This is a genomic window from Natrinema amylolyticum (assembly GCF_020515625.1).
Lineage (GTDB): Archaea > Halobacteriota > Halobacteria > Halobacteriales > Natrialbaceae > Natrinema > Natrinema amylolyticum.
In genome coordinates this window covers 278734-335260 of record NZ_JAIWPJ010000003.1, presented here as the reverse complement: position 1 = coordinate 335260, position 56527 = coordinate 278734, and the positions used below count along the sequence as shown (strand labels likewise).

The following is a 56527-nucleotide window of genomic DNA, read 5'->3' as shown; positions in this document are numbered from 1 at the left end:
AGCTCTTTAGCTAACGCGCGAGGGACGAGCGAACGCAGCTAGTCGCGCTCGAGGCTCCCCGGCAGTACGGAACAGCCACAGGGGGAGGCGGTGCCGTCGGTGGGACCGGTCACGGTCACTACCCAGACGGGACGTCCGCAGCGGGGGCAGTCGGGGAGCGACCACTCGGCCGCGTCCGCCGCGTCGTCGGCCGGCTCCGTCGTCGCGCTGGCCGGATCGATCCGTTCATCGCGGCCGGTCATCGCGACCCTCGGCGACGGCGCGGACGGTCCCGGGAATCGGGCGCAGTCGCTGGTCGTCGGCGTTGATTCCACCGTCGTTCGGGACGTTTATATCCCGATAGAATGTACGCGTTCATGGCTTTCGGACCCTCTCGGGTTGGAAGCCAGTCTCGGGTGTCTTGAGCACCCGGGGCATTTCGAGACGTGCCCCCCGCCGCTTGCGCGTTTGGAGATCGGCTTCCGTTATGATTGTCATCGCATGGCGACTTATACGAGATACAGGAGAAAACCCACAGCTTTAGCCGTCCTCAGAACGCTCCGCGTTCTGATGGGCTGCACAAGACCTTCGGTCTTGTGAACGTGGGATGAATCCGTCACTGCTGAATCAAACCACGCTACAGTGGCAGGCCGACTCCCCAACAGTTAAGAAATCCAATTACTACATATAAGATATGGATGTGCGGCGTACCGTCCCCGTTGCGCTCGACGTGGACAGCGACGACGCCGCACTCCTCGAAGACACCGTCGACACGTTCCTCTGGTCGGCACAGTACGTCGTCGACCACGCCTTCCAAGGCGAATACATCACCACCAGCAAAACAACGCTAGACGACGAAACCTACGACGATGTGCGTGAGCAGACGGACGGTTTCAACGGTGGACTAGTACAAGCCGCTCGGAACAAGGCCGCCGAAGCCTGCAAGAGCGTCGTCGCCCGCTGGAAGAACGGGAAGAAAGCCAGCAAACCCACGTTCACCAGCCCACACGTCGTCTACGACAAGCGCACCGCAACGTTCCACGACGACTACGTAACCCTCGCCACCACGGACGGTCGCGTGGAAGCCAACTACGTACTGCCCGACGAGGAGAGTGACACGCCGCACTCGGAGTACTTGTTTTCAGACGCGTACGAAACGACGGGTGCGGAACTGCACTACCGAGACGGCGATTGGGTACTTCACATCCACTGCAAGAAGGACGTGGAGTCTGATACGTCGGAGAAGGCGACCACCGAGAACGGAACGGTTCTCGGGGTTGACCTCGGCGTGAACAACCTCGCCGTCACCAGCACGGGTACGTTCAGGACGGGCGACGAGTTCGACCACTGTCGGCGCGAGTACGAGAAACGCCGTGGCGACCTCCAACAGTGCGGCACGCGCTGGGCGCACGAAAACATCCAATCAGTCGGGCGGAAGGAGAAAGGTCGGTTCAAACTGATGCTCCACCGCATCAGCAATGAACTCGTCGCGGAAGCCCGTGAGAACGGATGTTCGGTCATCGCGTTCGAGGATTTGACCGACATTCGCGAGCGAACTGGCGCGTCATGGGGGCACAAGTGGGCGTTCGATCGTCTGTACGACTACGTGGAGTACAAAGCTGAGGAACACGGTATTGATGTGGAGCAGGTTGACCCTGAAAACACATCGCGGCGTTGCTCGCACTGTGGGTTCACGCACCCTGATAATCGGGATAGCGAAGCGTTTGAGTGCCTGAAGTGCGGGTATGAGAACCACGCTGACTACAACGCTGCGAAGAACATTGGGTTGCGGTATCTCCGTCGCAACCAAACTGGGGGCGACGGAGGCGCACCCTTGGGTGTGCGCTTGAACAGCGGGATGTTAAACGTGAACGGAGGCTATTCTCCTGCCTTAACTGCGGCCAGAACGGGAGTCCACGCTGAATCCCACCGCTTTAGCGGTGGGTAGCTCAAATCTACTGCTAATCGACTGTAGAAATGATGCACACGACTCGAGCAAGCCCGGAATAATCGCATACCGGCTCGCACTCTCGGGGGTTCAGTACCGATAGCGCTCGGTCGAGCGCTCAAGGGCGACGCCGAGACAGTGGACAGACGCGGAGACTGTTCACCGAGCATGACACCGACGTTTTACCCGCGCACATAATACAGTGTGCAGATGCCCACGGAAGACGAGCGAACAGAACAGATCGATATCCTGTTGGTCGAACCGAATCCCGGCGACAGCCGGCTCTTCGAGGAGCAGTTCAGGGACGCGAAACTCCTGAACACCATTCACACCGTTTCCGATGGCGAATCGGCGCTCGATTTCGTCCATCAGCGAAACGAATACGTAGACGAACCGCGCCCGGACATCGTCCTCCTCGAGCCCCAGTTGCCCGGCAAGAGCGGGATCGACGTCCTCTCGGAACTGAAAAACGACCCGGTGCTGGCCGAGATTCCGGTCGTCGTGCTCACCAGTTCGGACGCGGGGGAGAAGGTCGTCCAGTCGCACGGCCTCGAGGCGGACAGCTACATGCAGAAGCCGGTCGAACCAGAGGATTTCGTCGAATTCATCCAGTCGATCGAGGAGTTCTGGTTCGCGATCGTCCAGAAGCCGTCGCAGTGACCCGCTGACCGGCGAGCTCGCGATCGGACGGCGACCGCGAACGATCGCGGGCGATGACCGATCGACTCCGCTCGTCTTCCGTCCGCCGTGGGTCGCTCGAGGACGGCGCGTTTATTTCTCCGCCGCCGAAACCGTTCGACGATGCTCGAGGCAGTCCGCTCCCGTGTCCGCCCGTATTTCGAGGACGCGCCGCCGGCCCACGACTGGCACCACGTCCAGCGGGTCGAAGCCCTCGCCGAGACGCTCGTCGACCGCCATCCCGAACCCGTCGACGAGCGGATCGTCCGGCTCGGCGTCCTCTGCCACGATATCGGCCGCGACAGGGAGGATCGCGGCGAGATCGACGACCACGCGGTCTGGGGGGCGCGGGAGGCCGGAGAGATTCTGGGCGATCTCGGTGCGACCGCGGAGACGATCGAGCGCGTTCAGCACTGCGTCCGCACTCATCGCTACTCGAACGAGATCAAACCTGCGACGCTCGAGGCGAAAGTCGTCGCCGACGCGGACGACCTCGACGCGCTGGGCGCGGTCGGCATCGCCCGGACGTTCGCTCACGGCGGGGACCTCGGCTCGCCGATTCACGACCCGGCGCTGCCGGTCGCCGACGACGACACCGACGCCGGCGCGACGCAGTACAACCATTTCTACGAGAAGATCCTTGACCTTCCCGAGCGCATGCGGACGGACGCGGGCCGCGAACTCGCTGCCGATCGCGCGGCGTTCGTCCGCGAGTTTCTCGAGCGATTCGATAGGGAGGTCGCCGGTGACGCGTGACGGACTCGGGAACGTCGACCGCGTCCCTTCAGAAATAAACGATAAACGCGGAAAGAGTTTTGAGACTCAGCGCCGTAGCCGCGGACTGCCGAGGTGAGAACGCATGTACGAGAAACGAATCGGCCGTCCCGAACGGGATCCCGTCGAGACCCTGGTCGACGTTCTCACCGCGGCGAGCCGGTACGATCTCCTGTTAGGGATCATCCCGCTCGCGTTCGCGGTTGCACTGGTCGCCGCGACCGTACTGGAGCTGTCGGTGGCGCAGACCCTGCTGGGTACGGCGGTCGTCGGTGGACTCGCGGTCGTCGACGCCTGCTACCTGAATCCGCCTGTCGACCGGGGCGCAGCGTAGCACCGCCAGTTCCCAACCGTTTCGCGAACGCGACGGACCGACGATCGATAGCCGCTGCATCGAGGGACGATATCCGGTGACTCGGTAACTGGAGTGTTTTCGACGACCCGAGCGACCACTCGCGGCCGCTCGAGCGGCCGAACGCGCCGAACGCGGCCGTCCACTCGTTTCGGCCCCGGAACCCTTTTACAAGTCACTCGCCTATCCGTATCCAACGATGGGACTGGGCTCCGATATGTACCGACAGCAGATCCTCGACCACTACAAGAACCCGCGCAACTACGGGGAACTCGAGGATCCGACGTTCACTCACATCGGCGAGAACCCGATGTGCGGCGACGAGATTCGGATGGACGTCCAACTCGCCGACGACGAGGAGACGATCGAGCGGATCGCCTTCCGGGGCGATGGCTGTGCGATCAGCCAGGCTTCCGCCAGCCTGCTCTCGGGCGAACTCGTCGGAGCGACGCTCGAGGAACTCCACGAGATGGATCGCGACGACATCGTCGACATGCTCGGCGTCGAAATCTCGCCGATGCGAATCAAGTGCGCCGTGTTGGCCGAGAAGGTCGCACAGGACGGCGCGGAGATCTACCAGGGCGAACTCGACGTCGACAAGACGACGACCGAGGACTAAGACCGACCGTTTTCACTCTCTTTGCTCACGGACAAAGCGTCCGTTCGCACGGCTCGCGGGACCATCGGTCCCGCGCTGACGCAAAAAGTCTGGACCGAAAAAGAGCCGCTCGCTCACGTCGTTCGCTCGCGGGTGCAACACTCGCCCTTTCAGAGTCCGGATGTCGTACCATCAGTGGGGGATTCCTGTATACCGATATTCATCCGTGAGCGGTCGAATTTCGACGTTGGTCCACATTGCGCTCTCGCTCGTAGCCCCGGGTCGAGTACTCGGATCGATGAGCGACGCGTCCGGCGGCAGGTCACCGCTCGGATTCGACCTCGGACAGCGGGTTCGGTACGGTGCCGTGCTCGATGGCGTGGGGTCGCTCGAGGAGGTCGCCGTAGCCGACGTCCACGATCCGATTGCGGTTCAGGATCAGCTTCGGGAACGTCGGCTCGAGCAGGTCGAACAGCTCGAACCGGTCCTCGAGCTCGGGGAACCGCTCGTGGTAGTCCTCGATCGCGGCCCGGACCTGCCCCCAGAACCGTTCCTCCGGGTAGTCGTGATGGCGGTCCCGTACCGGTAGAGGGAGTGCAGCAGCGGCGGCAGCATCGTGGCGAACAGTTCGTCGAGCCACGCGTCGAGTTCGAGGTCGGAGCGGTCGACCAGTTTCGAGAGCACTCGCCTGGATTTCGATGGTCCTCGCGCAGGACACCGACGTCCTCCTGCTGGACGAACCTACCACGTTCCTCGACTTCCACCACCAACTGCGAGTGATGGAGGTCGTCAGGAAACTCGATGAGGAGGAGGGCGTCACGATCGCAGTCGTCCTCCACGACATCGAGCAGGCCGCCCGGTTCGCCGACTACCTCGTCGCGATGGACGACGGAGAACGCTACGATTGGGGACCGCCCTGTGAGGTCGTGACCGAGCAACTGCTGGCCGACGTGTTCGAGGTGGACGGTCACCGACACGCCGGACCCCGAAATCGTCCCGAAGTAGTCGCTGTGGACGGTCGTTCTCGATTCTCGTCGTAGCCGAACCACGAAATCGAAGGCAGACTGGGAGGTCCCCGAATCGGAGGTGACGGACGTCCGGTCGTCCGGTCGTCAGTCGTCGCGCTCCGCGGGTTCGAGGTCCGCCAGCGCGTTCGAGACTGTGCCGTGGGCGTTGACCTCGGGCGGTTCGTGGTCGATGTCGTAGCCGTACTCAACCATCCGGTTGCGGTTCAGACACACCTTGTCGAACTCCGGCTTGAACAGGTCGAACAACTCGAACCGCTCTTCTAGTTCCGGGACCTGCGACTGGTAGCGCTCGATGCTGGCCCGGACCTGCCGCCAGAGACGCTCCTCATCGTAGCCCTCCTCCCGGTTCAACAGGTCGGCGACGTACCGGAGCACGCAGACGAACAGCGTGCCGACGATGTGCTGGCACAGTCCCTCGGGCGGCCGCTGGTGGATGATGTCGTCGTGTTCGTACAGGCCGTCGGGGAGTCGGTCGAGTTCCGGGAGCCACTCCTCGCTGACCGCAATTTCGTCTACGTAGTCCTTGATGGCGAGCCGGGTCGGCTGACCGTCCTGCAGGACGAGCATCGTGTTCGTCCCGTGGGGCATGAACACCATCCCGTAGCGATAAAGGTAGTGGAGCAGCGGCGGGAGCAGGACGTCGAAGCAGTCGGCCAGCCACTGGTCGATGGACGACCCGGCCCGGTCGGCGAGTTTTGAGACGATGGGCGTCCCGTCGGTGTCCCGGTGCATGAGCGCCGAGAGTGTCAGGACCTGCTCGTCGTCGTCCACGAGGGCCGCGACGCTCTCGCGCCACACCGACCCGAGGAGTTCGTGGTACTGGTAGGGCGCGTCGTCCAGTTGCGAGAACTCGGGGTGGTCATAGTTGAGACTCGCAATCTCGCCGGGCAACACGAGGTCGCAGTCGTCTCGTAAGTAGGGGTCGTCGTCCCGAATCGACTTGACGTACTCGGTGACGCGGGGCGCGGCGAGCGCCTGCTCGTCCGGCAGGCCGCGGTAGACGATGGTGTTCAGCACCCGGATGGGGACCTTAACGTGGGGTTTCTCGGGGTCGTCTACGTTCGTGAACGTCCGAATCGACTGCTGGGGGAGGTAGGTGTTCGGGCCGGTCCCGAGCGGAACGATGTCGTCGTTGGCGATGTCCTTGGCGAACAGTTGGGCGACGGTGTTGTCCCACTGCCACTGGTGGACCGGCAGGAAGTAGTAGTCGTCGGGGTCGTGGCCCTCGGTCCGGAGGGTGTCCTCGAACGACGCCACGGCGTCGCCCAACTGCTGGTCCATCAGCGACTCGTAGTCCAGCCCTTCGACGCTCCGGAAGTCGGCGCGCTCGCGGTGTGCGGCGATCCAGACTAGCGACTGCGGTTCTTTGAGTTCCGGGGCGTACGACCGGTAGTCGTCGTAGCCGAAGCCGATGCGCCCCTTGTTGATGGTGAACCACGGGTGGCCCTCCATCTCGCCCTCGACGGCCGCGTAGTCCATGTCGAGGACGCTCTCGGTGGTGTTCTCCTTCCGAGCGTCGATGTGGGCGTCCGCGACCAGCGTGTTGTTGTACTCCCTGATGAGGTGGCTCGCCGTCTCGGGAGCCACGCCGAGGGCTTCTCTGGCGTCGAGGAGGTACTGAACCGGATCGGTCGCGGAGGTCCAGTCGTCGCCCTCCCGGCGCTCGATGCTGTCGGCATCGACCCGGTAGCTGTCGAAGGGTCGGGACCGGGCGGCGAACCGGTAGGCCACGTCACCGTAGTCGAGCCGATACTGCATCCACTCGCCGTCGGTCCCCGTCTCGGTGGGGTCCAGCAGGTCCTCGTAGAGGAACTCCTCGAACATCTTTACGAGGAGGTCGTGGCTCACGTCGGTCCATCTGTCCGTCTCGAGTGCGGTCGTCAGCGTCTCTCGTCCGTTCATACTTCGACCTCTGTCGTGGTCGCGTTCGCGCTGTCGGTCGTCTGGCGTACTGGCTGGCCGAAGAGGGCGTCGTGAGGTACGGGCCAGTCAGTCATGCTGGTACCTGTGGACGCGAAGCGTGTTCGGTTTTCGATGCCATATGGTTTTTAGGCTGGCCTAAAAGAATAAAAATGTTACTATAGATCCGTATCATGCTATATTAATTTCATTTAAGTTATGAATATATTCGGCCACCACCCCGGGCGTGATAGTCGATGTTCCTGGTTCTAGGGTGGCCTAAAAATCGTAAAAAGCTTCCGTTCGGTGTCAGCGTTGAGTCGTGCGACCACTGCCCAACTTTTAGGAGCGCCTAAATTTCGGAGCGTTTATTGCGGCTTCGTCGGGAGCGTGAATTGAATGCAAGTCAGCAGTACCGCAACGGAGCGGCACGTCTGTCGAGTGGCCGTGCCGGCTGAATCCAAGCAGACCACGTCCGTTTCAGGGGGGGTACGATGGTGATCGAGACGTTCGACCGCCCGAGCGAGGAGAAACTCTCGGAACTCGAACGAGTAGACCCAAACGAACTCGGCCATCACAGGCACTTCGGACACACGGCACCCGAACTCCAGTTCATGGAGACGGCGAGTTCGGCGAACGTGGTCGGTTCGGCGCTGACCGTTCGGATTCCGCCCGTAGACGGGACGATGGTCCACAAGGCGACGGAACTCGCCGGACCGACAGACGTTATCGTCATCGAGATGGACGGCCACGAGACGAACGCGCCCTGGGGCGAAGTCACTACCCACGCGGCGGTTGCAAACGGCGCTCGCGGCGTGGTCATCGGCGGCGCAGTGACCGACACGGCGGCCATCCGGGAAATCGACTTCCCGGTGTACGCCCGGACGAAGACGACCAGAACGGTCCAGCGCCTCGACGAGAGTTTAGGTGGGGACATCAACGTCCCCGTGCAGGTGGGCGGTGCCGTCGTTCGACCGGGCGACGTCGCAATCGGGAACGAGGACGGCGTCGTGTTCGTCCCGCAGGACGAAATCGAACACCTCCTCGAACACTACACGGGCCACTCCGACGCGGAACAGGAGGTCATCGACCGCCTCTACGAAGGCGAATCGCTCGCGGACATCTCCGGGGCGAACGACCACATCGCCGACCTCGACGACGAGTAACGCGTCCGGAACGAGGCGGGCGTTCCGTCATTTGTATCGTCCACCTTTACCTTTGGTGTAAAATTCCAAAGTTTTATTTTTTAGGCTAGCCTAAAACCAGCAATGGCAGAGAGCGACTTCGAAGACGCACAGCTATCGACCGACGACAATCCGTGGGGCGACCACCAGTCGGCGGCGGCATTCACGTTCGACCTCGACGCCGAGCAGCTCTGGCGCGCCGCCGGCAAGCGCCAAGAGGGGTTCGAGAAGTTCGCGTTCCGAGGTGCCTACGGTCCCGAGGTCGGCGTCCCGCGCATTCTGGAAGTGTTCGAAAAACACGACTGTCGGTCGACGTTCTTCGTCCCTGGACGAGTCGCCGAGGAGTGGCCCGAGACCGTTCGAGAGATTCACGAGCGCGGTCACGAGATAGCCCACCACACCTACTCCCACGTTCATCCGCGATACATGTCGGCCGAACGTGAGGAAACGGAGTTCGAACGGACGGTCGACGTCATCGAGGATCTCACCGGCGAGAAACCGCTGGGCTACCGGGGCGGACAGTCCGGCCAGACGCTGGAGATGGCCGAGGAGAACGCCATGATATACGACTCCTCGATGATGGATACCGACATCCCCTACGCGCGAGACGATGTAGACTTCGTGGAACTCCCGAACCACTTCCTGCTCGACGACTTCGTCTACTGGGGATTCAATATGCGACCGGCCTTCGACTTCCAGTCGGGACTCTCGCCTGTCTCCCCCGTCTTCGACACGTGGAAGGCGGAGTTCGATGGACTGCACCGCCGCGGTCGGCTGTTCATGTTGACGTTGCATCCGCAGGTTATCGGTCGCGCCAGTCGTATCGACGCGCTCGACCGACTGCTCGACCACGTCACCAGCACGGACGGCGCGTGGGTCGCAACTTGTGCCGAGATCGCCCGTCACTGGCGGCAGCGAGAGGACTGACAGGAGGGACAGCTCATGGGCATTCAAAAGGCGTTCGTGGACCTGTTCGACAAACAGGACGACCTCGACCTGACCTCGGGGTCCATCGTGCGGCCGCTCTGCATACTCGCGCTCCCGGTCATCCTCACGAACGCCATACAGACGGTCTACACCCTCATCGATACGTTCTGGCTCGGCCAGTACGGCAACCCGTCGCTGGCGGCCATCACCCTCGCATATCCGCTCGCGTACCTCCTTTTGGCGGTGAGCTACGGGCTTCCCGTCGCCGGGAGCATCCACGTCGCGCAGGAAACCGGCGGTGAGAACCCCCGTCGAGCGGCCCACGCGGCGGCACAGACGATAACGTACGGGCTGATGGCAGGGGTCGTCGTCGGGGGTCTCGGGTTCTTCCTCGTAGACGACGTCCTCGCGCTGTACAACATCACGCCGACCGTCCACCGACTCGCCACCCAGTACCTCCAACTGCTCTCACTCGGCCTCCCGGCGACCATCGGATTCGTCGCTTTCGTCTCGCTGATGCGCGGGTCGGGAGACACGGTGACGCCGGTGCCGATTATGCTGGGGTCGCTCGCGCTCAACGCTACGCTCGACCCCGTCCTCATCTTCGGCTGGGGGTTCGTGCCGGAGATGGGTATCCGCGGTGCCGCGATTGCGACGGTGACCGCCCGGACGCTCGCAATCCTCGTCGGGTTCACACTGCTGTTCGGTTCCAAACGCGGACTCGGAATCGAACCGCACCAGTTCCGACCGGACCTCTCGTGGGCGCGGCGACTCGTCCGGACCGGCGTTCCGACCTCCTTCGAACAGACGGGCCGGGGCATCGCCATCAACCTGCTCCTCGTCATGGTCGGTACCTTCTCGACGGCGGCCGTCGCCGGATACGGTATCGGCATCCGTATCATCTCGACGGTCGGTTTCGCAACGGTCGGCATCTCGAAGGCCGTCGAGACGATGACCGGACAGAACATCGGAGCTGAGAAACTCGACCGCGCGGTGAGCCTCAACTACCGCGCAGCGGCCATCGCGTTCGGAAGCCTCTCGGTACTCGCTGCGGCCACGTGGCTCGGCGCGGAACCGCTCGTGCGGCTGTTCACGGACCACCAGCCGACCGTCGAACACAGCGTCACGTTCCTGCACTGGGTGGTCCCGACGTTCGGGTGTATGGGCGTCGCTCGGACGTTCGTCGGTGGGTTCCGCGGCGTCGGAAAGACGATCGTGGCGGCCGTCATCGTGCTGACGATGCGCGGGGTCATCCGGCTACCGATGGCGTGGTTCGGTGCGCAGGAAATCGGTCCGGAGGGAATCTGGGTCGCCATCGCCGCCTCGAACGTACTCGGGGCGACGCTGGCGTTCGCGTGGTTCCGGTTCGGTCCGTGGCGCGAGAGCGCCCTCGAAACTATCGATAGCTCGAGCGACGAGCTGGCAGAGGTTGCGAGCGACGACTGAGCCGTCGAGGAGTCTCGGCAGTCACTACTTTTCTCCTCGCTCCGAGGTAGTACGAGACGCGGTTTTCGGGTCGCTCCGGGACGGGCGAAGACAGAACAAAAAGGAGACAGAGAAGCGTTAGAGGAATGAAAATAGGAACTACAAAAATAAATAACAAAGTAAAAATAAGTATTTAAACAAATTATATCAGGAATTGAGGTCAGTACAGGTTTCGGAGGTGTTCGCGCCGCCACGATTCTCCGGCACTTTCGACGAAAGACTGCCAGTGAGTCCGTTTGACCTCCACGAACGCGTCGAAGAGGTCGGAACCGAGTGCCTCCCGCATCGTGTCGTTCTCCTCCAGCGTGTCGAGCGCCTCGCCGAGCGACCGGGGCAACCGCTCGATGCCGCGGTCCGCACGCTGTTCGTCGGTGAGGTCGCACGGGTCCACCGGAACGGGGTTGGACGGTTCGAGTTGGCGGTCGATGCCGTCCTTGCCGGCGGCGAGAAGGCCGAGCAACGAGAGGTACGGATTCGCGGTGTTGTCGCCGCCCCGGAACTCGATTCGGGTCGAGGCCGCTTCGAGGTTCTTCTCGGGAGCGGGCACCCGAATCAGGGCCTCGCGGTTCTCGTGTCCCCAACAGACGTACGCCGCGGCACCGTGGCTCGGCCGCAGTCTGCCGTAGGAGTTCACCGTCGGGGCCACGAGCGCGGAGAGCGCCGGCGCGTGGTCGAGGACACCCGCGATGAACTGCCGAGCGGTTCGGCTCAGGCCGCCGTGCTCGCGGTCGTAGAACTCGTTTTCGCCGTTCCAGAGCGAGACGTTGATGTGACAGCCGTTCGTTCCGTCATCGAACGGTTTGGGCAGCAGCGTGGCCTGCTGTCCGTCGTTGCGGGCCACGCTCTTGACCGTCTCACGCAGGAGGACGTGTTCGTCGGCCGCTCGAATCGCCGACCGATGGCTCGAGACGATTTCGTGCTTTCCGGCGGAGTACTCAGGGTGGTACTTCTTGACAGAGATATCTTGGGCTTTGAGGGCGTCGACGACGTCGAGAATCGTCTCGTGGGTCCCGCGTATCGACTCCGTACGGTACGCGCCGGGTTCGTCTCCGCGACTCCCGCCGTCGGGATCGAAGAGGTGAAACTCGCTCTCGAATGCGACTTCGGGCGAGAGGCCCGTCGCTTCGAGGTCCTCGACGAACGACAGGAGCCTCGTTCTGGCATCGACGGGCCATGGGTCGCCATCAGGGGTCTCCATGGTGCAGAGCATCGCGGCGGTCCGCTCGGCGTACGGCAGTGGTTGGAACGTTTCGGGTTCCGGGCGGAGATACACTTCGCCGACCGCGTCGAAACTGCTCTGTCTGTTCCGCTGGGCGAACGAGTCGTACGCCTGAAGCACTTCCGAGGTAGTGACGCCGTTCTCGATGGCCGCGCCGACTTCGGAGACGTCGATAGTACTCGCCTGAACCACGCCGCTTTGGGTGACGTACAACAGTCTCACGAGGTCGACGTTCTGCTCTTCGCATCGAGATTCGACCGTTTCGATGTCGCTCATCGGGAGTTAATTTTTAGGCCAGCCTAAAAAGTGTGTAGTATTGCCGCCGGGCGTAGCAGTTACCACTGACAGCAGGAGCGATGTGGCGGTGTGGGCCGCTCAGAACGTCTGGCGGAGCGTGTCACGTTCCCACGTCGCCGCACTGGACGTGAACTCCTCCCACTCGCTTCGTTTGACGGCCAGATACGACTCGAACAGGTGTTCTCCCATCGCCGCCCTGAGAACGTCGTCGTCGGCGAGTGCGTCAAGTGCCTCGCCGAGCGTCGTCGGCAATCGCTGGATTCCCCGTTTCTTTAGCAGTTCGTCGTCGCAGTTCCCCGGGTCCGCGTCCAGTGGCTCTCCCGGATCGGTCTCGTTCCGGATACCGTCTCGACCCGCGGCCAACAGGCCTAACACCGACAGGTACGGGTTCGCCGTGTTGTCCGCGGGGCGGAACTCGATACGCGTCGCCATGTCGCGTTCGTCCGACGGGACCTGGGGCACCCGAACCGCGGCCTCTCGGTTGCCGACCCCCCAACAGCTGTAGGCCGCCGCTCCGGCTTGCGGTTGAAGGCGGACGTACGAGTTCACCGTCGGCGAGGTGAGCGCGAGCAGGGCCGGGATGTGGTCGAGAATCCCGCCGACGAAGTGCCGCCCCGTTCGGCTCAGGGGTTCGTCCGCGTTGGTCGGTGCGAATCGGTTCGTGTCGGTCGTCTCGTCCCACAGCGACAGGTGGATGTGACAGCCGTTCGTCGTCGCTTCGAAGGGGTGGGGCAGGAACGTCGTCTGGAGGTCGTGAGAGTCGGCAACGCCCGCAATCGTCTCGCGGAGGAAGACGTAGTCGTCTACCGCACCGACTCCCTCGCGGTGACCAGTGACGATTTCGTTTTGTCCGGGGGAGTACTCCGCGACGTGTTTCTTCACGTCGATTCCCTGCGATTCGAGCGCGTCGATGGCGTCGAGGACGACGTCGTGGGAGTTGCGCATGCTGTCGGTCGTGTAGAGGCCGCGGTCGCCATCGGGTTGTCCACCGTCCGCCGACGAGTAGACGTGGAACTCGCTTTCGAGTGCGAGCGACGGCACCACGTCGTCGTCCTCGAACGCCGAGACGAGTCGTTCCAGCGCCGAGCGCGGACCGGCCGACCACGGCGTGTCGCTGTCCATCTCGCGCAGCGAACAGCACACCGCGGCGACGTTCTCTTCGTGGTCGAGGACGCGGAACGTCGAACGGTCCGGAACCAGTCGGACCTCGCCCACGGCGTCGAAGTTGGCATCCTTGATGCGCTGGCCGAGCGCGTTGAACGACTGGACCAGTTTCGGCAACGGGACGCCGGATTCGAGCCCGTCCTCCAGATGGGACCGCTTGACCGAGTGCCCGTGAATCACGCCGTCGTTACCGACGTACAGCAGTCGGACGAGTTTCACGTCGGCCTGCTCACAGCGCTCCGCTATCGTCTGAACCTCCATCGTTACGCTCCTACGCCCCCTCGCTGATGATCTCCGCGACGCGGTCCCGATCGAACAGCTGTTCCTCCTCTGGAATCTCGGGATACGGCTCCCCGTTCTCGTAGCCGGGCCACTCGCCGAACTGCTCGGGGTAGAGCTGTTTGGCGGTCATCTCCAGTTGGAACAGGTTGAGAAGCGGCCCCTGTCGCCGGGCGCCTTGGGCGTAGACGTTGCCCTCCTCGACGGCAGTGAGTTCGCTGGCGACCTCGTGGTCCTCCAGACCCTTCCGAATCTCGTCGAGATTGAAATACTCCGTCATCGAACCGAGAACGAGAAATACGTCCGGGTCCGCCTCGAGGAGTAGTTCGTAGTCGAACGGCATGTTTCGCCCGCCATCGCCGTATCCCTCCCCGAAGGTCTCGGACAGCGTGTCGGTGACACCCATCGGACGCGTATGTGCGGCGTAGTAGCCCGGATTGTTCATCTTGTAGCCCCATCCCGTGTCGTCCGACGTCGAGAACAACACCAGCGCCGCGGTCGGCCGCTCGCTCTCCGGCGGGCGGTTCTCCTCGATGGACTGCACCATCGACTCGTGGACGGACGCGAGCGCCTCGTACCGTTCGTCCTCTCCGAACAACTGTGCGACTCTGCCGAAGATCTCCCACAGCGTGTAGTACTCGTACTGGTCTCTCCAGCCCTCCGGCGGCGTCCGATTGGTGCCACTGAGCGTGTTTCCGAACCACGGGCCGACGTTATCAGCTATATCTTGAACGTCGCTTTTGTCCCATCCGTCTGCGGTCGCAACTTTCGCTGGGTCGGCGATGTGAACGTCGCTGTCGAGTTCGTACACTTTCTCCTTCTCCGGCTGCCACGAGGAGTACAGCCCCTCCCAATCGACCGAAACCCCGTCGAGATGGTGTGTCAACTTCCGGTACAGCCCTTGGTGGTAGCCCGGCTCGAACACCGCATTCATGTCGTCGCTCCGACCGACCGACAGCACCATATCGGCGTGGTGGCCCAGCATCGTGAAGATGTCTTCGGGCTCCGAGTCGAGCGTCACCTCGCCTGTCGGCGCGAGCGTCGCCGAGTAGGAGCCTTCCTCGCTAGCCGTGGTCGTCTGGCTCTCTGACTCCGGATCACCGGTACATCCCGCGAGCAGGCCGCCGCCGACGACCGCACCGCTGTACTTCAGCCACTTTCGTCGCGTCGGTGCATCGTACGCCGTCTCTTCTTCCTCCATACTTGTTTAGGCCCGCCTAAAACTTTATAATAGTTCCGAAATTAACTTCCGAAGAAAATCACTTCGATGATCTACGCCGTAACATGGACGAACCGGAAGGACGAGAGATGGCGAATTGTCGGGGCGTTGAGAGTCGACGGGACGACGAACCCGCCGTGCAGTCAGTCGTCCTGCGTCGGCGTCGGAGCCGATTCGGTCTCGCGCTCGGTGCGGCGGGAATCGGGTCTGCGCTCGACGAACTCCTCGACCGAGAAGTCCAGATACACCGTGTCGTCGTCCTCGGGGTAGACCTCGCGGCCGACCAGTCGGTTGACGAACTTGGTGTTGCGGTAACACCCCAGTCCGAGGTCGGGGACGCCGACCCCGTGGGTGTGGAGTTCGGCGTTCTGGAGGAACACGTCGCCCGCCACGTCGATGTCGAGACGGTGATCCTCGGTCACGCCGAACCGACCCTGCTCGTCCCAGTTGATTGCTCCCTCGATGGGGTCGAGGAAGTCGGGAGTCGGGCGCTGGTAGCCGGTCCCGAGAATCACGATCTCGCTCTCGTGGACGAATGACTCTTCGGCCTGCCACTGGTGGCAGTCGAGGGCGTAGGCGTCGCCCACCGGTTCGATGTCCCGAACTTCGGTCATGGCGAACAGGCCCACGTCGGGATCTCGGTCGCCGATGGAGCGCCGGTAGAGAAGATCGTAGATTTCCGCACTCGTCTCGGGGTCCACGCCCCTGTAGAGCAGGTCCTGATTCGGAATCAGGTCATCTTTGACCTCTTGGGGCAGGTCGTAGACGTACTGGTCGTACTCGGGGGTGAAGTGCTGGAGTCCGAGTTTCGAGTACTCCATCGGGAAGAACCCGTCGGAGCGCGTGAGCCAGTCGAGCCGGTAGTCGCCCTCCGGTTGGTGGGCGAGCAGGTCTTGGAAGACTTCGGCCGCGCTCTGGCCCGACCCGACGACCGTGATGGAGTCGGCGGCCAGACACCGCTCGCGCCGGGACCGGTAGCCCGCGGTGTGAAACACGTCCTCGTCGGGGTGGCCGCGGAGGTTCTCGGGGACGTGGGGTTGGCTCCCGACGCCGAGCGCGAGGTTTCGGGCGCGGTAGGTCAACTTCTCGTCGGTTTCGAGGTTGCGAGCGGTGACGACGTAGTAGCCGTCTCCGTCCGCGTCGGCCTCGGCGTCGTCTCCCTCGATCCACTCGACGCGCTCGACTCTGCGACTGAACCGACAGGAGTCGAGTCGCTCGGCGACCCACCGGAGGTAGTCGTCGTACTCTCGGCGGGGAATCTGGAATGTCTCGTAGAAGTAAAACTCGTAGATGCGGTCGCGCTCCCGGACATAGTTGAGGTAGCTGTGGGGGTTGGTCGGGTCCGCCATCGTCACCAGGTCCGCGAGGAAGGGGACTTCGAGCGTGGTCCCCTCGATGAGCATACCCTCGTGCCACGCGAACGCCTCGTCCTGCTCGAGGAACACGGCGTCTACGTCCGCGTCCTCGTCGCGGTTCGCGCCGTCGAGGAGCGCTGCCAGACCGAGGTTGAACGGACCGAGACCGACCCCGAAGACGTCGTGAATTTCGATCATCCTAGCACCTCCCGCTCGAATCGCTCGCGCTCACAGACCAGTAGCAGGGCCGTCTTGTTCTCCATCTCTATCTCGCGGCGGGGCTCGAAGCCGATCTTTTTCAGGATGCTGTGGACTTTCTCGTTGTGTACGTCGGGTTCACCCACTACGCGGTCGGTTTCGGGGTGGCGGAACTGCATCTGGAGCATCGCCCGCATGAGCGACTCGGCGTAGCCGTGGCCCAGATACTCCGGCGGGCCGAGAAGCATGTGGAAGCCTTGGTCGGCTGGGTCGGCGTCGTAGTGGTCGGCTATCACGTCATCGATGGCCCAGTAGGCCTCGAAGTAGCTCATCGGCACGTGGTCGAGGTGGCCGACGTACGGCGTCATGTGGTCGTCGGCCAGTTTTGCTTCGAGGGTGTTCTGGAACTCGGGGAGCGGGTCGTTCAGCGACCAGTCGGGCAGAACGTGCTCCTCGTTGAGCCACGAATGAAGCATCCCGAGGTCCGACATCTCGACCGGCCGGAACGATACCGTCTTGTCTCTCTCGTCGTCGTAGGTCTGGAAGTCGTAGGGTTCGGCGATGATTCCACCGGGGCCTCTCATCGCTGGGCCACCTCCGGTTCGACCTCCGTGACGATGGGGTTGTTCACGTCGGCGTAGACCGACTGGTTCTCCAGTTCCCCGACCAGTTCGTCCATGTCGTGGAACCGAGTGAGGAGGTTCGCCTTGCAGGGAAGGGCCTCCTCTTCGAGCAGGCCGTCGAGGAGCGACGACCACTCGGCGTCGAACTTGCGGCAGTACTCTAGCTCCTCGCGCAGGAGTTCGAGCAGGTCGCGCTCGTCCACGAGGTCCGCCGTCCCGAAGGCGTTGATGACGCCGAACATGTTGTTCAGCACGACGTAGTAGCGCAACCGCTCGTCGGAAATCCAGTCAGCGACGATGTTCTCGCCCCGGTCGCCCAGCCCCGGCACGCGCTCGTCGTGTTCTTCGTACTTCGCCTCGGGGAGGTAGAAGCCCTGATTGTCCCGGTAGTAGAACTCGTCGGGGTAGCCCTCCTCCAGCGTGACGACGCTGTTCTGCTGGTGGGCCTCGACGCCCAGTCCGCGTTCGAGGAACAGCCACATGAACGGCCGGAGCGAGATTTCGAGGTACTGGCGGAACCAGTCCCTGCTGACGGCCTCAGTGCTTCGGTCCTCGCGCTCGGCGAGAGTCTCGATTATCTCGCTCAGTCGAGAGCCGTCACCCGAGATTTTGTCCTGACAGAGGCCGACGACCGGCGTAGCGTTCTTCCCCTCGTCGCCCCGGAAGACGTTCTCGCGCAAGACGACCTCGAAGCCGGATTCGTCGCCCTCACCGATGTCGAGCGTGAGGCCGGCGGGGTCGCGCACGACGTCGAAGTTCGGGAACTTCGATTCGAGTTCGTCGCCGAGTTCGGTGTCCAGCAGTGCGGTGATGCCGACCGCCCGGTCGAGTTCCGGGCGCTTGTTCGTCCGCTTGGAGTTGGTAATCTTGACGTTCAGCGACCCCTTGACCATGAACGACGCGTCCGGCGCGTACAGCGTCCGGACGGAGGTCGTCGGGTAGAACTCGCGGCCGACCTGTCCGAGCGATTCGAGGCCGTCACCCAGATGCTCCTGCACGTGGTCCTGCTCGAGGAGGTAGTCGGCCTGCCACGGGTGGATGGGAATCAGCACGTCGTCGCTCTCGACGTGCTCCTCGACGAACTCCTCGGAGACGGTGGGGTCCTCACGGAGCGACTGCTTTATCCACTCGGTGGCGGACGACACGTCGCCCGTGTCGATTTTGACGGTGCCGTCGAACGTCGAGTCCTGCCAGACCAACTCGGGGTCGGCCCGGAAGTAGTGGAGTGAGAACGACCCTTCCATCTCGGGCGCGTAGGTCGGCGACTCGTGGGGCGCGATTCCCTGTCGGCTCTTGGGCGTCGGGTGGAGGAGGTGGCCGAAGACGAGCGACTGCTCGGCGTCCCGGAAGGTCGTGTCGAAGCCGTAGAGTTGGTCGGTGTCGTCCCGTCGGGCCTCCACAAACCGGGCGACGTTCTTACAGCTCTTGATGACCCGCAGGAGGAGTTCATCGCGGTTCCCGGTCTCGTCTCGCGCGGTAGAGAGTTCCTTCGTCACCAGCGAGGCCAGCGTCACGTAGTCGAGTTCGAGCGTCTCGTCGCCCTGCCGATAGTACGCCGGCAGGTCGAACAGGTGACGGTCGGTCGGCGACAGGTGGCGAACCGGGGCGTAGACGGTCGTGTCCTGCTCGGGCAGGGGTGCCCGAACCACCTCGTCCCGACCGTGGGTCGGTACCGGAACCTCGTCGGCGTCGACGACCTCGTAGTCGCGGGTCTCGCGGAGGTAGCAGTTCAGGAAGCTGTGCACCGTGGCGTCGCGCGCGACTCGCGTCGCGTCGACGCCGTGCTCGTCGGTCGTGGATGTCGTCTGTCGTGGCGTCATGCGGAATCGATCACCTCTCGGTTGGTTTCGAGCGCCTCGCCGCGGTCGATGACCGCCTCGAGGGCGTCACGGAGGTCCGAAAGCGTCGTTCGTGGGTTCAGGAGCGTGAGCTTCAGCGCGGCGGTGCCGTCGACCTCGGTGCGGGCGAGGATCACCTCGCCGTCGGCCAACAGCTCGTCGCGAATCGACCGGTTCACGCAGTCGAGGGTGGCGGTAGGGGGAGAATCGCCCCGGTCGTCAGAGCGGTCGGTTCGATCGGTTTCCGCCGGCCGATCCGGTCGGTAGCGGAAGACCACTGCGCTCAGTTCGGGGTCACAGCACAGTTCGAGCGCCGGCTCGTCGCGGATCTCGGCGGCGACCGCGTCGGCCAGTTCGCAGACGTACTCGACGCAGTCGGCCACGCCCGTCCGACCGAGGGCGTTGAACGTCACGAACGGTTTCAGCGCGTCGAACCGGCGGGTGGTCCGGGTCGACTTCGAGACGAGGTTCGGCACCCCGGCGGCGTCGTCGCGCTCAGGGTTGAGGTAGGCCGCATTGCGCTCGAGGTGCCGGTAGCGGTCGCCGTCGCGGAGCAGGAAAGCCCCGCAGCCGATCGGCTGGTAGAACAGTTTGTGGAAGTCGACGGCGATGGAGTCGGCGCGATCGATCCCCGCGAGCTTCGGGCGGAGCCGGTCGCTGATCGCGCACGCCCCGCCGTAGGCGGCGTCGACGTGGAACCAGAGGTCGCGCTCGGCGGCGCGGTCCGCCAGCGCCTCGAGCGGGTCGATGCTGCCGAAGTCGGTCGTCCCGGCCGTCCCGACGATCGCGAACGGGTGGCGACCGTCGGCCTCGAGGCGCTCGAGCGTCGAATCCAGCGCCTCGAGGTCTATCCGACGGTCGTCGTCGGTCGGGACCGTGATGACCGCGTCCTCGCCGAGCCCGAGGTGATGGGCGGCCTGTTCGGCGGTGAAGTGGGCGGCGTCCGAACAGAGCACGCGGAGGTCGGACACCGCGTCGGGCCCGAGCCCCTCCGTCTGCACGTCGCGGTCGAACTGCCGCTCGCAGTACCGATCGCGGGCGAGTAGGAGGCCGAGGAAGTTCGACTCCGTGCCGCCGCCCGTGAAGACGCCGTCCGCGCCGGTCGGATAGCCGAACAGGTCACAGCACGCGTCGACGACCCGCTCCTCGAGTACGGAGGCCGCGGGGGCCTGATCGAACGAGTCCATCGACTGGTTCGTTCCCGACAGCAACAGCTCCGCGGCCAGCGCCGGGACCGTCGGCGGACAGTGGAGGTGGGCGACACAGCCGGGGTCGTGGACCCGGACTGAGTCCGCGAGCACTTCGTCGGCGACCGTCTCGAGGGTCGCCTCGATCGATTCCCCGTCGTCGGGGACGACCTGGAGGTCGGCGATCCGCTCGCGGAGCGTCTCGTGGTCGGTCCCCGCGTACGGCCCGTCTGGCGTCGCGAACGACTCGAGGAGGACGTCGCGCGCCCGCTCGATCGCGTCCCGGTACGTGGCGTTGCCGTCCGACCCGCCGAGGAAGGCGGTCGCGGCCGTCGCCGGCGGCGTCGGGTCAGTCTCGTCGACACGGGGCTGATCCCGGTCGACCGCACTGCGCTGGCCCGTCACGTCGTCACCTCCGCGGGCGCGCGGTCGTCGGCGACGACCGCACGCACGCTCTCGTGAACGATCTCGCCGATCTCATCGACGCGCGAGGCCGAAATCGTCAGCGGCGGGAGGAACCGGACGACGCTGCCGTCGCGGCCGCCGGTCTCGACGATCAGCCCGCGGTCGAATGCCGCCGACTGGACGGCCGACGCGAGGTCGCCGTCGGCGGGGAAGCGGCCGAACGAGTCGGGCTCTCCGTCGGGATCGACGAGTTCCATCCCGAGCATGAGACCGCGCCCGCGGACATCGCCGACCGCCTCGAACATCGCGGCCGTCTCCTCGAGGTGGCCTCGCAGTCGCTCGCCCATCTCGGCGGCGCGGTCGTCGAGGTCGTTCTCGAGGACGTGCTCGATGGTCGCCGTGCCGGCGGCCATCCCGAGTTGGTTGCCCCGGAACGTGCCGGCATGTGCGCCGGGCTCCCAGACGTCGAGCGACTCGTCGTAGACGACGACCGACAGCGGGAGTCCGCCGCCGACGGCCTTCGAGAGTGTCATGACGTCCGGGACGATATCGGCGTGTTCGATCCCGTACAGTTCGCCGGTGCGCCCGAGGCCGGTCTGGACCTCGTCGACGATCAGCGGGACGTCCCGTTCGCGGGTGACTCGACGCATCTCCCGGAGCCACTCGTCGGGTGCCGGAACCGCGCCGCCCTCGCCCTGAACCGGCTCGAGGATCATCCCCGCCGGATCGACGATCCCACTGTCGGGGTTCGAGAGGGTCCGCTCGACGTACTCGGCGCTCGTCCGCCAGCAGTCCGCGCCGCCGAGTCCGAACGGACAGCGGAACTCGTAGGGGAAAGGCAGGTGGTGGACGTCCGGCATCAACCCCGGAATCGGCTCCTTCGCCGCCGTGTCTCCCATTAGGCTGAGCGCACCGTTGGTCATCCCGTGATACCCGCCCTGGAACGCCAGCATCGATCGGTTGCCCGTGGCCGTCTTGACGAGTTTCAGCGCGGCCTCGACGGCGTCCGTCCCCGCCGGACTACAGAACTGGACCTTTGCGTTCGAAGCGAACTCGTCGGGGAGGCTCTCGAGCAGTCGATCGACGAACCGCTCCTTGACCGGCGTCGTCAGATCGAGCGTGTGGACGGCTCGGCCGCGCTCGAGCAGTTCCTCCATTCGCTCGACGACCGCGGGGTGGTTGTGACCGAGCGCGAGCGTCCCCGCGCCGGCCAGACAGTCGACGTACTCGTCGCCGTCGGCGTCCTCGATGATCGCGCCCTCGGCGCGCTCGATCGCGAGCGGCAACGAGCGGGGATAGGTTCGCGCGTTCGACTCGCGGCGCGCCTGTTGTGCGAGGAGGCGCTCGGCCGACGACTCGCCGTCGGTCACGACCGCTCACCTCTCTTCGACGACCGCTCGCCGATCCGTTCCGATGGTAATTTGTCCGTCGGCATACGTGTTTTAGGCAAACCTAAACCAACAAAAACGTGCCGGTTTTTAGGCTAACCTAAAATATATATCGGAGATACTGAACGAAGCGTCTGCACGGAGTAGCGGGGCTGAGAGCCGACGGGGGAGGAAATCGAGCCCGAGACGATGAGAAGGCGCAGTGACAGGGGACGACCGATGACCGGTCACCCGACGACTCGGAACTCGACGGAGCGTCCGACGATCGGGCACCGTCGCGACCGCGAACGCGACCGGTCAGTTCGAAACGTAGCGAATCGTGCAGATCGGGACGAAGAGCATTCGGGATGTTCGGGAGGGTCGTCGACGGGTCGGAAGCGCTGACGCGGCGCTGGAGGGCGTGTCGCCGAGCACCTGCGAACTGAAATCGAAAACGGCGTTTCGGGGGCGCTATTCCGGCTTCAGACCTTCGTCCTGGACGCGCATGACGGCCTCGCCGTCGGCCAGGTTCGGCGCGTCGACCAGGCGGACGATCCGCTTGTCGCCCTTAGACTTGCGGAGGTAGATCCGGAACGTCGACTTGTGACCCAGAATGTTGCCACCGATCGGCTGGGTCGGGTCGCCGAAGTAGGAGTCGGGGTTCGAGGCGACCTGGTTGGTGACGATGACGGCCGCGTTGTAGAGGTTCCCGACCTTGTCGAGGTCGTGGAGGTGCTTGTTGAGCTTCTGCTGTCGGTCCGCGAGTTCGCCACGACCGACGTACTCCGCGCGGAAGTGGGCGGTCAGCGAGTCGACGCAGAGCAGTCGAACGGGGTACTCCGAGTCCTCGTGTTCACCCGCGAGTTCCTTAGCCTTCTCGGCCAGCAGCATCTGGTGGTTGGAGTTGAACGCCTTCGCGACGTGGATCTTCTCGAGAACGTCCTCGATGAGCGCGTCGACCGCAGCCTCGTCGTCGGCCGAGCCCTCGATCTCGCGGTCCTCGAGCGTCGCGTTGATCGCTTCGTCCGAGAGTCCGCGGACCATATCGTCGATCCGCTCGGGCCGGAAGGTGTCCTCGCTGTCCACGAAGATGGCACTGCCGTGGAGCCCGCCGACCTCCTGTGGGAGCTGGACGTTGACGGCCATCTGGTGGGTGACCTGGGACTTGCCGGCACCGAACTCGCCGTAGACCTCGGTGATCGACTGCGTCTCGATTCCGCCGCCGAGCAGGTCGTCGACCTCGTCGATGTGCCAGCTCAGCTTGCCGATTTCGTTTCGTCGCTCGAGTACCGTCGAGCCGGTCTCGAAGCCGCCGATGTCTGCGGCACCGCGGGCGGCGCGGACGATGTCCGCGGCCGTGGACTCGCCGACGTCGGCCGTGTTCGACAGTTCCGACGGCGCGGCGACGGCGAGGCTCTGATAGGAGTCGAAACCTGCGTCGTGAAGTTTGTCTGCGGTCGCCGGTCCGACACCGGGGAGTTCCTCGAGATCTGATTCGGGCATACTCCCTCGTTGTGCCGGACCCCCCATAAACCCTCGTTAACAGGGAAGTGAAAGTGAAAGTGCCGGCGGGCAGCGGGGTCACTCGAGGGAGCAGCAGTGGATTGAAAACTGAAGGCGCGTCGAGGAGTCGAATCGGGGACCGCGTCTCAGCGCGGTCGCGCGTCGGCGTCCCACTCGAGGCAGTAGAGGCGCTCGTCGTCGCTGCCGACGTAGAGGCGCTCGGCCGCGAGCGCGGGCGTCCCGCTGATCGCGTCCCCGGCCGAGAACCGCCACAGCGGTTCGGGATCGTCGACGTCGATCCCGTAGAGCGAGCCGGTCGCGTCGCCGACGCAGAGCACGTCACCGGCGACGACGGGACAGGAGCGGATCGAGCCGTCGAGTTCGACGCCCTTCCGCGAGAACAGCCAGCCGCGCAGTTTCCGCCGGCCGACGGTCGTGTCGGTGACGTGCAGATAGCCGTCGTCGGCCCCGATAAACGTCGTCTCGGCGGCCGCGAGCACGGTCGCGGACGTAGTGAACCCGTCGTCGATCTCGTAGGAAAACCACGTCTGGCCGGTCCCGGCGTCCAGCGCGAGCATCGTCCCGCCGTCGTCGCCGACGTAGACCCGCCCGTCGGCGATCGTCGGTCCGCCGGCGACCGATCCGTTAGCGGGCGCGGTCCAGGCCTCCTCGCCCGTCTCGGCCTCGAGCGCCAGCACCGTCCCGGCCGTCGTTCCCGCGAACACCCGTTCCTCGGTCGCTCCCCACCGTCGGTCCGGCTCCTGGACTCGCTCCGCGTCGAGCAGCGACGGCGCTCCCGACTCGAGGGGATCGTCGCCCTGCTCCTCGTCCAGTGCGGATCGACGCTGTTCCCCCTCTCGCCCGTCGGCGATCGCCGGAGCGCCGACGACGGTCGATTCGGTCTCATGGGTCCAGATTTCCGTCCCCGTCTCGGCCTCGAGCGCGGAGAGCCCGTCCGCGTGGCTGGCGTAGAGTCGGCCGTCCGAGAGCGCGAGCGCGGCCTCGAGCGAGCCCGAGAGTTCGGTCCGCCACCGTTCCTCGCCGGTGGCGGGATCGAGGGCGTACACGGTTCCCTCGCCCGTACCCAGATACAGGAAGTCGTGGGTGACGACCGGCGTCGCGCCGGTCGCCGCCGTCGTCTCGAACAGCCACCGCCGGCGACCCGTCTCCCGCTCGAGCGCGTAGCAGTTCCCTCGAGCCGTGCCGACGTAGACGGTGTCGCGGTCGAGCACCGGCGACCCCGGCGGGCCGACGAGGTCGGTCGTCCACGCCTCGGTGACGCGGACCGGTCCCTCGAGATCGCGGCGGAGTCCCGAATTGTGCGGATCGCCCTTGAACTGGGTCCACTCAGTCACTGGTCGGGAATACAGAACGAATCGGTATAACGGATGTGGAGCGAGAGCGAGAACGAGTCGGCGACGACTGGCAGTGGGACGGTCCGGTCAGGGGTCGTGCGCCACCGAATCGAGCGTCTCGACGCCGGCGAACTCGAATCGGGCGCCCCCGTCGGGACTCGCTTCGATCGAGACGTCCCAGCCGTGGGCGTCGGCGATAGTCCGGACGATGTTGAGGCCGAAGCCGGTCCCGTCGTCGTTCGTCGTGTATCCCATCTCGAACACCGTCTCCCGCCGGTCCGGTGGGATTCCGGGACCGTCGTCTTCGACGACGAACCCCGCGTCCGTTCGGCGAACGGTGACGGTCACGTCAGGACCGCCGTGTTCCCGGCTGTTGCGAAACAGGTTCTCCAGCAACTGCTGTACTCGATCCCGGTCGCCCGAGATCACGCCGAGGTCGTCCTCGATTCGAAGCTGTGCCGCGGCCGAACCGGCCGTCGACCACGCCCCGTCGACCACGGACTGCAGCGAGACGGGGCGGAACTCGCCGACCGTCTCGCCCTGTCGCGCGAGGGTTAACAGATCCTGAATGAGGGCTTCCATGCGCGCTAACGCGTCCGCGACCTCGGCCAGGTTCTGGTCACCGTCGTTCCGTTTCTCGCGCGCGATCTCGAGATGGCCCGTCGCGACGTTCAGCGGGTTCCGGAGGTCGTGAGACACGACGCCGGCGAAGGCGTCCAGCCGATCGTTCTGGCGCGCGAGTTCGGCCTCGCGGTCCGCGAGGCGCTCGCGGGCTTCGATCGACGCGATGGCGTGACCGATCGTCTCGCCGAGTTCCGCGAGCACCGCTTGCTCGTGGTCGTCGAACACGGTCCGTCGGTCCGCATAGATGCTGACGAAGCCGTAGACGGTCTCGTCGTGAGCGATCGGGACGACCGCGATCGACTTGACGCCGCGGCGCTCGAACTCGTCCCACCACGGCTCCATCGACGAGTCCGCGAAGACGTCGGACACGCACTGGATCTCGCGGGTCTTGACCGCGCGGCCGCCGGCCCCGGTCCCAGTCGGGCTGTCGTCGACCGTGACGTCGAGCGATTCGACGTACTCGTCTTCGAGTCTCGCCCACGCGCGCGGTCGCACCCGCTCGTCGTCGGCGTCGTACCGGCCGATCCAGACCCCCTCGTAGGGGTCGGACTCGCCGAGCCGGTCACAGACCGCCTGCTCGAGGCCGTCTCGATCCGTCCGGTTGACCAGTTCCTGGGTCGCGATTCGAATCGTGTTGTTGATGCGGTTCAGCCGTTCGATCGACTGCTGGCGCTCCAGTCCGCGAACGTCGTAGATGCCGACCAGTAACCCAACGAGAGCACCGACCGTCGCGACGTTGAGCGAGACGAGAACGGGATTCAACGGGGCGGATCCCACCGCGAGGGTCGTTGCAGATACCCACCCGCCGAGCGCGGACAGCGCCAGGACGCCCGCGCCGGTCCAGGCGAGCATTCGGCCCGGAAACCGACTCGAGAGCGCCCGCTCTCGAGCGAGTGAGACGCCGATCGCGGTCATGACGAGCGACAGCACGAGCGGAACCCCGCCGATGAGCACCCGCGTCAGCACCGTCTGCTCTCCGGTCTCGATGATTAGACGGAGATGAAACAGCGAGAGGAGCGCTCCCGCGATCGCGAGGACTGCGCCGACGGTCCGGTTCGAAACGCCTCTCATTCCACTGGTTCACTCGGACATACGGAGCGGTCACTATAGGTTCACTGGCTCTCGTCAACCGTCTGATGGCATTTCGTTGACGGTCGCGGGAGATTGACGCTCATCGGCGCGTCGGAGACCGACTGCGGCACGGGCGATCGAGCCGAGGGCTCGTCGGTAAAGCGGAGAACGGCAGGAAAAGGGAGCAACTGGTGTATGGCGCAGTTGTGATGATGATGTGGCTTCCTGCCGCGTACTCATGGTTAGACGGGGAACTGCAATACCGGTGACTCCTACACAATTTGGGAGTCCGTCGATCGAGGGCGAGGAAACCGAATCGCGGGGCGGCTGAGACCGCTCGTCCGTTCTCGACTCGGCCGGCGCTTACTCCCAGGGATGTGTCCCGCCCTCGCTGGGCCAGAGCGGATACCAGTACTCCTTCTCGCGTTCGATCTCGAGTTCGCCGTCCAAGGCCGACTCGAGGGTGAACTCCGCGCTCGAGTCCCGCTCCCGGCCGTCGCGCGGGACGAAGGGGTAGAACCGACCGCGCCGGAACGAGTAGATCCAGTAGGCGGGTCCGTCCCGATTTTCGTACGCGAAAACCGCTGCGAGCAGCCGCGAGCCGTAGCCGTGCTCGATGAAGGTGTCCGCGGCGAAGTGCATGCTCGTGATCAGGTCCTCGGGATCGTCGTCCGTGAGGACGACCCAGTGATAGCCGTGGTCGTCCGACGTGACCGAGAACTCCGTGCCGGTCTCCTCGCGCCCGGCCTCGAGGATCGCTTCGACCTCGTCGACGGCGTCCCGGAAGTCGCTCGAGTCGACGCCGGAGAAACAGAGCGCGCCGACGTCCAGCGACTCGTAGCCCAGATCGGCCTGCATCGTGAGGTAGGCAGTGCTCATCCCGAAGAGATCGTCGGAGTCAGCGTCGCGTCCGGCGTCGACCTCGGCGCGCGAGCCGAGGATGGCGCGGAGTCCGTCGAGTAGTCCCATAGGTCGTGTGAGGGGGGAGATCCCTTAGAAGGCCTGCATTTCGCGCTCGAGGTCGCGGAGCTGTTCGACGCGGCGCTCGGTCGGCGGGTGCGTCGAGAAGAGCCGGCCGATGACGCCGGACCTGATCGGGATGATGAAGAAGGCGTTCATCTCGGCCTCCTCGCGCATGTCGTCTTTCGGGACCTTGTCCATCTCGCCCGAGATCTTCAGCAGCGCCGACGCCAACGCGGAGGGGTTGCCGGTGATGGCCGCAGCCCCGCGATCGGCGGCGTACTCGCGGTACCGGGAGAGCGCTCGAATGAGCAGGTAGCTGATGATCCAGACGACCAGCGAGACGAGGATGGCGACGACGATGCCGCCGCCTCCGCCGCCGCGGCCGCGGCTGTGACCGCCGCCGAAGAACGCGCCCCAGCGGACCATCATGAACGCGATGGTCGAGAGGAACGAGGCGATCGTCATCACCATCATGTCGCGGTTCTTGACGTGGGCGAGTTCGTGGGCGAGGACGCCGTCGAGCTCGTCCTGCTCGAGCGTGTTCATGAGCCCGGTCGTCACGCAGACGGCGGCGTTGCGCTGGTTGCGCCCGGTCGCGAAGGCGTTCGGGACCTTCGAATCGACGACCGCCACCTTCGGCTTCGGGAGGTCGGCCTGCTGTGAGAGGCGCTCGATCGAGGCGTGCAGTTGCGGATACTCGTCGGCCGAGACCGTCTTCGCGCCCATGCTCCGGAGGGTGAGCGTGTCACTGAAGTAGTACTGCACGAGCGAGAACCCGCCGAAGAACAGCCCGAAGAGCAACAGCCCGCCGCCGACGTAGGCGGTGATCACGCCCGCGAAGACGATGTACAGCGCGAACAGCAGGAACATCGTTACGAACATTCGAAACCGCAGCCCCCAGTCCGCCTGCCAGTTCATACCTCAAACAATGGGCTCAGGAGAAATAAGTACCCTGACGATACGCTCGTGACTACCCTCGAGCGCGGTCGGCTTCCGAATTCGATTGATCCTGACTTTCTCCACAGTCCTGCGAAAGAATGACATTCGACGAGTGCCAACTCTCGAGTGCGGTTCCCGGGAACCGGTGGCGTCCCTGGCAATCGGGGGCTCGCCCGGGACGCCTTTTCGTGTACTAGCCGGTCTATAGCGGATCGACTAACGGAAGGACTTCACCGATCGTCCCCGAACTATATTTGCATTGACTCGTTCCGTCGAAACGACGAATGCCCTCTCCCAGTTCGAGACTCCTCGAGGAGTGCACGTGGCCGGAAGTCGAGACGGTGCTCGAGAACGGAACGCGGACGGTGATCGTGGCGGTCGGCTCGATCGAACAACACGGGCCGCACCTGCCGCTGAATATGGACACGCTCGACGGCGACGAACTCTCTCGACGAATCGCCGCGGAGCTCGGCGACGCGCTGGCGGCGCCGACGATTCGGCCCGGCTGCTCGGGTCACCACATGGAATTTCCGGGAACAATCACGATGCCGCCGGAGACGCTGATGGACATGATCCGCGCCTACTGTCGCTCGCTGGACGAGCACGGGTTCGAGCACGTCGTCCTCGTCCCGACCCACGGCGGGAACTTCGCGCCGGTCTCGACCGTCGCGCCCGAAATCGCCCGCGAGATCGACGCGAGCGTGATCGCCCTCGCGGACCTCGACGACCATATGGAACTGCTGAACGAGGGGCTCCGCGAGGCCGGCGTCGAGTATCAGCAGGACGTGATCCACGCCGGGGCCGCCGAAACGGCCATGATCCTCGCGATCGAGGAGGGGCTCGTCCGGACGGATCGGCTCGAGACGGGGCCGGAGGGATCGATCTCCACCGCGCGACTGCTCAGCGAGGGGTTCGGTTCGATCACCGAGAACGGCGTTCTCGGAGACCCCGGCGAAGCCACTGCCGAGGCCGGCGACGCGATTTTCGACGCCGTCACCGACGCGTACGTCGAACGGATCGAAGCCGAGCGCGACGCCATATGAGACGTATGGCAGTACTACTGCAGTTCGTTTCAAAAACGCAAATCAGTAACTACGGCCAGGATTGTAATTCTGTCTGATAGTTCTGCTGCCGGTCGACTGAACCCCCTCGTTTCGCCTGGAGACCGTGTGACGGAGTCACGTCTGACGCAATGGAATCGGCGGCCGTGTGACGGATGTCTGACGTTTTATTCGCCCGGTCTCCTTCGGTTCGTATAGGGCGGCCCGAACGTCACGGGACGGAACCGGTCGCGAGTCGTGACAGAGAGACCATCGCTTCGAACGAGACGGGCGACTCGAGCGATGGAACGCGTCCCTTAACTCCGCGAGACCCCAAACGGGGCCAATGAGTGAGTCGCGCGCGTTCTGTCCCCGGTGCGGGGATCCCGTGCCCGAGCGGTCGGCGAGCGACGCGAACGATCCGTTGCGGCCCGGTGCCGAGGTCGAACTCTGCGATTCCTGTTACTTCGAGGACTTCGACTTCGTGGACGCGCCGGACCGGATCGACGTTCGCGTCTGCGCCCGCTGCGGTGCGGTCTACCGCGGAAATCGGTGGGTCGACGTCGGCGCAGAGGATTACACGGACATCGCCATCGAGGAGGTCAGTGAGGCGCTGGCCGTCCACGTCGACGTCGAGGACGTCGCCTGGCAGATCGATCCCGAACAGGTCGACCAGAACACGATCCGGATGCACTGTTTCTTCACTGGCGTCGTCCGCGGGACGCCGGTCGAAGAGCAGGTGACGGTCCCGGTCAGGATCGCCCGGCAGACCTGTACCCGCTGCGGGCGGATCGCCGGCGACTACTACGCCAGCATCGTCCAAATCCGCGCCGAGGACCGCACTCCGACGACCGAGGAGATCGAGCGAGCGAAGGAGATCGCGACCCAAATCGTAGAAGAGATGGAGGCCACCGGCGACCGCAACGCCTTCGTCACCGAAGTCGGCGAGACGGACGACGGGCTGAACATCAAGGTCTCGACCAACAAGATCGGGAAGAAGATCTCGAACAAGATGATCGAGGAGTTCGGCGGCACCGTCAACGACGCCGAGACCCTCGTCACGGAGGACGAGGACGGTAACGAGGTCTACCGGGTCACCTTCGCCGTCCGCCTGCCGCCCTATACCCCCGGCGACGTGATCGATCTCGCCGACGACGAGGACGGCCCCGTCCTGGTCCGCAGCGCCCGCGGCAATCTCAAGGGCGTCCGCGTGACGACCGGCGAGCGCTACGAGGCGAGCTACGAGGAGGGCAACTCACCCGACGCGCGGAAACTGGGCGACCTCGAGGACGCAGTCGAAGCCACGGTCGTTACCGTCGAGGACGAGAACGCCGTGCAGGTACTCGACCCCGAGACCTTTCGGGCCAAGACCGTCTCCCGACCGGACTACTTCGATCCCGACGCCGAGACCGTGCCCGTGCTGAAGAGCCGCGCCGGGCTGCACGTGCTGCCGGACGAGAGCGATGACTGACGAGGACGCGAGGAGCGGAGACGCGACCGAGGGGGACACAACCGACAGAGACGCGGTCGCGGAGGGCACGGCGGACCCGTCGAGGTCCGACGACGCCCTCGAGCGGGCGGTCGACGACGTGCTCGAACCCGCGGTGGCGGACGCCCCGCTCGCCGCCATCGTCGAGAAACCGCGCGCGGAGGCGGCCATCGAGTCGCTGCGCGCCGAGGGCGTCTACGACGACTCGCGCCGCGTGCGCGAGGCGCGAGCGCGAAGCGGAGCGACGCCCGCGGACCGTGCGAACGGGTCGGAGACCCGTGAACAGGACGGGAGCAACGCGATCTGCGAGGCCGGGCCCGACGGGGTCGCGCTGCCGATCACGGACCCGCCGACCGAGACCGCGGTGCTCGAGGTCGTTAAACAACTCGAGCCCGAGCCCCGACGCACGGATCTCGAGGATCTGCTGGCCGAACGCGGCTGGAGCGACGAGGACCTCGAGTCGGTTCCGGGCTCGTGGGCGGTGATCGGCTCGGTGATCCTCGTGACGGTGCCCGAGGGCTGTCCCGACGAGTCCGAACTGGGCGAGGCGCTGCTCGAACTCCACGGCGAGGCCGACAGCGTGCTGGCCGACGAGGGGATCGCCAACGACGGCGCGGCCGGCACCTACCGCGAACCCCAAACTCGTCTCATCGCGGGTGACAGCGACACAGAAACGATTCACACCGAGCACGGGACCCGATACGGGCTCGACCCCGCGAAAGTGATGTTCTCGCCGGGCAATCAGGCCGAGCGAGCGCGCATGGGCGAACTGGGAAGCGACAGTGAATGCGTCTTCGACATGTTCGCCGGCATCGGCTACTTCACCCTCCCGATGGCTCGGGCCGGCGCGCAGGTGACGGCGACCGAGATCAACCCGACCGCCTTCCGGTATCTGCTCGAGAACGCCGTGCTCAACGACGTCGACGATCGCGTCGACGCCTACATGACCGACTGCCGCGACCTCGCGAGCGAGATCGAGGCCGACCGGGTCGTGATGGGCTATTACGGCAGTTCCGACGGCACCGTGAGCGACGAGACGGACGCGGGGGACGGCTCGGACCACGGAACGCGAACCGACGAGGCACACGAGTTCCTCGAGAACGCCCTCGCGGCGCTCGTTCCCGGCGGCGTCGTTCACTATCACGAGGCGACCCCCGAAGCGCGGCTGTGGGAGCGGCCCCTCGAGCGCCTCGAGGCGGCCGCCGACACGGCAGATCGGGAGCTCGAGGTGCTCGAGAAGCGGCGGGTGAAGAGCCACAGCGCGGGCGTCGCACACGTCGTCGTCGACGCGCGCTTCGAGTGACGAGGTCCCGAATCGTCACGTGCCGCGAGATCGGGTGCGCCCGATGCGGAGCGCTCGGACCTGCGCTCGCGACGACCGAGACGGCTCGCGTCAACGGGGATCGGTCGTGACATTGATACTCGCGGAGCGAATTCCTTCGAACATGAACAGAAGCCAGCTCATCGCCCTCGTCTTCGCGATCCTCATGATGACCTCGATGGTCGCCGGGAGTGCGATCGCGATGTTCTAACGCGACGCCTGACGCGAGCGACGGCTCCCCGTTCCGAACCGGACGCGGGTGAGCGGTCGTCGACCGCCGTTATTCGTCCGTGTCCCAGACGTCCGCCAGCGGGCTCGAGCGGGAGGAGCCACCCGATCGTCGCGATCGCGACGACGAACGGTCGGTGCGTCCGCCGTCGTTCGACTCCGCCTCGCCGGCTCGGCCCCGTCGTGACGACCCGCTTTTCGAACGGGTGCCGGATCTGCCGCCCGACTCTGACGACCTCCCGCCGAGCGCGGCCCGCGGTTCGAAGGCCGGCAGGTCGGGTCGAGACATGCGATCGACCTGCGCCTCGAACCAGTCCGGCATGTCCGTTCGGGCGCGATCGAAACAGTCCAGCAGGCTCGAGTCCGCCAGGTACGTCGCGCCGTAGTCGTCGGGCGCGCGGACGACCCGACCGCAGGCCTGAATGACGGTCCGGAGCGTCGTCCGGTAGTACCACGCCCACTGTCCCTCCTCGAGTCGGTGGGCCACCCGCGAGTCGCTCGTGTTGAGGAACGGTGCCTTGCAGATGACCTGCCAGCGGCAGAGATCGCCCTTCAAATCCAGCGCTTCCTCCATCTTCACCGAGAGGAAGACGTCGGGGTCGTCGCCGGCCTTCCAGGCCTCGAGGGCGGCGTCGCGGCCGTCGCGGTCGTGCGTTCGAACCCGATCGCCGACACCGAAGTCCTCGAGGAGATCGGCGAGCCGGTCCTGAATGTCGTAGGAGTGGGCGTGGATCAGCCCCTTCTCGTCGGGGTGGTGTTGCATGAGCCGGACGATCGTCCGGGCGATCTTCGGCGTCGTTTCGCCGCGCTCGTCGTAGGTCATCTTCCCCTGAGTCACGTCGTACAGCGGTCGGTTCTCGACGGGGAACGTGTGTTCGACGTCGACCAGGGCGACGTCGGCGGGATCGAGCCCGACCTGTCGGCAGAACGCGTCCTTGTTGAGGATCGTCGCCGAGAGGAGCGCGAACTTGTTGCCCCGGTCCCAGACGGTGTGCTGGAGATACTTCTCGGGATTCATCGGCTTGATCGTCAGCGGACCGCCCTGCGGGTCGTCGTCGCCGTCGTCTCCAGCGTCGCCGGCGTCGCGGGACCGCAGTTCGGACTGATCGACCAGCCACGTGGTCGGGCTCTGCGGGTCGCGGTAGTCCGAGACGAACCACTCGAGTTCGCCGATGAGCTCCTGCAAGCGGTCGCGTTCGCGCACGTCGGCGGGGGAAAGCGAGTCCTGTGCGAGCAGGTCGTCCTTGCGGCGCGTACACGTCTGTGCGAGGCTCTCGGCGTAGCGAACGGCGCGCTCAACGTCGTCGACCTCGGGAACGCGTAAATCGTCCCAGAACGGCACGGTTCGCGGCCCCAGTTGAATCGTCGCGTACATCTCCGCCCACTCGGCGAGGCCGTGCGCTTCGTCGACGACCACGACGTCGCGCTGGCGGAAGACCTCGCTGCCGGCGGTCTGCATAAAATAGGCGAGCGTCATCGCCGCGATTTCGCGGTTCGACGCGATCGCGCGGTCCGAGAAGTACGGACACCGGTGTTTGACGGAACAGTCGTATCCCCGCTCTCGCACGCAGGGTGCCTGATTGACCGGCGTCTCGCGTTCCTCCGGCAGGATGCAGGTGTAGTTCGACTTCCCGCGGATGACGTTGAGATCCGCCAGCAGGTCGTCGGCCGCCACGTCGTCTAACTGGGAGACCTGCGGCGTCGTGTAGTACGCGCCCGTCGCGTCGCTGGGATCGCCCTCGTCCGCACGTCGAGCACAGCCGGCGATGGCGCGGGCGAGCAGGGACTTGCCGCTGCCCGTCGGCGCGCGCACGAGCACGACGTCGTTGCCGGCCGCGAAGGCGTCGCGAACGTCGCGGAGGGCCTGCTCCTGGGTTCCGCGGTAACTCGGTGCGGGAAACTCCTCGAAGATCCGCTCGGTATTCACCGTTCGATGCAGGGCGCGGCCGCGTCCTAAAGGCTGCGGACCGTCGCTCGAGGTGAAGAGCGACCGGAGACCGGTGCCGTTCGAACGAGGACGAAACGGGTAGCTACCGGCCGGTATCGGTCCCCTACGGATCGATAGCGACCGCCGGCCCGGCGGGTAGCCGGCCGATTACAAATACGAAATCCGCCGTCGGGTTGACCTGCGGAAGGGTCGCTCAGCGGTAGAGCACCGCGGTGCCATCTGGTTCCGCGGCGGCATTTCGCCCCGTGGCGTTCGAATCCCACCCCTTCCGCTCGCGGTCGCGGTCGGTCCGCGGTTATGGCCGCGGATCGGGTTGTGTGCTTGTGCTTGTCATGGGGCGGTACGCCGGTACCGCCACTTTCGCCTCCATTCCCAACTCCGCCATTTTTCGGTGGGCGATCCGCCACAGCCACCGGTGTGGGGCCCCGCGTCGCGCTACAGCGCGCTGAGTCGCGAGGTCTCGTCGTCGACCTGCTCTAACCGCTCGATGTCTTCGGCGGTCGGATGATCGGGAACGGCCTCGATACACGGATAACACAGCAGATGCGAGGTCCCGTCCTCAAGCTCCAGCGTCATCGCGGTCCCGACGGTGCCGGCGTCGGTGCCGAACGACCAGAGGTTGGCGATCCCGCCCGACACGGTGACCGTTCGGCCGCAGCCGTCACAGGAATCCTTCGACATACGTGAACGTGGGTGCCCGACGGTCAAAGTCGTTCTCCCGGGAGACCGGACGCGCCGCTCGCGGCGGCGGACGGCGATACCCCGCACAGCGGTTATGGGGCACAGTGACATACCGTCACCCATGGAGGTGAACTGCGAGGGCTGTGCCGGCTGTTGTATGAACTGGCGAGCACTGCTCGAGGACGAGGCGGCGGCCGCCGCTCGAGACGACGGCGGGGGCGGAACCGAGCGCGACGCCGACCGTCGACGCCAGCGACCGCGCGATCCGTTCGACGGGACCGGCACCGAGCGGGGAGCCCGGCGAGAGCCCCTCGACGACGACGCCACCTTCGTCCCGCTGACCCGCGACGAGGTGCGGGCGTTCCTCGAGGCGGGAATGGCCGCGGCCCTGACGCCGCGGTTCTGGTATGCCCGCGACGGCGCGGAGTCACGCACCGGGGACTCCTCGAGCGGTGCAGAAGGCGAACGAGGAGAGCGCTCCGCGGCCGCGAGCGGAGACGCTCCGCGAGAGCGCGAGGGAGAGGGCGTCGAAATCGACGGCCACACCGTCGCGGCCGTCGCGGGTCGCCCCGCCTTTTTCGTCGGCCTCCGGAAGCCGCCGAAACCGGTGGCCCCGTTCGGTCGCGAGGACCCGACGTGGCTGCCGACCTGCGTCTTTCTCGACCCGACGACACTGCAGTGTCGGATCCACGAGAGCGAACTCTACCCCGACGAGTGCGGCGCGTATCCGGAACACAACCTCGCGCTCGAGCAGGAGACCGAGTGCGAGCGCGTCGAAGCGGCGTTCGGCGGCGAGCGCCTGCTCGCGGCCGATCACGACGATCCGGACGGACTATTGCTCGGGACGGAGGCGATCGGTGCGAAGCTCTTCTGTCATCCCCGGCCGGCCGATCTCGAGGGGATCGTCGAACGGGCCGCCGCGGGCGAACTCACCAGACGGGATCGCGCCGAGCCCGTCGCGGTCGCCGCCGCCTCGAGCCCCGGCACGCTGGCGATCTCCGATCACCACTACGAGCGGGCGAAAGCGCGGGCGCTCGAGGGAGCGGCCGCCGAATCCGAGTCCGCGGACGAGGAGTCGTGGGTCGGTCCGGCGATCCGCGACTGGCACCGCCGCTACCAGGAGGCCGACGAGACGGTCCCGTCACCGGCCGTCGCCGACGCCGTCGAAACGGACCGCGGCGCGCCCGAAACGCCGGGCTGGGACGCCCTCGATTGACGCGGCAGCGCGGTTCCGGAGGTGAGCGGACTGTGCGATGGACTCGCGGGCGAGACCATCGGAAGGGAGGAGGAGAACGCGAGTCAGCCGGCCCTAGTCCGACTTGATCTGTTCGAACTTGTCCAGGAGCTCCTCGGCGGAATCGCCGGAATCGTACTCGACCTCGCCGTGGTAGATCGTCCGCTCGTCGTCGAAGTCGGCGTCGACCCTCGAGGCCTGCTTTTCGCGGCGCTCGTGTTCGTCTTCGTCATAGGCACCCATTGACATGGTAAGTATGAACATGATAGGACGCTGGCGATTATTAATGTAACGGTCCATCACACCTCCAGTCGCGTGAAACGTAGTCCGGTCGGCAGAGCGGTTTACTTATCGTTCCGGTCAAGCGGCGGATTCGTCCGCTGGCTGACAACGAACGATATATGCACCCTCGCGGCGTAGAACTGATCGTGGCACGGCCGCTTCGCTTTCGATACTCGCCCCAGTCCTGGAGCGACGGGCGAGTCGAACACGATATTCTCCAGCCGCTCCAATCTAATATCGGCGCACAAGAAGTCTCGCCGTGGTTCAAGAGCGGTGGCGACTGGCAGACACACCGTTTCGAGATGCAAAACGGCGATGTCGCGCTCTTCGCACGGACCGATTCGGACGCCTACTGGATGGGCAACACGGAGACGCCCTCCGCACTCTGGAAGACCGACAAGTTCGGTTGGCGGGAGGTCCCCTATCACGTCTCGCGGTGGGCCCAGCGGGAGCTAATCGCGACGCTGCACGAGGAAGACCCCTGGCTCGCCGACTATCCGCACCTCTCGTGGTTCTTCCTGCCGGTGTTCATGTCCAAAGACGGACGGGACTCGACCCGCTCGTTCTTCCGCGAACACGCTGGCGGCTTTCCCGACGCCGGTCGCCGAGAGACGACCCGCTTCTTCGAGGAGTTCCTGCGGACCGGCGTCTTAGACGAGTACCGACACGTCATGTCCGGCAAACTCGGCACCAGCGATCACGTCGACCGCGTCCGAATGAGCGCCGCGATGGCCGAGTTCATCGCCGCGAAGATCCTCACCGACGCGGGCTACGACGTGGTCCCGGAGATCGAAGTCACGACCGGACACTCGCTGGACTTCCGGGCGGAAAACGGCGACACCAACGTCCTCGTCGAGGTCACGCGCCCGCAACCGCCGGGGAACCGCGCCGCGTCTGGCCCCGTCGCCGCCGTCCGCGACACCGCCGAGACCAAGACCAACGGCCAGCTGGCCGAACACGGCGGCGGTGCCGTCCTCTTCGTCGACTGCTCGAGTTTCCGAGACGACGCCTGGGCCGCGGTTCGGGGCGAACAGCCCGACGTTCGCCACCGTCCCGCCGTCGTCTATCGCGTCCGACCGAACGGCCACGTCGAAGGCTACCAGAAGGGCGCGGTGCCCCTCGAGCTGGCCGACGCGATGGGATTTCTGGACTGAGTTAGTAACGCAGACGGTCGACGCCGCTCTGTTCGTCTCCGCTCGCTTCGTTCCGTCAGCCACTGCAACGGAGTGTGACCTATTTGTAGTATGCCATAGACAACCATACCCATGCGCGCAGCAGTCCTCGAGGAACACGGTGAACCGCTGTCGATCGAAGACGTCGACGCGCCCGACCCGACGCCGGACGGCGCGGTCGTCGAGGTCGAAGCCTGCGGCGTCTGTCGGAGCGACTGGCACGGCTGGCAGGGCGACTGGGGCTGGCTTGGCCTCGAGACGCAGCCGGGCCAGATCCTGGGCCACGAGCCGGCCGGACGCGTCGTCGCCGTCGGAGAGGACGTCGAGGGAGTCGCCGAGGGCGACCACGTCGCAGTGCCGTTCAACCTCGGCGACGGGGTCTGTCCGCAGTGTCAACGTGGCCACTCGAACACCTGCGAGAACGTCATGCCGCTGGGCTTCATCGAGGAGGCACAGGGCGCCTTCGCCGAGCAACTCCACGTGCCCGTCGCCGATCACAACCTCGTGGAACTCCCCGGCGGCGTCTCGTCGGTCGACATGGCCGGGCTCGGCTGTCGCTTCATGACGTCGTTCCACGCGCTCGCCCACCGCGCCGACATCGGCGCGGGCGACTGGGTGGCGATCCACGGCTGCGGGGGCGTCGGCCTCTCGGCGGTCCACATCGCCGACGCGCTGGGCGGCAACGTCGTCGCAGTCGATCTGAAAGACGAGAAGCTCGAGAAAGCCCGCGAACTCGGGGCCGTCGAGACGGTCAACGCCGAGGACGTCGACGACGTTCCCGGCGAGGTCACGTCGATCACCGACGGCGGAGCCGGCATCGCGATGGACGCGCTCGGGATCGAAACCACCAGCCAGAACTCCGTGATGAGCCTCGGTACCCGCGGGCAGCACATCCAGGTCGGGCTCACCACCCAAGACGAGCAAGGGATGGTCCACCTGCCGACGGACGCGATGGTCATGCAGGAGATCGAGTTCATCGGCTCGCTGGGCATGCCCCCGACCCGCTACGACGAGATCTTCCGGATGGTCTCGACGGGGAAACTCGAGCCCGAAAAAGTCGTCTCCGAGACCATCGAACTCGAGGACGTCAGCGACAAGCTCGACGCGATGACCGACTTCGAAACGGTCGGCATTCCGGTCATCGACACCTTCAACTAAATTTTGCTCTGCGTTCGAGAGAGCGAAGCTCTCTCGTGACTGAGCGAATCGAAGCTAAGCGGGAACGAAGTTCCCGCGAGGTCAGCGGGACGTACGTCCCGCCAGAATTCGCGAGGTCGTCGGCGCTTCGCGCCGACTGCTCGAGGGACCGAAGGTCCCTCGCTGTCCGCGAGACCGAAGGTCTCGCTTGATGACGAAAGGCGCTTCGCGCCTTTCGAACCACGGGTCGCCTTTGGCGGCCCTCGGCAAAATTTAGTATAAAAGCACTCCTCCCTCCCCTGGCTCGCGGCCTTCGGCCGCTCGCCGTGACGCGGCGCTTCGCACCGCGCTCTCCGGGTCGGTCGTCGGCCCGCTCGCTCCCGTTGGTCGCTCGCGGATGCTAGCGGTAGCCTCTCCGCCAGTGTTGAACGCAAGCAGTCGTACCGAGCGCGCCGTCGGCGCGCTCGGCCTTTTTTAATCGAATTTTTTTGCTCGAGCGGTCGGCCGGAGGCCGACCCGAGAGTAAAAAACTTCGGTCCTTAGAAGGAAACCGCGTCGGGCGAGTACGGGCTGCCGACCGGGGTCGGGTCGCGGTCGCTGTAGCCGACGCGGCCGACGGCCTTGTCGCTGACGGCGGAGTAGACGGCGAAGCGCGCGTCTTCCGCGGTTTCGAAGGTTTCGGGCTCGAGGCGGGCGAGTACATCGCCGACCGTCTCGCTACCGTTCGGGAGTTCGAGGGTGCGATCGCCGTGGTCCTCGATCAGTTCGTCGGTCGTCGCGGGATACTCGTAGTCGTCGATGACCTCGCCGGTGCCATTGAGCAGCATTACGCCCTATCCTCTGTGAACGATAATTATAAACATTGTCCATCCATGTTTCCTAGTAGCACTGGATACCTAATACACCTATTACGCCCCTAGAGATATCGGAAATCCGGGCGCAGACCCGGAGAAACGCCTTTACGAGCGGCCCCGTTCGGTTAGCGTATGCCATATGCGGACTTGCACGTCCACACGACGCGCTCGGACGGCAGCCTCACGCTCGAGGCGGTTCCCGAGGCCGCTCGCCGCGGTGGGGTCGATGTCGTCGCGGTGACGGACCACGATCGGGTCCAGCCGTTCGACGGGCCGGTCGTCGAGCGCGACGGCGTGACGCTCGTCCACGGAATCGAACTCCGCGTCGGGACGCCGGGGGGACAGCGGATCGACCTGCTCGGCTACGGGCTCGAGCCGAGCGCATCGCTCGAGGCCATTCTCGCGAATATTCAGGAAAACCGGATCGAGCGCGGGCGGGCGATCGTCGACTGCGTGGAGTCGCGGCTGGGGATCGATCTCGACGTGACCGTCGACGGCGGGTTCGGGCGGCCACACATCGCGCGAGCGATCGAGGCCCATCCCGAGACCGAATACGACTATCAGGGCGCGTTCGACCACGTCATCGGCTCCGATTGCCCGTGTTACGTGCCCCGAGACGTTCCGTCGTTCGAGACGGGGCGAGCGGCGCTGGCCGAGTCGTGCCGACTCGTCTCGCTCGCGCATCCGCTGCGGTACCGCGATCCAGAGCGCGCGCTCGCGCTGGCGGCCGACCTCGACGCCGTCGAGTTAGAGTACCCGTACGGCCGCGACGTCGACCGCGAGCCCGTCGAACGGGCGATCGAGCGCCACGACCTGCTCGCGACCGGCGGCAGCGACGCTCACGACGAGCGCCTCGGCGTCGACGGGCTCTCTCGGCGGGCCTACGAGCGACTCGAGCTGACAGGCGACTGACCTAAATGCTGGCCGCTAGCGGAGGGTTCAATGCGTCGTGGTCCCAACGGGCGGGTATGAACTGCCACTATTGTGACCGCGAGGCCGCCTTCGCAGCCGAGTCCGACGGACTCAAAGTTGGCCTCTGCGAGGAGCACTTCCGCGAGCGATTACAGGAGCTCGCCGAAGCCGACGGGCTCGAGAGCCTGAAGGAGAAAGTCGACGTCGATCGCGCCGAATAAGCGCAGCGTCTTTTCAGGCCGTTCGTCCGGCGTCGACGTCGATGGCGTCGACCGGACAGACGTCGACGCAGAGCATACAATCGATACACTGCGCTTCGTTCGCGGGATCCGCCTTCTCTTCGCTCTCGGGGTGACCCGGCGTGTCGATCCACTCGAAGACGTCGACGGGACAGTCCTCGACGCAGGCACCGTCGGCGATGCAGATGTCGAAGTCGACGGCGACGTGCGTGCCGTGGATGCCGAGCTCCTCGGGTTCGTCGACGGGACCCCAGACCGAGTGTCCCTCGTGTTCGTCGACCTGGTCGCGGTTCTCGTGGAACTGTGGGTCTATGGCCATTGCTAGCAGATTAAATGAGAGACGCGTACTTAAAAGTGCGTACTCGCTGCAGCCCCTCTCTCGGCGAGATCGGCGGAGCGCGGCAGTTGACGGGGTGCGAGCCGTGTGACGGCGACTCGAGTCGCCTCACTCGCCCGTCGTTCGATCCTCGTCGCGTTCCGCGAGGCGGTCGTCGAGCAACTCGCGGATCCAGACGGCGAAGCCGTGATCGCGGCCGTAGGTCCAGACCGCCATCTCGTTGACCACGTTGGGGAGGTCGCTCTCCTTGATCCCGGCCGCGACGATCGCTTCCTGATCGGCCATGAGCAACTGCGCCGGCCACTCCTGATGGACGTTGTTGGTCGTCTCGAGGTCGGACGCGACGACGACGTCCGCGTCGGGGACCGCCTCCGCGAACGTCTCGCGGGCGTCCTCGGTCGGGACTTCGATGTATACTCTGACGCCGCGGTCGGCGGCCGATTGGAGGCCGTCGAGGATCCGCTGCTCGACGACCTCAGTCGCCGGGATGAGGTAATGGACGATATCCTCGGCTTCCTCGAGGAAGAGGGTGACGCGTTCGGTGACGTGTTCCTTCTGCGTGATCGCCCACATCCCCTCGTCGTCCCGCGAGTCGGGCTCCTCGAGCTGGCCGAGGGCGTTCTCGGCGGCGTTGATCCGCGAGTCGTAGTCCTCGCGAATTCGCCGACACGCCGTGTCGACCGGGACGGCCTTGTACTGGCGGGGTTCGGTCTGCTGGACGCTGACGAGCCCCTTCCGGTCGAGTCGCTCGATCGTGTCGTAGACCCGCGACCGGGGGATATCCGCGACTTGACTGATCTCCTTGGCGGTCCCCTTCGAGATGCGGACGAGCGCCACGAAACATCGAGCCTCGTATTCGGTCAGACCCAGTTCCTCGAGGGTTGTGACCGCTTCCTCGGCGTCTGGCACGGTTGGTTCACACGCCGAAATCGGGAAAGAACGCGGCTTTCTCGCGCCACGCCGTTATATGCTGGCTAGGAGAAGATCCGAAAGGAGGTCCCGCCACAGGGACAGCCGTCGGCGCTTCCGATCGGTCGGACGTCCTCCTCCGAGACCCAGACCGCTAGCGCTCTGCCACAGTCCGTACACCGTGCCGCGCCCTTCCGTCGTGCTTGCGCTTCCATGGGCGTTTTTCTCCCGTTCGATATATAAGTAGACCGTGAGTTCGACGGGAAACAACGGCCGCGTGCTCCAGCCGTGACAACAGCCGGCTCGGCCGTCGGGTATCGTCTCGAGAAGAGCGAGCGGACGGTTCGGTCAGTAGCCGAGCGAGAACAGCCGGTTGACGGCCAGCGCGACGAAGACGAGGGCGAGCAACGCGGCGAGGAAGCCGAAGGAGACGCCCCACCCGAAGAGATCGGCAAGGATCCCGGTGACGACCGAACCGAGTGCGCCGACGAAGCCGTAGACGGTGCGAACGAGCCCGAATCCGGCGCTGCGTTCGGCGGCGGAGAGTTCGTCCATGAACCGCGGCAAGAGCGCTGCGCCCCAGCCGAGACCGATCCCGAGGAGCACGGCGCCGACCGCGACGGCGGCGATTCCCGGAACGGCGACGAACAGCCCGAATCCGGCGACGGAGAGCGCCATACAGGCCGCGGTCGTGACCTCGCGACCGTAGCGATCGGAGGCCGCACCGACGCCGACCTGCGTGATTCCCTGGACGACGAAGTAGCCCCCGAAGACGAGACTCGCCGTCGTCTCGGGCTGGCCGCGGTAGGCGACGAGGAACGTCGGCAGGAACGAGGACGTCGCCTGCCAGACGAAGTCGCCCAGAATGGCGAGGACGCACGTGAACGCGATTTTCGGCCGCGAGAGCAGTTCGACCAGCGGCTCGAGTTCGAATCGCTCGGCCATCGGCTGGTTAGGGCGCTGGGGCTCGGTCGGCCGGACCGACCGGGCGAACAGGACGAATATCGGGACGGCAACGACGGTCCCCACGGCGATGGCAGCCCGCCATCCGTACTGGACGGCGATCCAGGCGGCGAGCGGCGGCGCGACGAGTCCCGCGATCGGACCGCCACTGTTGTGCACCCCGATCGCGGCCCCGATCTCGTCGTACGTTCGGGTCAGCAGCGACGTCGCGACGCTGTAGTGGAGGCCCGCGACGGCCCCGAGCGCGACGGTCGCGACGACGAAGACGGGGAACAGCGGCGCGACGGCGAGGAAGGCGCTCGCGACCGCCGTCCCACCGACGGCGACCAGGATTACGCGGCGCTCGCCGTACCTGTCGGCGAAGACGCCGCTGGGGAACTGCGACAGGAAATACGCCATCCACATCCCCGTCAGCGCGAGCCCGATCACCGAGTTCGAGACACCGAACTCGGCCGTAATCCGGGGTACGACCGGGCTGATCACCAGCCTGCCGGCCATCGTCGCCAGAAAGGCGAGCGTACACATCGCCAGCACCGTCTCCTCGTATCGCCAGCGCATTAATCGACCTCGAGTAGTCCCGTCGTCATCGGTATCGTCACTCGCCAGTCGGGGCGGAAATCCACTTCTCCGTCATCGATCCCGACGGATGAGAGCACTGCTACCGGCAGTCAGCGCCTCGAGTCGATCGAGAAACGGAGACAACCGACGACTCGAGGCACCGACGGAGCAAAGTGGACAGAGGGAGGCGATACGGGAGAGAAGACGGACGAGACCCGATCGGCGGCCGCGAACTCGCCTCGAGACGAAGAGATCCGCGAACACGCGAGTCGCGACACGGGCTGCCTGCACGCCGGCGAGGTCACGGACATCGCCGACGACTGCCACAGGGTCAGTCGTGCGATCAGCGACGCCGTCCGGCGGGATTGCCGAGCCTCGCGTCACTCGTGAGAGCGCGCCGTTTTTGACCCGTCCGTCTATAGGAGGACACATGGATCTCACCCATCGCCCCCGGCGGCTCCGACAGGACCGGGTTCGCGGCCTCGTCAGCGAGACGAGCCTCGAGCCGGCGGACCTCATCGCGCCGGTGTTCGTCGACGCGACGACCGACGAACGAATTCCGATCGAGTCGATGCCCGGCCACGACCGCGTGCCGATCGACGGAATCGTCGCCCGCGTCGAGGAGGTCCTCGAGACGGGCGTCGAGGCGGTCATGCTCTTCGGTATTCCCGAATCGAAGGATCCCGAGGGGAGCCGCGCCTGGGCCGAGGACGGCGTCATTCAGGAGGCGCTTCGTCGAATCACGAGCCAGACGGACGCCTACGTCATCACCGACGTCTGTCTCTGCGAGTACACCGACCACGGCCACTGCGGCCCGCTCGAGGAGGAACTGCGCAGCGAGGACGTCGTCGACGAGAGCGGCCCCGCGTGCGAGCCCACGATGACCGTCGACAACGACGCGACGCTCGAGGCGCTCGAGCGGATCGTCATCTCACACGCCCGTGCGGGCGCGGACATGGTAGCTCCGAGCGGGATGATGGACGGCATGGTCGGGGTCATCCGCGAGGCGCTCGACGGCGAGGGGTTCGAACACGTCCCGATCATGAGCTACGCTGCCAAGTACGAGAGCGCGTTCTACGGACCCTTCCGGGACGCCGCCGACGGCGCGCCGTCCTTTGGCAATCGCCGACACTACCAGATGGACCCCGCGAATTCGCGCGAAGCAATGCGAGAGGTCCGGCTGGACGCCGACCAGGGCGCGGACGTGATGATGGTCAAACCCGCGCTCCCCTATCTCGACATCATCAGCAACGTCCGCCGCGAGTTCGACCACCCCGTCGCCGCCTACAACGTCTCCGGCGAGTACGCGATGCTCCACGCCGCCGCCGAGAAGGGATGGCTCGATCTCGAGGAAGTCGCGACGGAATCGCTGCTGTCGATCAAACGGGCGGGCGCGGACCTGATTCTGACCTACTTCGCCGAAGACGTCGCGGAACGACTGTAGGGTCGCCGGCAACCGAGATCGCTTCGTCGTGTGATCGATTCGCCCAAACCGACCACTTTCTCGCGCGCCGGACGGACGATTAGACGAATGTCAATATCAGCTCGCCCCCGAACGGCGGACGGGCAATATCTGCCGCGCGCGAGCAAATATGGATCGATAAGCCCCATACTGGGTCCGCTTTCGAGGTAATTATCCCGGTTCCGAACGGGTTCGTCGCTCAGTAGTGGTTGACAAACGCGTAGAATATAACCGTTGCTCGAAAAAGACGTGATTTCCAATACCCTTATACACATTATACCTGATTTAGCTTTGAACGGATGACCCTATTACGCCCACAATTTTGTTCGATCGTAAAGGCTAACCCTTAAATGATACAAGTACAACGGACTCTAACGTGATTAGGAGGACGAACATGAACGAGATTGCACTAGAAGAGGACGATCGTACGGTCGATGGGTGTGACAGTGGATGGGAACTCGAGGTGGATGCCTGATGGAGCCGACGCTCTTGCAGGCCGACACCGAGATGCTGACGACGGCGATCAATAACACGTGGATTCTGGTCGTCACGTTCCTCATCTTCTTCATGCACGCCGGCTTCGCCATGCTCGAGGCGGGGCAGGTGCGCTCGAAGAACGTCGCGAACCAACTGACGAAGAATCTGCTGACCTGGAGCGTCGGTGTAACGGTATTCTTCCTCATCGGCGTCGGCGTCGAGAGCGTCGTCGCCGGTGGGAGCTTCGAACCCGCGTTCATGGGAGACGCAAGTAGCTGGATCGGCTGGCTCTACGGTGCGGTCTTCGCCATGACCGCGGCGACGATCGTTTCGGGGGCCGTCGCCGGTCGCGCGAAGCTCCGTGCGTACGTCGCTTACACGTTCCTGCTGGCCGCGGTCATCTACCCCGTCGTCACCGGACTGACGTGGGCCGGCGAGCACATCGCGTACAGCGGCGTCCTGTTCCAGGACTTCGCGGGCGGCATGATCGTCCACGGGATGGGTGGCATCGCCGGTCTCACCGCGGCGTGGGTGCTCGGCCCGCGCATGGACCGGTACAACAGCGACGGGAGCGCGAACGTCATCCCCGGTCACTCGCTGACGTTCGCAGTGCTCGGCACGCTGGTCCTCGCCTTCGGCTGGTACGGCTTCAACGTCGGTACCTCGGCCATCTTCGATGAGGGCGTCTACCTCGGCGATCAGCTCGGTCGCGTCGCCATGACCACGACGGTCTCGATGGCCTGCGGTGCGATGGGTGCCGGACTCGTCGCGTGGCTCAAGACCGGGAAGGTCGACACGCTGTACGTCGCGAACGGCCTGCTGGCCGGTCTGGTCGGCATCACCGCGATTCCCGAAACGACCGCGTGGTGGGGAGCGTTCGTCGTCGGCGGCCTCGCTGGCGCACAGCTGCCGATCGTCTTCGAGTTCGTCGAGCAGTACCTGAAGATCGACGACGTGTGTGCGGTGTTCCCCGTTCACGGGTCAGCCGGGGTCCTCGGAACGCTGCTGTTCCCCTTCGTCGCCGCCCCGGGCGTCGTCGATAACATCGCGAACGCCTTCATCACCCAGTTCATTGGCGTCGTCGTCATCACCGCCTGGACGGTCGTCGCGACCGCCGTCATCTGGTACGCGTTCAAAGCCGCCGGTCAGGCCCGCGTCTCGCCGGAACACGAGCGCGACGGGCTCGACGTCTCCGAACACGGCGTCGACACCTACCCCGAGTTCGGTCAGCCCGACGTCGCCACCGACGGCGGCGACGAGATCATCCGCGCTGACGGCGGCGAGCCGAACGACGGCCAGATCAAGATGGTCATGGCGATCGTCCGCCCCGACCGTCTCGGCGCGATCAAGCAGTCGCTGGCCGAAGCCGGCGCGCCGTCGCTGACCGTCACCAACGTCTCCGGCCGCGGCTCCCAGCCCGCGAAGAAGGGCCAGTGGCGCGGCGAGGAGTACACGGTCGATCTCCACCAGAAGGTCAAGATCGAGTGCGTCGTCGCGGATATCCCGGCCCAGGAGGTCGTCGATGCCATCCGCGAGGGTGCCGAAACCGGCGAGCCCGGCGACGGCAAGATCTTCGTCCTACCCGTCGAGGGCGCGACGCAGATCCGCACCGGCAAGACCGGTCCTGATGCCGTCTAAGTTCGGGTCGCGCGGCCGACCGATCGCGGTCCGCCCGCCGACGGACCGCGACGTGAGATGACTCACGCGGCCCGCGTTCCACGACGGCCTCTGGCAACACGAATCGGCGATTCGACGCCTCCCCGAACGGGGCGTCACGTCGGCCGGGCCCGACCGGCCCGCGGCCGACGCCCAGTGCAGTCCGCTGTGGTTTCGATCGGAGACGCTGTACTGGATTCGATGCGGTTCCGTCCGTTTTTCCGTTTTCTCGAGCGATCAGGACCGACGAGCGTCGCGTGACCGGGTCCGACGTGGCGACTCTCGAGCCCGACGCGTACACGTTCGGCGTTTCGGCCGGCGATTCGGAGCCGAACCTCGGTACTACTTTGCCGTCCGAATGCGAAAGACCGCGCATGACCGAGGACAACTCACGCGAGCTGTACGACCGGGCGCTGTCGGTGATGCCCGGCGGCGTCAATTCGGCGGTCCGCGCGGCGATCGAACCGTATCCGTTCTTCGTCCGGAAGGGTGAGGGCGGCCACGTCATCGACGCCGACGGGAACCGCTACATCGACTGGGTGATGGGACTCGGCCCGCTGCTGTTGGGTCACGACCTCCCCGAACCGGTTCAGGCCGCCATCCAGCAGAAGGCCAGCGAGGGCCCGATGTACGGGACGCCCACGCCGGTCGAGGTCGACCTCGCGGAGTTCGTCGTCCGCCACGTCCCCAGCGTCGAGAAGATCCGCTTCGTCAACTCCGGGACCGAAGCCACCACCTCGGCCGTGCGACTCGCGCGGGGGTACACCGGACGAAACAAGATCGTCGTCATGCAGGGCGGCTACCACGGTGCCCAGGAGTCGACGCTGGTCGAGGGCGACGCCGAGAACCCGAAACCGTCCTCCGCGGGAATTCCGCAGTCGTTCTCCGAGCACACGCTTCCGGTGCCGTTCAACGACGAGGACGCCATGCGCGAGGTCTTCGAGGAACACGGCGACGACATCGCGGCCGTCCTCACCGAGCCCATTCTGGGCAACTACGGCATCGTCTACCCCGAAGAGGGCTATCACGAGTTCCTCCGGGAGATCACCGACGAGCACGGCTCCCTGCTGATCTTCGACGAAGTGATCACCGGCTTCCGCGTCGGCGGCCTCGGCTGCGCCCAGAGCGAGTTCGGCGTCACGCCGGACCTGACGACCTTCGGAAAGATCATCGGCGGCGGCTTCCCCGTCGGCGCGATCGGCGGCCGCGCGGAGATTATCGAGCACTTCACGCCCTCCGGCGACGTCTTCCAGGCCGGTACCTTCTCGGGTCACCCGGTCACGATGGCCGCCGGCCTCGAGACCCTGCAGTTCGCCGCGGAGAACGACGTCTACGACCACGTCAACGGGCTGGGCGACCGGCTCCGGAGCGGGCTGACCGACATCGTCGCCGATCAGGCCCCCAGTTACACCGTCACCGGCACCGACAGCATGTTCAAGGTGATCTTCACGCGTGAGGGACCGGGGCCGAACTCGCTCGAGGAGCAGTGCACAGCCGGCTGCCGACAGGACCCGACCTGTCCGCGCTACGACTACTCGCCGAAGAACGCCGCGGACGTGAAGAACGCCGAGACCGAGCGCTGGCGACGCATCTTCTGGGGGAAGATGAAAGAGCAGGACGTCTTCCTCTCGCAGAACCAGTTCGAGTGCCAGTTCGTCAGCTACGGCCACACTGAAGAAGACGTCGAGGAGACGCTCGAGGCGTACAAGAAAGCGCTGTAGTCGAGCGCAGTGAACGCGAGAGACGGCGACGAACGACGCCGTCTCACTCCACGAGGAGCGCTGTCATCGCAGCGTCTTCGGGCGGTTTCTCGTCCCGTTCGCTCGAGGCCGCGGGGAGTTCGACCGCGAAGCGGCTTCCCTCGGGACCGGTTTCGGTGAGTTCGACGGTCCCGTCGTAGCGGGCGACCAGTCGATCGACCAGATAGAGGCCCAGTCCGTGCGTGCTCCCGCGGCTCTCGACCCGGTCGAAGAGAGCGTCACGCTCCGGTTCGGGGATCCCGGGTCCGTTGTCCGCGATTTCGAACCGGACGGTCTCGGGGCCGGGTTCGACCGCGATCAAGACGCGGGGCGTCGCAGCGTCGTTATGTTCGACCGCGTTCGAGAGGAGGTTACCGAAGATCCGGGCGAGGAGGTCGTCGGCGCGGACGAAGACGCGATCCGGGATCGACGTCTCCACGTCGACCGTCTCCCACTCGGTCTCGAGCTTTCGGACCTCGTCCGCCAGCACGCGAGCGGCGTCGACGGACTCGGGCCGGTAGCTCCCCTCGGTCGTCCGGAGCAACACGCGGACGTCGTCGATCACCGTCGACATCTCCTCGGACTGGTCGATAACGATCTCAAGCCACTGCCGGCTGCGGTCGTCCAGCGCCGACTCCTCCTCGAGCACCCGCGACGCGTAGCCGTCGATGATCGTCGCGGTGTTCAACACCTCGTGACGGAGGATGCTGTTGAGGTAGTCCAGGTAATCGCGCTGTTCCTCGAGGTGTTCCGTCCGGAGGGCTGCGCGTTCGGCGGTCAGGGCGCGTTCGATGGCACGGCCTTCGATACACCCGATGAGTAACCCGGTCCCGGCACCGAAGGCCGTGGCCCACCGCCCCCACGAAACGATGACGCCCCCCGATTCGGTCGGAATGACCGCCATGAGGGCGATGTTGACGGAGAGAAAGGTGAACAGACCGCCGAGCCACCAGCACGCGATGCGCGGGTACCGGGCCGACGAGAGCCGGGACGAACGGAGCCAGTGGCCGGCGTACGTGATCCCGATCAGAAACGGAATCGTCGTGACGACCCCGACCAGAAACTCGCCGTTGAAGACGAGTGCCGGATCGAACGCGAAGAGGAGGCCGATTTCGGCGAGTATCACGAACGACAGTCCCGTTCCGAACCCGATCAGATACGTCGGAATCCGGTCTCCGAAGTGTCCACTGGCGTCCACCGGCCATTGCATACCCTGCTAACGGCGGTCGACGCGGTTAGCGTTTCTGGCCACCGTCCCCGGCCGGCCCGTCGCGGACGGTCCACCGCGCCGAGCCGAAACGTGAATCGGGGGTCAGTCGTCGTCGCTAACCGGTTCGACCGGGTCGCGGTCGCCGAAGATCCGGTCGGCGATGACGTGACCGGTCGTCTCTCCGGCGGTCGCCTTCCGCTGGAAGAGCAGCTTCGCGGTGACGTCCCAGGCGAAGACGACCGCACCCAGGATCAACAGCGTGTCACCGGGCATGCGCAGCCAGAACAGCGTCTGGATCAGTCCGCCGTTGTAGAACTCGAGGCTGCGCGAGGCGGCGTACCCCTCGGTGAAGGCGACCTCGAGCTGGAGGAAGCCGACGGGGAGCAGCGACAGGAACAACATCAGCGCGAGGCCGACGTTGCACAGCCAGAACGACCAGCGCAGCCGCCGGTCGGACCAGTGTGCGTTGCGGGTGGTCACCCGGAGGATGTAGACGGCCATCCCCATCGCGAGGAACCCGAAGGCGCCGAACATCGCGCCGTGAGCGTGGGCGACCGTCAGGTAGGTCCCGCTCTCGAAGTAGCTGATCACCGGCAGGTTGATGAAGAAGCCGATGACGCCGGCCCCGAAGAAGTTCCAGACGGAAGAGGCGACGATGAAGTAGAAGGCCATCCGGTAGGGGAAGTCCTTCCCGGCGGTGTCCATCGCGCGGTACTGTCCCAGCGCCTCGTAGAGGATGAACAGCAGCGGGATGAACTCGAGGGTGGAGAAGACGCTCCCGATGGGGAGCCAGACCTCGGGGAGGCCGGCCCACCAGTAGTGGTGGGAGACGCCGATGATGCCGCTGCCCATGACCAGCGCGGCCTGGAAGATGACGGCCTTCTCGGCGGACTTCTTGGTCAGGAGGTTCATCGAGACCAGCGTCAGGGCGATGACGACGATGATGAAGAACTCGAAGACGCCCTCGACCCACATGTGGACGACCCACCAGCGCCAGAACTCCGTCATGACGAAGTTCGTCTCGGGCGTGTAGAGGAAGCCGGCCATGAACAGCAGACCGATCGAGCCGCCCGCGTAGACGATCATGTGGGCCAGCCCGTAGCGGGGCTCGCGATCCAGCAGCGGCTTGAAACCGCGCGCGACGAGAGCGGTCCAGCCGAGGAAGCCGACCAGCAGCCCGGCCTGCCAGACGCGACCGATCTCGACGTACTCCAGCCCCTCGTTGCCCAGCAGCCACCAGAGCTGGCCGTCGAAGACGTTGTTGATGCCGAGCCAGATACCGGCGAGGCCGCCGACGGCGACGACGAGCAGCGCACCGATCAGGCCCTTGATGTAGAGGGCCTGCTTGCGCGGTTCGTGGCCCGTCAGCAGCGGCGCGAGGAACAGGCCCGCGCCGAGCCACATCGTGGCGATCCAGAGGACCCCCAGGTCGACGTGCCACGTGCGGGCGATCGTCCACGGGAGCCACTGGAGGATGTCGAAGCCGATCAGCTCGTTGAGGCCGAAGAAGCCGTCGCGCTCGATGTAGTAGTGGGCGAGCAGACCGCCCAGGAACGTCTGGAGGACGAACAGCAGCGCCCCGATGAGGATAAATCTGGTACTCAGTAGCTGACTCGGGGTGAGGTCGATCTCCTTCGGATGGGGGATCGAGACGCCCGCGGCCTCCGGTTCGGGGAGTTCGACGGCCTGGTAGAGCCAGATCGCGATCCCGGCGCCGGCGACCAGCAACACCATCGCGATGACGCTCCAGGTCATCACGGCCCCGCCGGCGTCGTTGCCCGCGGCCGGCGAGTACGGGAAGTCGTTCGTGAACGAGACGTCGGTTCCCGGACGGTCGGTGTGGGAGATCCAGGCGGTCCACAGCGCGAAGTCAGCGAACTGCTCGGCCTCCTCCTCGGTCGGAATCAGCCCCTCCTGAACCCCGCGCTCGCGGTCGCCCTCGTGGTACGTCTCGACGTAGTCCTGCCGAACCTGCTCGTGGGCGTACGCTTCCGCCGCGGAGTACTCGACCCGCTCGCCGTCGGTGTACTCACTCGACTGGAGTTCCTGCCGGACCGTCTCGTCGATGCCGGCCCGTTCGGACGTCTCGAGGTCCTCGTAGGCCGTGTCGTACTCCTCTTGCGCGTAATAGTCGCGCATGTACTCTGTCTTCAACTCGAGGGCGTCGGCCGTGTAGTCGACGTCGTAGTAACTACCGCGGCCGAGCATCGAGCCCTGATTCATCAGGCCGTTCTCCTGGAAGACCGCCTTCCCGGACTGGACGTCGTCGCTCGTGGCGACCGTTTCGCCGTCCGGACCGACGATCGTCTCCGGAATCTCCGGTTCGTTCTCGTATGAGAGCCACGCCCCGCCGCCCATGACGACGAGATTGAGGACGAAGATCGCCGCGAGGAACGTGGCGAGTTGCTTTCTGGATATCTGCATGACGAGCGTAACTCGACCCTAATTCACCCTCAAATAACCCGGGAGTTCCTACGATCTGGAAAAAGGGGCGAACCGGTTCGCGACAGCGATTAGGGGAAGGGAGTTCGTAGCACTCCCCGCAACTCGTCCGCCGACCGACGGCGGGCACCGAAATCCGGCCCGCTCTCGGAACCCGAAGGGTCGAAAGGAGTCAGTCCGCGGCCGTGACGATCGCGTCCTGATAGCTCGCGATCTCCTCGAGGACCGCCTCGCGGTCGGCTTCGTCGACGTCGAACGCCGCGAGCGCGTCGTCGAGGTGGGTCGCGATCGCCTGAAAGTCCGACGGGGTGATGCCCATGTCAGCGTGAACGGCTTCCATCTCCCCGCCGGCGTACTCGACCGGTCCGCCGGTGACCGAACTGATGAACTGCGCCTGATGTGCGCGCTGTTTCTGCATGTCGACGTCGTCGAAGTAGCCCGCGACCTGTTCGTCCGCCATGACGCGGTCGTAGAACTCGTCGACGACGGCCGTAATCGCGTCTTCGCCACCGAGTCGCTCGTAGAGGGTGTCTGCCATTCGATCGGATCTACCCCCCTCAAGTAATATAAATAGTATCCCGAACGTGTTTTGCGAAAATATTGTGTGTGAAAGACACACAAATCCACTACCACTCGAATCGGTCGCTCTACCGGCGAGTATCTGTTCTTGGGAGAGTTACGCGATGTAGGTGGCGCGCGCTTTCCTCTCGCGTCGGACAAGCGTGCGCTTTTCATACTCGAGGACCCGACTGCTCCCTATGAGAACGCGCGGGACGCTGCGATTGGCGACGAGGGGGTCCGCACTCGCCCGGCGACAGGCCGCCCTGGTACAAGAGGCCTTGGAGGAACGCCGGTACGAGGTCGAACTCGTCACCGTCGAGACGACGGGGGACCAGATCAGAGACGAGTTGATCCATCGACTCGGGAAGACCGGCGCGTTCGTCCGCGAACTGGACGAGCGGGTTCTCGAGGGAGACCTCGACGCCGCGATCCACTCGATGAAGGACATGCCGACCGAGCAACCCGAGAAGCTCGTGACCGCCGCGGTTCCCGAACGGGGACGGCCGGGGGACGTCCTCATCACGCCCGACGGCGCGACGCTCGAGGAGCTGTCCGACGGCGCGACCGTCGGCACCTCGAGCCTCCGCCGGCGCGCACAACTGCTCTCGGAGCGGGCCGACCTCGCGGTCGAGCCCCTGCGCGGGAACGTCGACACGCGCATCGAGAAACTGCTCGCGCCCGCGCTGCAGGCGGAACACCAGCGGCGGACGGAAGCGGACAAAGAGCGCAAGGGTAACACCGGGAACGAAGACTTCGAGGCCGAGTTCGACCGCACCACCGACGAGTGGTTCGACGACCTCTCGGAACTCGAGAAGGGCGCGCTCGGCCGCGAGATCGAGACCGAGTACGACGCGATCGTCCTCGCGCAGGCGGGCCTCGAGCGCAGCGGGCTCGCCCACTACGTCGACTATCAGGAGCTGCCGACGTCGACGTTCGTTCCCGCACCGGGACAGGGAGCGCTCGCGGTGACCGCGCCCGACGGGGAGACGGCTCGGGACATTCAGACGCACATCGATCACCCGCGGAGCCGCGTCGAGACGACCGTCGAGCGGACGATCCTGGCGGAACTCGGCGGCGGCTGTATCGCGCCGATCGGCATCTACGCGGTCGTCCAGGGCGAGTACGTCCACGCGAACGTCAGCGTCTTCGACCGCGACGGCGAGGAGTCGGTGACCGCCAGCCGGGACCTGCCGGTCGAGACCCACGCCGACGCTGCCCGAGAGTTCGCGCGGGACCTCGCGGACCGCGGCGCGGCGGAGCTGATCGAGCGGGCCCGCGAGGCGGCCGACGGCGACGACGGCGACGAGGGCGTCTCCGCGGAAGATAAGCCCGAGGGGAAATAGCTAGCGAGTACCGAATGTCAGACAACGCTATCGACGTCGATCCGGGCACCGTCTACCTCGTCGGCAGCGGTCCCGGCGATCCCGAGCTCCTGACCGTCAAGGCAAAGCGGCTGCTCGAGGCCGCGGACGTCGTCCTCCACGACAAGCTACCCGGCCCGGAGATCATCGAGATGCTGCCCGAGGATCGCCGCGAGGACGTCGGCAAGCGCGCCGGCGGCGAGCGCACGCCCCAGTCCGAGATCAACGAGCGACTGGTCGAACTCGCCCGCGAGGGGAAGTCCGTCGTCCGACTCAAGGGCGGCGACTCCTTCGTCTTCGGCCGCGGCGGCGAGGAAGCGGAGTACCTCGCGGCCCGCGAGGTGCCGTTCGAGGTCGTCCCCGCGGTCACTTCGGCCATCGCCGCGCCAGCCGTGGCCGGCATCCCGGTCACGCACCGCGATCACGCCTCCTCGGTCTCGTTCGTCACGGGTCACGAGGATCCCACGAAGGAGGAGTCGGCGGTCGACTGGGACGCCCTGGCCGCGACCGGCGGCACCATCGTCGTCCTGATGGGCGTCGGTCGGCTCCCGGATTACACGAAAGCGCTGCTCGAGGCCGGGATGGCCCCCGAAACGCCGGTCGCGCTCGTCGAACGCGGCACCTGGCCCGGTCAGCAGGTCGCGACGGGCACCCTCGAGACGATCGTCGAGGCCCGCGACGAGGAAGACATCTCGCCGCCCGCGGTGACGGTGATCGGCGACGTCGCGGGCACGCGCGAGTCGGTCGTCGACTTTCTCCGAAACGACTACGGCGCGGCCGACGACAACGACGGCGGGCTCGAGGGGTGACCGAATGAGCGACGCACCCACCGTCGCCGTCTTCCGCCCCGACGACGACCGCCTCGAGCGAGCCGCGGAACTACTCGCGGATCTCGGCGTCGAGCCGGTCCCGGACCCGATGCTCGCCGTCGAGGCGACCGACGCGACGCCGCGGACAGACGCCGACTACGTCGTCTTCACGAGCAAGACCGGCGCGGAACTCGTCTCCGCGGCGGGCTGGGAACCGAACGGCGAGACCGTCTGTGCCATCGGCCCCGCGACGGCCGACGCGCTCCGCGCGGAGGGGTACGACGTCGACCTCGTCCCCGAGGAGTTCACCTCGAGCGGGCTGGTCGCGGCCTTGGAAAGTCGGGTCGACGGCGCGCGCGTCGAGGTCGCCCGCAGCGATCACGGCAGCCCGGTGTTGCTCGAGGGGCTCGAGGGCGCGGGCGCGTACGTCCACGAGACGATCCTCTACCGACTGGTGCGGCCCGCCGACAGCGGCGAGTCGGCCGAGCTGGCCGCCGAGGGCGAACTCGACGCCGCCTGCTTCACCTCGTCGCTGACGGTCGAGCACTTCCTCGAGGCCGCCGCCGAGCGCGGGATTCGGGAGGCAGCGCTCGACGGACTCGAGCACGCCACTGTCGGCGTCATCGGCGAGCCGACGGCTGAAACCGCGGCGGAGCGAGGGATCGAGGTCGACGTGGTTCCCGAGGAAGCGACGTTCGATGCGCTCGCTCGAGAGACGGTGGCGGCGATCTCGGCGCACGAGTCGTAAGGGGATTCGCCGACCTGTTCATTTCGACGGAATCAATCCTCGAGCAACCGGAACGCGACCAGAGCGGGAAGCGCGAATCCGAAGGCGTTGACGCTCCCGTGCCAGCGGATCATCTCGGGGATCGTCACGAGCGATGGCGTCCCGGGAAGCGAGGCGGACGCGAAGGCGAGCGCCAGCGCCATCGTCCAGCAGACCGACAGCGCGGCGACGGCGAGCAGCAGTCCCGCCAGTCGCGGGACCGCGGGAACGGCGTCGCGGAGCATTCGGATCGCGAACCCGACGACGGCGACCGTGAAGGCG

General features: G+C 65.5%; 51 protein-coding genes, 1 tRNA gene and 1 pseudogene (1 of these 53 cut by a window edge). 25 read left to right on the top strand and 28 right to left on the bottom strand.

Features of this window, described 5'->3' with window-relative positions; all coding sequences use genetic code 11:
* Positions 1-38 precede the first annotated feature (38 nt).
* The gene (locus LDH66_RS17275; protein WP_226482326.1) at positions 39-242 is read right to left on the bottom strand and encodes a hypothetical protein; all 204 of its coding nucleotides are present in this window, start codon (positions 240-242) and stop codon (positions 39-41) included.
* A gap of 431 nt (positions 243-673) precedes the next feature.
* Between LDH66_RS17275 and LDH66_RS17270 the strand changes: the two genes are divergently transcribed.
* The 5 genes from LDH66_RS17270 to LDH66_RS17250 all read left to right on the top strand — a co-directional run bounded on the left by LDH66_RS17270 (position 674) and on the right by LDH66_RS17250 (position 4350).
* Entirely contained in the window at positions 674-1927 is a 1254-nt protein-coding gene (locus tag LDH66_RS17270) for an RNA-guided endonuclease InsQ/TnpB family protein (RefSeq protein WP_226482325.1), read from the top strand.
* 210 nt (positions 1928-2137) lie between these two features.
* Positions 2138-2587, top strand: coding sequence for a response regulator (locus LDH66_RS17265; protein WP_226482324.1), 450 nt, complete (start codon positions 2138-2140; stop codon positions 2585-2587).
* Positions 2588-2728: 141 nt separating this feature from the next.
* Positions 2729-3361 (top strand): HD domain-containing protein, encoded by a 633-nt coding sequence (locus LDH66_RS17260; protein ID WP_226482323.1) that lies wholly within the window; start codon positions 2729-2731, stop codon positions 3359-3361.
* 103 nt (positions 3362-3464) lie between these two features.
* Positions 3465-3713, top strand: a complete 249-nt coding sequence (locus tag LDH66_RS17255) for a DUF8015 family protein (protein WP_226482322.1) — start codon at positions 3465-3467, stop codon at positions 3711-3713.
* A 217-nt stretch (positions 3714-3930) separates the two neighbouring features.
* Complete coding sequence (locus LDH66_RS17250) at positions 3931-4350, top strand: iron-sulfur cluster assembly scaffold protein (protein ID WP_226482321.1); 420 nt, start codon at positions 3931-3933, stop codon at positions 4348-4350.
* Positions 4351-4651: 301 nt separating this feature from the next.
* Here the strand turns inward: LDH66_RS17250 and LDH66_RS17245 are convergent, their stop codons facing one another.
* On the bottom strand, positions 4652-4969 hold the full coding sequence (locus LDH66_RS17245) for a ferric iron reductase (protein ID WP_319004366.1): 318 nt from the start codon (positions 4967-4969) through the stop codon (positions 4652-4654).
* 43 nt (positions 4970-5012) lie between these two features.
* Here LDH66_RS17245 and LDH66_RS17240 point away from each other — a divergent pair.
* A pseudogene (locus LDH66_RS17240) lies at positions 5013-5334 on the top strand (ATP-binding cassette domain-containing protein); the annotation flags it as partial.
* A 107-nt stretch (positions 5335-5441) separates the two neighbouring features.
* On the opposite strand, the gene LDH66_RS17235 reads toward LDH66_RS17240, so the two are convergent.
* A complete protein-coding gene (locus tag LDH66_RS17235; protein ID WP_226482319.1) occupies positions 5442-7259 on the bottom strand; it encodes an IucA/IucC family protein in 1818 nt (605 codons plus the stop codon).
* 491 nt (positions 7260-7750) lie between these two features.
* Here LDH66_RS17235 and LDH66_RS17230 point away from each other — a divergent pair, with 491 nt between their 5' ends.
* From LDH66_RS17230 to LDH66_RS17220, 3 genes are all read left to right on the top strand, one after another.
* Positions 7751-8422 carry an RraA family protein gene (locus LDH66_RS17230; RefSeq protein WP_226482318.1) on the top strand — a complete coding sequence of 224 codons (672 nt, stop codon included), beginning with the start codon at positions 7751-7753 and terminating at the stop codon, positions 8420-8422.
* Between the two features lie 102 nt (positions 8423-8524).
* Positions 8525-9367 (top strand): polysaccharide deacetylase family protein, encoded by an 843-nt coding sequence (locus LDH66_RS17225; RefSeq protein ID WP_226482317.1) that lies wholly within the window; start codon positions 8525-8527, stop codon positions 9365-9367.
* 15 nt (positions 9368-9382) lie between these two features.
* Positions 9383-10813: an MATE family efflux transporter gene (locus tag LDH66_RS17220; RefSeq protein WP_226482316.1), complete on the top strand. Its 1431-nt coding sequence runs from the start codon at positions 9383-9385 to the stop codon at positions 10811-10813.
* 199 nt (positions 10814-11012) lie between these two features.
* Here the strand turns inward: LDH66_RS17220 and glnA2 (LDH66_RS17215) are convergent, their stop codons facing one another.
* The 13 genes from glnA2 (LDH66_RS17215) to htpX all read right to left on the bottom strand — a co-directional run bounded on the left by glnA2 (LDH66_RS17215) (position 11013) and on the right by htpX (position 28437).
* On the bottom strand, positions 11013-12347 hold the full coding sequence (gene glnA2, locus LDH66_RS17215; RefSeq protein WP_226482315.1) for a gamma-glutamylputrescine synthetase: 1335 nt from the start codon (positions 12345-12347) through the stop codon (positions 11013-11015).
* A 99-nt stretch (positions 12348-12446) separates the two neighbouring features.
* A complete protein-coding gene (gene glnA2, locus LDH66_RS17210; RefSeq protein ID WP_226482314.1) occupies positions 12447-13793 on the bottom strand; it encodes a gamma-glutamylputrescine synthetase in 1347 nt (448 codons plus the stop codon).
* 10 nt (positions 13794-13803) lie between these two features.
* A complete protein-coding gene (locus LDH66_RS17205; RefSeq protein ID WP_226482313.1) occupies positions 13804-15012 on the bottom strand; it encodes an ABC transporter substrate-binding protein in 1209 nt (402 codons plus the stop codon).
* Between the two features lie 161 nt (positions 15013-15173).
* Positions 15174-16583, bottom strand: a complete 1410-nt coding sequence (locus LDH66_RS17200) for a lysine N(6)-hydroxylase/L-ornithine N(5)-oxygenase family protein (RefSeq protein ID WP_226482312.1) — start codon at positions 16581-16583, stop codon at positions 15174-15176.
* Entirely contained in the window at positions 16580-17167 is a 588-nt protein-coding gene (locus tag LDH66_RS17195) for a GNAT family N-acetyltransferase (protein ID WP_226482311.1), read from the bottom strand. Before LDH66_RS17195 ends, LDH66_RS17200 begins: the two co-directional genes overlap by 4 nt.
* Complete coding sequence (locus LDH66_RS17190) at positions 17164-19026, bottom strand: IucA/IucC family protein (RefSeq protein ID WP_226482310.1); 1863 nt, start codon at positions 19024-19026, stop codon at positions 17164-17166. The genes LDH66_RS17195 and LDH66_RS17190 overlap by 4 nt, the downstream gene beginning before the upstream one ends.
* The gene (locus LDH66_RS17185; RefSeq protein WP_226482309.1) at positions 19023-20636 is read right to left on the bottom strand and encodes a pyridoxal phosphate-dependent decarboxylase family protein; all 1614 of its coding nucleotides are present in this window, start codon (positions 20634-20636) and stop codon (positions 19023-19025) included. Before LDH66_RS17185 ends, LDH66_RS17190 begins: the two co-directional genes overlap by 4 nt.
* On the bottom strand, positions 20633-22006 hold the full coding sequence (locus tag LDH66_RS17180) for a diaminobutyrate--2-oxoglutarate transaminase (RefSeq protein WP_226482308.1): 1374 nt from the start codon (positions 22004-22006) through the stop codon (positions 20633-20635). The genes LDH66_RS17185 and LDH66_RS17180 overlap by 4 nt, the downstream gene beginning before the upstream one ends.
* A 468-nt stretch (positions 22007-22474) precedes the next feature.
* Positions 22475-23506 (bottom strand): DNA repair and recombination protein RadA, encoded by a 1032-nt coding sequence (gene radA, locus LDH66_RS17175; RefSeq protein WP_226482307.1) that lies wholly within the window; start codon positions 23504-23506, stop codon positions 22475-22477.
* Between the two features lie 146 nt (positions 23507-23652).
* Positions 23653-24861, bottom strand: coding sequence for an outer membrane protein assembly factor BamB family protein (locus LDH66_RS17170; protein WP_226482306.1), 1209 nt, complete (start codon positions 24859-24861; stop codon positions 23653-23655).
* A gap of 87 nt (positions 24862-24948) precedes the next feature.
* A complete protein-coding gene (locus tag LDH66_RS17165) occupies positions 24949-26556 on the bottom strand; it encodes a receiver/sensor box histidine kinase (RefSeq protein WP_226482305.1) in 1608 nt (535 codons plus the stop codon).
* A 363-nt stretch (positions 26557-26919) separates the two neighbouring features.
* Positions 26920-27525, bottom strand: coding sequence for a PspA-associated protein PspAB (pspAB, locus tag LDH66_RS17160; RefSeq protein WP_226482304.1), 606 nt, complete (start codon positions 27523-27525; stop codon positions 26920-26922).
* A 24-nt stretch (positions 27526-27549) separates the two neighbouring features.
* Positions 27550-28437, bottom strand: coding sequence for a zinc metalloprotease HtpX (gene htpX, locus LDH66_RS17155; protein ID WP_226482303.1), 888 nt, complete (start codon positions 28435-28437; stop codon positions 27550-27552).
* A gap of 305 nt (positions 28438-28742) precedes the next feature.
* On the opposite strand from htpX, the gene LDH66_RS17150 reads away from it, so the two are divergent.
* The 4 genes from LDH66_RS17150 (at position 28743) to LDH66_RS23005 (ending at position 32519) form a co-directional block, all read left to right on the top strand.
* Complete coding sequence (locus LDH66_RS17150; protein WP_226482302.1) at positions 28743-29501, top strand: creatininase family protein; 759 nt, start codon at positions 28743-28745, stop codon at positions 29499-29501.
* Positions 29502-29844: 343 nt separating this feature from the next.
* Positions 29845-30969, top strand: a complete 1125-nt coding sequence (locus tag LDH66_RS17145) for a 60S ribosomal export protein NMD3 (protein WP_226482301.1) — start codon at positions 29845-29847, stop codon at positions 30967-30969.
* Positions 30962-32290 carry a class I SAM-dependent methyltransferase gene (locus LDH66_RS17140; RefSeq protein WP_226482300.1) on the top strand — a complete coding sequence of 443 codons (1329 nt, stop codon included), beginning with the start codon at positions 30962-30964 and terminating at the stop codon, positions 32288-32290. The genes LDH66_RS17145 and LDH66_RS17140 overlap by 8 nt, the downstream gene beginning before the upstream one ends.
* A 106-nt stretch (positions 32291-32396) precedes the next feature.
* Positions 32397-32519, top strand: coding sequence for a hypothetical protein (locus LDH66_RS23005; protein WP_264182502.1), 123 nt, complete (start codon positions 32397-32399; stop codon positions 32517-32519).
* Positions 32520-32588: 69 nt separating this feature from the next.
* On the opposite strand, the gene LDH66_RS17135 is transcribed toward LDH66_RS23005, so the two are convergent.
* Complete coding sequence (locus LDH66_RS17135; RefSeq protein WP_226482299.1) at positions 32589-34463, bottom strand: helicase C-terminal domain-containing protein; 1875 nt, start codon at positions 34461-34463, stop codon at positions 32589-32591.
* A 203-nt stretch (positions 34464-34666) separates the two neighbouring features.
* Between LDH66_RS17135 and LDH66_RS17130 the strand changes: the two genes are divergently transcribed.
* Positions 34667-34755: transfer RNA gene (locus tag LDH66_RS17130), tRNA-Gly, on the top strand.
* A gap of 164 nt (positions 34756-34919) precedes the next feature.
* Here the strand turns inward: LDH66_RS17130 and LDH66_RS17125 are convergent.
* Positions 34920-35165, bottom strand: a complete 246-nt coding sequence (locus tag LDH66_RS17125) for a DUF7561 family protein (protein WP_226482298.1) — start codon at positions 35163-35165, stop codon at positions 34920-34922.
* Between the two features lie 121 nt (positions 35166-35286).
* On the opposite strand from LDH66_RS17125, the gene LDH66_RS17120 reads away from it, so the two are divergent.
* Positions 35287-36381: a YkgJ family cysteine cluster protein gene (locus LDH66_RS17120; protein WP_226482297.1), complete on the top strand. Its 1095-nt coding sequence runs from the start codon at positions 35287-35289 to the stop codon at positions 36379-36381.
* A gap of 93 nt (positions 36382-36474) precedes the next feature.
* Here the strand turns inward: LDH66_RS17120 and LDH66_RS17115 are convergent, their stop codons facing one another.
* Positions 36475-36648 carry a DUF5786 family protein gene (locus LDH66_RS17115; protein ID WP_226482626.1) on the bottom strand — a complete coding sequence of 58 codons (174 nt, stop codon included), beginning with the start codon at positions 36646-36648 and terminating at the stop codon, positions 36475-36477.
* A gap of 179 nt (positions 36649-36827) precedes the next feature.
* Between LDH66_RS17115 and LDH66_RS17110 the strand changes: the two genes are divergently transcribed.
* Complete coding sequence (locus LDH66_RS17110; RefSeq protein WP_226482296.1) at positions 36828-37835, top strand: DUF5784 family protein; 1008 nt, start codon at positions 36828-36830, stop codon at positions 37833-37835.
* Between the two features lie 111 nt (positions 37836-37946).
* Entirely contained in the window at positions 37947-39011 is a 1065-nt protein-coding gene (locus LDH66_RS17105; RefSeq protein ID WP_226482295.1) for a zinc-dependent alcohol dehydrogenase family protein, read from the top strand.
* A 518-nt stretch (positions 39012-39529) separates the two neighbouring features.
* Here LDH66_RS17105 and LDH66_RS17100 read toward each other — a convergent pair.
* Positions 39530-39817: a DUF5789 family protein gene (locus LDH66_RS17100; protein WP_226482294.1), complete on the bottom strand. Its 288-nt coding sequence runs from the start codon at positions 39815-39817 to the stop codon at positions 39530-39532.
* Between the two features lie 159 nt (positions 39818-39976).
* Here LDH66_RS17100 and LDH66_RS17095 point away from each other — a divergent pair, with 159 nt between their 5' ends.
* Both LDH66_RS17095 and LDH66_RS17090 read left to right on the top strand, forming a co-directional pair.
* A complete protein-coding gene (locus LDH66_RS17095) occupies positions 39977-40756 on the top strand; it encodes a PHP domain-containing protein (RefSeq protein ID WP_226482293.1) in 780 nt (259 codons plus the stop codon).
* A 56-nt stretch (positions 40757-40812) separates the two neighbouring features.
* Positions 40813-40977, top strand: a complete 165-nt coding sequence (locus tag LDH66_RS17090) for a DUF6757 family protein (protein ID WP_006183007.1) — start codon at positions 40813-40815, stop codon at positions 40975-40977.
* 13 nt (positions 40978-40990) lie between these two features.
* Here the strand turns inward: LDH66_RS17090 and LDH66_RS17085 are convergent, their stop codons facing one another.
* The 4 genes from LDH66_RS17085 to LDH66_RS17070 all read right to left on the bottom strand — a co-directional run bounded on the left by LDH66_RS17085 (position 40991) and on the right by LDH66_RS17070 (position 43762).
* Entirely contained in the window at positions 40991-41314 is a 324-nt protein-coding gene (locus LDH66_RS17085; protein ID WP_226482292.1) for a 4Fe-4S dicluster domain-containing protein, read from the bottom strand.
* 126 nt (positions 41315-41440) lie between these two features.
* Positions 41441-42241 (bottom strand): TrmB family transcriptional regulator, encoded by an 801-nt coding sequence (locus tag LDH66_RS17080; protein WP_226482291.1) that lies wholly within the window; start codon positions 42239-42241, stop codon positions 41441-41443.
* Positions 42242-42306: 65 nt separating this feature from the next.
* The gene (locus LDH66_RS17075) at positions 42307-42456 is read right to left on the bottom strand and encodes a hypothetical protein (protein ID WP_226482290.1); all 150 of its coding nucleotides are present in this window, start codon (positions 42454-42456) and stop codon (positions 42307-42309) included.
* A gap of 133 nt (positions 42457-42589) precedes the next feature.
* Complete coding sequence (locus LDH66_RS17070) at positions 42590-43762, bottom strand: MFS transporter (protein WP_226482289.1); 1173 nt, start codon at positions 43760-43762, stop codon at positions 42590-42592.
* 430 nt (positions 43763-44192) lie between these two features.
* On the opposite strand from LDH66_RS17070, the gene hemB reads away from it, so the two are divergent.
* The 3 genes from hemB to hemL all read left to right on the top strand — a co-directional run bounded on the left by hemB (position 44193) and on the right by hemL (position 49078).
* A complete protein-coding gene (gene hemB, locus LDH66_RS17065; RefSeq protein ID WP_226482288.1) occupies positions 44193-45206 on the top strand; it encodes a porphobilinogen synthase in 1014 nt (337 codons plus the stop codon).
* A gap of 492 nt (positions 45207-45698) precedes the next feature.
* Complete coding sequence (locus LDH66_RS17060) at positions 45699-47339, top strand: ammonium transporter (protein WP_226482287.1); 1641 nt, start codon at positions 45699-45701, stop codon at positions 47337-47339.
* A gap of 392 nt (positions 47340-47731) precedes the next feature.
* Positions 47732-49078, top strand: a complete 1347-nt coding sequence (gene hemL / locus LDH66_RS17055) for a glutamate-1-semialdehyde 2,1-aminomutase (RefSeq protein ID WP_226482286.1) — start codon at positions 47732-47734, stop codon at positions 49076-49078.
* Between the two features lie 43 nt (positions 49079-49121).
* On the opposite strand, the gene LDH66_RS23310 is transcribed toward hemL, so the two are convergent.
* From LDH66_RS23310 to LDH66_RS17040, 3 genes are all read right to left on the bottom strand, one after another.
* On the bottom strand, positions 49122-49670 hold the full coding sequence (locus tag LDH66_RS23310; protein WP_425492968.1) for a sensor histidine kinase: 549 nt from the start codon (positions 49668-49670) through the stop codon (positions 49122-49124).
* A 738-nt stretch (positions 49671-50408) separates the two neighbouring features.
* Positions 50409-52730, bottom strand: coding sequence for a nitric-oxide reductase large subunit (locus LDH66_RS17045; protein WP_226482284.1), 2322 nt, complete (start codon positions 52728-52730; stop codon positions 50409-50411).
* A 190-nt stretch (positions 52731-52920) separates the two neighbouring features.
* The gene (locus tag LDH66_RS17040) at positions 52921-53286 is read right to left on the bottom strand and encodes a group I truncated hemoglobin (protein ID WP_226482283.1); all 366 of its coding nucleotides are present in this window, start codon (positions 53284-53286) and stop codon (positions 52921-52923) included.
* Between the two features lie 220 nt (positions 53287-53506).
* On the opposite strand from LDH66_RS17040, the gene hemC reads away from it, so the two are divergent.
* Genes hemC through LDH66_RS17025 form a run of 3 tightly spaced genes read left to right on the top strand, consistent with a single transcriptional unit; the run spans position 53507 to position 56227 of the window.
* Complete coding sequence (gene hemC / locus LDH66_RS17035) at positions 53507-54652, top strand: hydroxymethylbilane synthase (protein WP_226482282.1); 1146 nt, start codon at positions 53507-53509, stop codon at positions 54650-54652.
* A gap of 14 nt (positions 54653-54666) precedes the next feature.
* Complete coding sequence (gene cobA, locus LDH66_RS17030; protein ID WP_226482281.1) at positions 54667-55479, top strand: uroporphyrinogen-III C-methyltransferase; 813 nt, start codon at positions 54667-54669, stop codon at positions 55477-55479.
* 4 nt (positions 55480-55483) lie between these two features.
* Positions 55484-56227, top strand: a complete 744-nt coding sequence (locus LDH66_RS17025; RefSeq protein WP_226482280.1) for a uroporphyrinogen-III synthase — start codon at positions 55484-55486, stop codon at positions 56225-56227.
* Positions 56228-56259: 32 nt separating this feature from the next.
* Here the strand turns inward: LDH66_RS17025 and LDH66_RS17020 are convergent, their stop codons facing one another.
* Positions 56260-56527, bottom strand: the 3' end of a protein-coding gene (locus tag LDH66_RS17020) for a YndJ family transporter (protein ID WP_226482279.1). Its footprint extends 758 nt past the window's final position; the window shows 268 of its 1026 coding nt (coding positions 759-1026); its start codon lies off the right edge, out of view; the stop codon is at positions 56260-56262.

Excerpts from the sequence above, each read along its gene's own strand:
- LDH66_RS17075 (WP_226482290.1), bottom strand. The coding sequence starts at position 42,456 with ATGGAAGCGCAAGCACGACGGAAGGGCGCGGCACGGTGTACGGACTGT.
- glnA2 (WP_226482314.1), bottom strand. The coding sequence starts at position 13,793 with ATGGAGGTTCAGACGATAGCGGAGCGCTGTGAGCAGGCCGACGTGAAA.
- LDH66_RS17220 (WP_226482316.1), top strand. The coding sequence starts at position 9,383 with ATGGGCATTCAAAAGGCGTTCGTGGACCTGTTCGACAAACAGGACGAC.
- LDH66_RS17195 (WP_226482311.1), bottom strand. The coding sequence starts at position 17,167 with ATGAGAGGCCCCGGTGGAATCATCGCCGAACCCTACGACTTCCAGACC.
- LDH66_RS17235 (WP_226482319.1), bottom strand. The coding sequence starts at position 7,259 with ATGAACGGACGAGAGACGCTGACGACCGCACTCGAGACGGACAGATGG.
- LDH66_RS17225 (WP_226482317.1), top strand. The coding sequence starts at position 8,525 with ATGGCAGAGAGCGACTTCGAAGACGCACAGCTATCGACCGACGACAAT.
- LDH66_RS17120 (WP_226482297.1), top strand. The coding sequence starts at position 35,287 with ATGGAGGTGAACTGCGAGGGCTGTGCCGGCTGTTGTATGAACTGGCGA.
- LDH66_RS17085 (WP_226482292.1), bottom strand. The coding sequence starts at position 41,314 with ATGGCCATAGACCCACAGTTCCACGAGAACCGCGACCAGGTCGACGAA.
- cobA (WP_226482281.1), top strand. The coding sequence starts at position 54,667 with ATGTCAGACAACGCTATCGACGTCGATCCGGGCACCGTCTACCTCGTC.
- LDH66_RS17040 (WP_226482283.1), bottom strand. The coding sequence starts at position 53,286 with ATGGCAGACACCCTCTACGAGCGACTCGGTGGCGAAGACGCGATTACG.
- LDH66_RS17165 (WP_226482305.1), bottom strand. The coding sequence starts at position 26,556 with ATGAGAGGCGTTTCGAACCGGACCGTCGGCGCAGTCCTCGCGATCGCG.
- LDH66_RS17125 (WP_226482298.1), bottom strand. The coding sequence starts at position 35,165 with ATGTCGAAGGATTCCTGTGACGGCTGCGGCCGAACGGTCACCGTGTCG.
- LDH66_RS17230 (WP_226482318.1), top strand. The coding sequence starts at position 7,751 with ATGGTGATCGAGACGTTCGACCGCCCGAGCGAGGAGAAACTCTCGGAA.
- LDH66_RS17070 (WP_226482289.1), bottom strand. The coding sequence starts at position 43,762 with ATGCGCTGGCGATACGAGGAGACGGTGCTGGCGATGTGTACGCTCGCC.
- hemL (WP_226482286.1), top strand. The coding sequence starts at position 47,732 with ATGACCGAGGACAACTCACGCGAGCTGTACGACCGGGCGCTGTCGGTG.
- LDH66_RS17250 (WP_226482321.1), top strand. The coding sequence starts at position 3,931 with ATGGGACTGGGCTCCGATATGTACCGACAGCAGATCCTCGACCACTAC.
- LDH66_RS17190 (WP_226482310.1), bottom strand. The coding sequence starts at position 19,026 with ATGACGCCACGACAGACGACATCCACGACCGACGAGCACGGCGTCGAC.
- LDH66_RS17255 (WP_226482322.1), top strand. The coding sequence starts at position 3,465 with ATGTACGAGAAACGAATCGGCCGTCCCGAACGGGATCCCGTCGAGACC.
- LDH66_RS17100 (WP_226482294.1), bottom strand. The coding sequence starts at position 39,817 with ATGCTGCTCAATGGCACCGGCGAGGTCATCGACGACTACGAGTATCCC.
- radA (WP_226482307.1), bottom strand. The coding sequence starts at position 23,506 with ATGCCCGAATCAGATCTCGAGGAACTCCCCGGTGTCGGACCGGCGACC.
- LDH66_RS17200 (WP_226482312.1), bottom strand. The coding sequence starts at position 16,583 with ATGATCGAAATTCACGACGTCTTCGGGGTCGGTCTCGGTCCGTTCAAC.
- LDH66_RS17090 (WP_006183007.1), top strand. The coding sequence starts at position 40,813 with ATGAACTGCCACTATTGTGACCGCGAGGCCGCCTTCGCAGCCGAGTCC.
- LDH66_RS17105 (WP_226482295.1), top strand. The coding sequence starts at position 37,947 with ATGCGCGCAGCAGTCCTCGAGGAACACGGTGAACCGCTGTCGATCGAA.
- LDH66_RS17060 (WP_226482287.1), top strand. The coding sequence starts at position 45,699 with ATGGAGCCGACGCTCTTGCAGGCCGACACCGAGATGCTGACGACGGCG.
- LDH66_RS17045 (WP_226482284.1), bottom strand. The coding sequence starts at position 52,730 with ATGCAGATATCCAGAAAGCAACTCGCCACGTTCCTCGCGGCGATCTTC.
- glnA2 (WP_226482315.1), bottom strand. The coding sequence starts at position 12,347 with ATGAGCGACATCGAAACGGTCGAATCTCGATGCGAAGAGCAGAACGTC.
- LDH66_RS17275 (WP_226482326.1), bottom strand. The coding sequence starts at position 242 with ATGACCGGCCGCGATGAACGGATCGATCCGGCCAGCGCGACGACGGAG.
- LDH66_RS17140 (WP_226482300.1), top strand. The coding sequence starts at position 30,962 with ATGACTGACGAGGACGCGAGGAGCGGAGACGCGACCGAGGGGGACACA.
- pspAB (WP_226482304.1), bottom strand. The coding sequence starts at position 27,525 with ATGGGACTACTCGACGGACTCCGCGCCATCCTCGGCTCGCGCGCCGAG.
- LDH66_RS17115 (WP_226482626.1), bottom strand. The coding sequence starts at position 36,648 with ATGTCAATGGGTGCCTATGACGAAGACGAACACGAGCGCCGCGAAAAG.
- LDH66_RS17025 (WP_226482280.1), top strand. The coding sequence starts at position 55,484 with ATGAGCGACGCACCCACCGTCGCCGTCTTCCGCCCCGACGACGACCGC.
- LDH66_RS17260 (WP_226482323.1), top strand. The coding sequence starts at position 2,729 with ATGCTCGAGGCAGTCCGCTCCCGTGTCCGCCCGTATTTCGAGGACGCG.
- LDH66_RS17145 (WP_226482301.1), top strand. The coding sequence starts at position 29,845 with ATGAGTGAGTCGCGCGCGTTCTGTCCCCGGTGCGGGGATCCCGTGCCC.
- LDH66_RS17270 (WP_226482325.1), top strand. The coding sequence starts at position 674 with ATGGATGTGCGGCGTACCGTCCCCGTTGCGCTCGACGTGGACAGCGAC.
- LDH66_RS17205 (WP_226482313.1), bottom strand. The coding sequence starts at position 15,012 with ATGGAGGAAGAAGAGACGGCGTACGATGCACCGACGCGACGAAAGTGG.
- LDH66_RS17150 (WP_226482302.1), top strand. The coding sequence starts at position 28,743 with ATGCCCTCTCCCAGTTCGAGACTCCTCGAGGAGTGCACGTGGCCGGAA.
- hemC (WP_226482282.1), top strand. The coding sequence starts at position 53,507 with ATGAGAACGCGCGGGACGCTGCGATTGGCGACGAGGGGGTCCGCACTC.
- hemB (WP_226482288.1), top strand. The coding sequence starts at position 44,193 with ATGGATCTCACCCATCGCCCCCGGCGGCTCCGACAGGACCGGGTTCGC.
- htpX (WP_226482303.1), bottom strand. The coding sequence starts at position 28,437 with ATGAACTGGCAGGCGGACTGGGGGCTGCGGTTTCGAATGTTCGTAACG.
- LDH66_RS17265 (WP_226482324.1), top strand. The coding sequence starts at position 2,138 with ATGCCCACGGAAGACGAGCGAACAGAACAGATCGATATCCTGTTGGTC.
- LDH66_RS17095 (WP_226482293.1), top strand. The coding sequence starts at position 39,977 with ATGCCATATGCGGACTTGCACGTCCACACGACGCGCTCGGACGGCAGC.
- LDH66_RS23310 (WP_425492968.1), bottom strand. The coding sequence starts at position 49,670 with ATGTCGACGGTGATCGACGACGTCCGCGTGTTGCTCCGGACGACCGAG.